General features: G+C 52.4%; 45 protein-coding genes (1 of these 45 only partly in view). 31 read left to right on the forward strand and 14 right to left on the reverse strand.

The window, feature by feature from the left end; all coding sequences use genetic code 11:
• Positions 1-140 precede the first annotated feature (140 nt).
• The 5 genes from LOC67_RS11015 to LOC67_RS11035 all read left to right on the forward strand — a co-directional run bounded on the left by LOC67_RS11015 (position 141) and on the right by LOC67_RS11035 (position 4861).
• Positions 141-563, forward strand: coding sequence for an RrF2 family transcriptional regulator (locus LOC67_RS11015; RefSeq protein WP_230262653.1), 423 nt, complete (start codon positions 141-143; stop codon positions 561-563).
• A gap of 550 nt (positions 564-1113) precedes the next feature.
• Positions 1114-1755: a DUF3365 domain-containing protein gene (locus tag LOC67_RS11020; protein ID WP_230262654.1), complete on the forward strand. Its 642-nt coding sequence runs from the start codon at positions 1114-1116 to the stop codon at positions 1753-1755.
• Between the two features lie 18 nt (positions 1756-1773).
• Positions 1774-2943 carry an efflux RND transporter periplasmic adaptor subunit gene (locus LOC67_RS11025; protein ID WP_230262655.1) on the forward strand — a complete coding sequence of 390 codons (1170 nt, stop codon included), beginning with the start codon at positions 1774-1776 and terminating at the stop codon, positions 2941-2943.
• On the forward strand, positions 2940-4151 hold the full coding sequence (locus LOC67_RS11030; RefSeq protein ID WP_230262656.1) for an ABC transporter permease: 1212 nt from the start codon (positions 2940-2942) through the stop codon (positions 4149-4151). Before LOC67_RS11025 ends, LOC67_RS11030 begins: the two co-directional genes overlap by 4 nt.
• Positions 4148-4861 (forward strand): ABC transporter ATP-binding protein, encoded by a 714-nt coding sequence (locus LOC67_RS11035; protein WP_230262657.1) that lies wholly within the window; start codon positions 4148-4150, stop codon positions 4859-4861. The genes LOC67_RS11030 and LOC67_RS11035 overlap by 4 nt, the downstream gene beginning before the upstream one ends.
• Before the next feature lie 69 nt (positions 4862-4930).
• On the opposite strand, the gene LOC67_RS11040 is transcribed toward LOC67_RS11035, so the two are convergent.
• The 3 genes from LOC67_RS11040 to LOC67_RS11050 all read right to left on the reverse strand — a co-directional run bounded on the left by LOC67_RS11040 (position 4931) and on the right by LOC67_RS11050 (position 8657).
• Positions 4931-6292 carry a sigma-54-dependent transcriptional regulator gene (locus tag LOC67_RS11040; RefSeq protein ID WP_230262658.1) on the reverse strand — a complete coding sequence of 454 codons (1362 nt, stop codon included), beginning with the start codon at positions 6290-6292 and terminating at the stop codon, positions 4931-4933.
• 53 nt (positions 6293-6345) lie between these two features.
• A complete protein-coding gene (locus LOC67_RS11045; protein ID WP_230262659.1) occupies positions 6346-7656 on the reverse strand; it encodes an ATP-binding protein in 1311 nt (436 codons plus the stop codon).
• Positions 7657-7850: 194 nt separating this feature from the next.
• Positions 7851-8657: a DUF2202 domain-containing protein gene (locus tag LOC67_RS11050; RefSeq protein ID WP_230262660.1), complete on the reverse strand. Its 807-nt coding sequence runs from the start codon at positions 8655-8657 to the stop codon at positions 7851-7853.
• Positions 8658-9154: 497 nt separating this feature from the next.
• On the opposite strand from LOC67_RS11050, the gene LOC67_RS11055 reads away from it, so the two are divergent.
• Complete coding sequence (locus LOC67_RS11055; RefSeq protein ID WP_230262661.1) at positions 9155-9991, forward strand: hypothetical protein; 837 nt, start codon at positions 9155-9157, stop codon at positions 9989-9991.
• Positions 9992-10871: 880 nt separating this feature from the next.
• Here LOC67_RS11055 and LOC67_RS11060 read toward each other — a convergent pair.
• Both LOC67_RS11060 and LOC67_RS11065 read right to left on the reverse strand, forming a co-directional pair.
• Positions 10872-12269 (reverse strand): serine hydrolase, encoded by a 1398-nt coding sequence (locus LOC67_RS11060; protein WP_230262712.1) that lies wholly within the window; start codon positions 12267-12269, stop codon positions 10872-10874.
• A gap of 80 nt (positions 12270-12349) precedes the next feature.
• Positions 12350-13528, reverse strand: a complete 1179-nt coding sequence (locus tag LOC67_RS11065; protein WP_230262662.1) for a non-reducing end alpha-L-arabinofuranosidase family hydrolase — start codon at positions 13526-13528, stop codon at positions 12350-12352.
• Between the two features lie 148 nt (positions 13529-13676).
• Between LOC67_RS11065 and LOC67_RS11070 the strand changes: the two genes are divergently transcribed.
• Positions 13677-13988, forward strand: a complete 312-nt coding sequence (locus LOC67_RS11070) for a Dabb family protein (protein ID WP_230262663.1) — start codon at positions 13677-13679, stop codon at positions 13986-13988.
• Positions 13989-14031: 43 nt separating this feature from the next.
• Here the strand turns inward: LOC67_RS11070 and bioD are convergent, their stop codons facing one another.
• On the reverse strand, positions 14032-14700 hold the full coding sequence (gene bioD, locus LOC67_RS11075; protein ID WP_230262664.1) for a dethiobiotin synthase: 669 nt from the start codon (positions 14698-14700) through the stop codon (positions 14032-14034).
• A 24-nt stretch (positions 14701-14724) separates the two neighbouring features.
• On the opposite strand from bioD, the gene LOC67_RS11080 reads away from it, so the two are divergent.
• The 4 genes from LOC67_RS11080 (at position 14725) to LOC67_RS11095 (ending at position 19216) form a co-directional block, all read left to right on the forward strand.
• Complete coding sequence (locus tag LOC67_RS11080) at positions 14725-15597, forward strand: carbon-nitrogen hydrolase (RefSeq protein ID WP_230262665.1); 873 nt, start codon at positions 14725-14727, stop codon at positions 15595-15597.
• Between the two features lie 169 nt (positions 15598-15766).
• Positions 15767-16441 carry a toprim domain-containing protein gene (locus LOC67_RS11085; protein ID WP_230262666.1) on the forward strand — a complete coding sequence of 225 codons (675 nt, stop codon included), beginning with the start codon at positions 15767-15769 and terminating at the stop codon, positions 16439-16441.
• 356 nt (positions 16442-16797) lie between these two features.
• Positions 16798-17826 (forward strand): hypothetical protein, encoded by a 1029-nt coding sequence (locus tag LOC67_RS11090; protein ID WP_230262667.1) that lies wholly within the window; start codon positions 16798-16800, stop codon positions 17824-17826.
• The gene (locus LOC67_RS11095) at positions 17792-19216 is read left to right on the forward strand and encodes an MBOAT family O-acyltransferase (protein ID WP_230262668.1); all 1425 of its coding nucleotides are present in this window, start codon (positions 17792-17794) and stop codon (positions 19214-19216) included. Before LOC67_RS11090 ends, LOC67_RS11095 begins: the two co-directional genes overlap by 35 nt.
• A gap of 169 nt (positions 19217-19385) precedes the next feature.
• Here the strand turns inward: LOC67_RS11095 and LOC67_RS11100 are convergent, their stop codons facing one another.
• From LOC67_RS11100 to LOC67_RS11125, 6 genes are all read right to left on the reverse strand, one after another.
• On the reverse strand, positions 19386-21023 hold the full coding sequence (locus LOC67_RS11100) for a hypothetical protein (protein WP_230262669.1): 1638 nt from the start codon (positions 21021-21023) through the stop codon (positions 19386-19388).
• 232 nt (positions 21024-21255) lie between these two features.
• Entirely contained in the window at positions 21256-21864 is a 609-nt protein-coding gene (locus LOC67_RS11105) for a hypothetical protein (RefSeq protein ID WP_230262670.1), read from the reverse strand.
• A 15-nt stretch (positions 21865-21879) separates the two neighbouring features.
• Positions 21880-23160: a PQQ-binding-like beta-propeller repeat protein gene (locus LOC67_RS11110; protein WP_230262671.1), complete on the reverse strand. Its 1281-nt coding sequence runs from the start codon at positions 23158-23160 to the stop codon at positions 21880-21882.
• Between the two features lie 359 nt (positions 23161-23519).
• A complete protein-coding gene (locus LOC67_RS11115) occupies positions 23520-24362 on the reverse strand; it encodes a glycosyltransferase family 2 protein (protein WP_230262672.1) in 843 nt (280 codons plus the stop codon).
• A 1288-nt stretch (positions 24363-25650) separates the two neighbouring features.
• Positions 25651-26328, reverse strand: coding sequence for a class I SAM-dependent methyltransferase (locus LOC67_RS11120; protein WP_230262673.1), 678 nt, complete (start codon positions 26326-26328; stop codon positions 25651-25653).
• Positions 26325-27113 (reverse strand): hypothetical protein, encoded by a 789-nt coding sequence (locus LOC67_RS11125; protein ID WP_230262674.1) that lies wholly within the window; start codon positions 27111-27113, stop codon positions 26325-26327. The genes LOC67_RS11120 and LOC67_RS11125 overlap by 4 nt, the downstream gene beginning before the upstream one ends.
• Before the next feature lie 321 nt (positions 27114-27434).
• On the opposite strand from LOC67_RS11125, the gene LOC67_RS11130 reads away from it, so the two are divergent.
• Together LOC67_RS11130 and LOC67_RS11135 are read left to right on the forward strand one after the other, a co-directional pair.
• On the forward strand, positions 27435-28664 hold the full coding sequence (locus LOC67_RS11130) for a Na+/H+ antiporter NhaA (protein ID WP_230262675.1): 1230 nt from the start codon (positions 27435-27437) through the stop codon (positions 28662-28664).
• A 481-nt stretch (positions 28665-29145) separates the two neighbouring features.
• Complete coding sequence (locus LOC67_RS11135; RefSeq protein ID WP_230262676.1) at positions 29146-31374, forward strand: AMP-binding protein; 2229 nt, start codon at positions 29146-29148, stop codon at positions 31372-31374.
• 162 nt (positions 31375-31536) lie between these two features.
• Here the strand turns inward: LOC67_RS11135 and LOC67_RS11140 are convergent, their stop codons facing one another.
• Complete coding sequence (locus LOC67_RS11140; protein ID WP_230262677.1) at positions 31537-32928, reverse strand: polysaccharide biosynthesis/export family protein; 1392 nt, start codon at positions 32926-32928, stop codon at positions 31537-31539.
• A 52-nt stretch (positions 32929-32980) separates the two neighbouring features.
• Positions 32981-34108 carry a hypothetical protein gene (locus tag LOC67_RS11145; protein WP_230262678.1) on the reverse strand — a complete coding sequence of 376 codons (1128 nt, stop codon included), beginning with the start codon at positions 34106-34108 and terminating at the stop codon, positions 32981-32983.
• Between the two features lie 409 nt (positions 34109-34517).
• On the opposite strand from LOC67_RS11145, the gene LOC67_RS11150 reads away from it, so the two are divergent.
• The 18 genes from LOC67_RS11150 to LOC67_RS11235 form a co-directional block, all read left to right on the forward strand.
• Complete coding sequence (locus LOC67_RS11150; RefSeq protein ID WP_230262679.1) at positions 34518-36089, forward strand: glycosyltransferase family 4 protein; 1572 nt, start codon at positions 34518-34520, stop codon at positions 36087-36089.
• A gap of 608 nt (positions 36090-36697) precedes the next feature.
• The gene (locus tag LOC67_RS11155) at positions 36698-37438 is read left to right on the forward strand and encodes a transcription termination/antitermination protein NusG (RefSeq protein WP_230262680.1); all 741 of its coding nucleotides are present in this window, start codon (positions 36698-36700) and stop codon (positions 37436-37438) included.
• 68 nt (positions 37439-37506) lie between these two features.
• Complete coding sequence (locus LOC67_RS11160; RefSeq protein ID WP_230262681.1) at positions 37507-38901, forward strand: UDP-glucose 6-dehydrogenase; 1395 nt, start codon at positions 37507-37509, stop codon at positions 38899-38901.
• Between the two features lie 7 nt (positions 38902-38908).
• The gene (locus LOC67_RS11165; RefSeq protein WP_230262682.1) at positions 38909-39877 is read left to right on the forward strand and encodes a GDP-L-fucose synthase family protein; all 969 of its coding nucleotides are present in this window, start codon (positions 38909-38911) and stop codon (positions 39875-39877) included.
• A 72-nt stretch (positions 39878-39949) separates the two neighbouring features.
• Complete coding sequence (gene gmd / locus LOC67_RS11170) at positions 39950-40963, forward strand: GDP-mannose 4,6-dehydratase (protein WP_230262683.1); 1014 nt, start codon at positions 39950-39952, stop codon at positions 40961-40963.
• 329 nt (positions 40964-41292) lie between these two features.
• The gene (locus LOC67_RS11175; protein ID WP_230262684.1) at positions 41293-43812 is read left to right on the forward strand and encodes an O-antigen ligase family protein; all 2520 of its coding nucleotides are present in this window, start codon (positions 41293-41295) and stop codon (positions 43810-43812) included.
• Positions 43809-45257 (forward strand): lipopolysaccharide biosynthesis protein, encoded by a 1449-nt coding sequence (locus tag LOC67_RS11180; RefSeq protein ID WP_230262685.1) that lies wholly within the window; start codon positions 43809-43811, stop codon positions 45255-45257. Before LOC67_RS11175 ends, LOC67_RS11180 begins: the two co-directional genes overlap by 4 nt.
• Complete coding sequence (locus LOC67_RS11185; protein WP_230262686.1) at positions 45257-46009, forward strand: class I SAM-dependent methyltransferase; 753 nt, start codon at positions 45257-45259, stop codon at positions 46007-46009. The genes LOC67_RS11180 and LOC67_RS11185 overlap by 1 nt, the downstream gene beginning before the upstream one ends.
• 23 nt (positions 46010-46032) lie before the next feature.
• Positions 46033-47124: a glycosyltransferase family 4 protein gene (locus LOC67_RS11190; protein ID WP_230262687.1), complete on the forward strand. Its 1092-nt coding sequence runs from the start codon at positions 46033-46035 to the stop codon at positions 47122-47124.
• A gap of 75 nt (positions 47125-47199) precedes the next feature.
• Positions 47200-48072, forward strand: coding sequence for a glycosyltransferase family 2 protein (locus LOC67_RS11195; RefSeq protein WP_230262688.1), 873 nt, complete (start codon positions 47200-47202; stop codon positions 48070-48072).
• Between the two features lies 1 nt (position 48073).
• Positions 48074-48604: an acyltransferase gene (locus LOC67_RS11200; RefSeq protein ID WP_230262689.1), complete on the forward strand. Its 531-nt coding sequence runs from the start codon at positions 48074-48076 to the stop codon at positions 48602-48604.
• A gap of 181 nt (positions 48605-48785) precedes the next feature.
• On the forward strand, positions 48786-49640 hold the full coding sequence (locus LOC67_RS11205) for a sulfotransferase family 2 domain-containing protein (protein ID WP_230262690.1): 855 nt from the start codon (positions 48786-48788) through the stop codon (positions 49638-49640).
• A 19-nt stretch (positions 49641-49659) separates the two neighbouring features.
• Positions 49660-50778: a glycosyltransferase family 4 protein gene (locus LOC67_RS11210; protein ID WP_230262691.1), complete on the forward strand. Its 1119-nt coding sequence runs from the start codon at positions 49660-49662 to the stop codon at positions 50776-50778.
• Between the two features lie 213 nt (positions 50779-50991).
• Positions 50992-52461 (forward strand): O-antigen ligase family protein, encoded by a 1470-nt coding sequence (locus LOC67_RS11215; protein WP_230262692.1) that lies wholly within the window; start codon positions 50992-50994, stop codon positions 52459-52461.
• Positions 52462-52503: 42 nt separating this feature from the next.
• Entirely contained in the window at positions 52504-53535 is a 1032-nt protein-coding gene (locus tag LOC67_RS11220; protein WP_230262693.1) for a glycosyltransferase, read from the forward strand.
• Positions 53532-55676 carry a bi-domain-containing oxidoreductase gene (locus LOC67_RS11225; protein ID WP_230262694.1) on the forward strand — a complete coding sequence of 715 codons (2145 nt, stop codon included), beginning with the start codon at positions 53532-53534 and terminating at the stop codon, positions 55674-55676. The genes LOC67_RS11220 and LOC67_RS11225 overlap by 4 nt, the downstream gene beginning before the upstream one ends.
• Before the next feature lie 88 nt (positions 55677-55764).
• Positions 55765-57099: a glycosyltransferase family 4 protein gene (locus tag LOC67_RS11230; RefSeq protein WP_230262695.1), complete on the forward strand. Its 1335-nt coding sequence runs from the start codon at positions 55765-55767 to the stop codon at positions 57097-57099.
• A 176-nt stretch (positions 57100-57275) separates the two neighbouring features.
• Positions 57276-57671 carry the 5' end (the start) of an alginate lyase family protein gene (locus LOC67_RS11235; protein ID WP_230262696.1) on the forward strand. It continues 1299 nt past the right edge of the window, so the window shows 396 of its 1695 coding nt (coding positions 1-396); its start codon is at positions 57276-57278; its stop codon lies beyond the right edge, outside the window.

Consider the following 57671-nt stretch of genomic DNA (forward strand, 5'->3'; position numbering starts at 1 on the left):
GGTGGCTAGGTCAAGTTGCGAGCCGCAAAGTCTTTTTGCGTTCCGGTCTGTTTGATTCTGATTTGCCGCGATCAACCGTGGTCAGATGGTTAGCCGGAGCTGCCTCGTGATTGCGACTTTTGATTGAAGGATTTTCGACCATGCTTTCCAAGACGGCAGAGTACGCTCTTCGTTCGATTCTTTGCCTCGCCAGCCGAGACAGTGCGGCTTCGGCAGACACTTTGGCTACAGAGACAAAAGTGCCGAGGCGGTATTTGACGCGAGTCTTGCAGGATTTGGCGAGCGCCGGTTTTGTGACATCGCGTCCTGGCCCTGGCGGCGGGTACGTGCTTTCCCAGCCGACTGATACGACGACCATCCTGGATGTGATCAACGTTGTCGATCCGATCAAACGAATCAAAGCGTGTCCGCTGGGGCTGAAAACGCACACCGAGCTTTGCCCGCTTCACGCAAAGCTTGACCAAGCCTACGCGGATGTCGAGTCAGCGTTTTGTAGCGTCACGCTTAAAGACCTTTTGGAGTCGACCAGTTCGATCATCCCGCTTTGCGAAAGTGCAGAATAGTGCGTGGGTCCAACGTGAGTTTTAGCTTAGCCGAACGGCGTTAGCCGCGGTTCCGTCCGTGTTGGATCTTGGTTTGATAACCGGGGCTAACGCCATTGGCTAATGGGTGAAGTCAGGCAACACCGCGCCTAACGGTCTGCGGCTGATGAGAAGTGATGCTCCGTCGTGCAAGGCGGATAGCATGGAAGCAAGTTAGATTGTGAGCACAAAAACAGAGGTTCGCGATGCCGGCAATCAGCTTGGTGATCTTCTGTAGACAAGGAAACGAATTCGTTCCGCACCAATCGTCTCTTCTCTCTCACCCTCAACTCAAATCTGAAAGGAAGGGCGTCATCCAATTCAGCATGCGTGCGACCACCTGTCGCGTTTCAATTCGACCGACACCTCGTTACCTTACGAGGTTACGCTAATTCAACCCTTCGATCGATCTGGGCAGGAACGATATGCAGATGATTGATTCGAGTGAGATCGAGGCGATCGAGCAATGCCCAGCGCGTCGCATGTGAGTGCACGGATTGGCTTGCATTATTAACCGAATAGGAACGTCATTATGAATGCGAAACGAGTTCAAAGTATTCGATGCGTCGCATGTTTGGCCCTGGTCACATTGGTATTGGGCTGCCGCAAAGACGTGACAGAATCACCCGCTGCATTGCAAACAGAAACGGGTGAGGCCGTCACCATTGTTGCCGATTCGCAGCCCACCGAAGAGCAACGAGCTGAAATGATTGCCTCCAAGGATGCGTTGTTTCAACAGTTGTCTACAAAGCTAATGTCGGCGATGGCGGAGGGTCCGGCGACAGCCATTGCAGTTTGTCAGAAAGAGGCTTCCCAGATCGCGAACGCTGTTGGGAAACAGCACGGTGTAAAGATCGGCCGCGTGGGCGTTCGCCTTCGCAATCCCAACAACACTGGCCCCGACTGGGCGACATCGATGATCGCCTCAAAGCAAGACACTCCGGTATTTGCCAAGTTGAGCAACGGAAACGCTGCGGCGTTGCTTCCGATCAAACTGCAAGTCCAATGTTTGATGTGTCATGGTCCAAATGACCAAATCGCACCGGTCATTCAAGATCAACTCGCTAAGTTGTATCCAAGCGACGAAGCAACCGGTTTTCAGGAAGGCGAACTGCGTGGTTGGTTTTGGGTTGAAAAACCACCTGCCGGAACGCAGAGCAAAACGGACATCTAATCGTAAGAAAGCAAGTCGATGAGTACGAACCATACCAGTGGTGTGCGACAGTTCGCTAACCTTGGAAAGTGGCTTGTCCTAGCCGTGTTGATAGGCGCGGGGATCTACTGGTACCGCTTCATGCCCGTGCCGGTACAGCCTCACGAGATTGCGGCGGGATCGGTCACCGAAGAAGTAATGGGAACCGGGACTTTGGAAGCTCGCATATCAGCAACCATCAGCCCCAAAATTTCGGGACGCATCGCCAAGGTGCTTGCCGATCAGGGCGATTCGGTCTTCAAGGGCGACGAACTTGTGCGGCTTGACGACGATGAATTGCGACAACAGGTTGCTATCGCCCAAGCCAATGTAGATGCGGCCAAGGCAGCGATTGAGCGATTGAAAATCGACAAGCAAAGAGCCAATATCGTTCTGACGCAGGCGCAGAAGAATCTGAACCGAATCCAAAGCCTGAGAAAAAGCGACGCGAGCAGTCAAGATGAACTCGATCGAGCCTCCGAGACGCTGGGGCTGGCGATGGCCGATGTTTCCCGATCCGAAGCGGGCATCAACGAAGGTCAAAAAGAACTGATTTCTGCCGAGAAGAACCTCGAATATCAGGAGGCGAGGCTGCGTGACACGATCATCGTCGCCCCCTTCAGTGGCCTCGTCGTTAAACGTAGCCGAGAGCCAGGTGACGTGGTGGTACCAGGCAGTGCGATGATGACGCTGATTGCTACCGATGAATTGTGGATCAGTGCCTGGGTCGACGAGACACAGATGTCGAAGTTGCAAACCGGCCAATCCAGTCGTGTCGTGTTTCGCTCGCAGCCTGAGCATTCGTTCCCCGCGAAAGTCACCAGAATGGGCCGCGAAGCGGATCGCGAGACGCGTGAATTCATTGTGGATGTCGGTGTGCTGGAACTTCCGAAAAACTGGGCCGTTGGCCAACGAGCCGAGGCTTACATCAAGATCGCCGAGCCGCAGAGCGTGCCCGTTGTCCCCAAATCGTTTCTTGTCAAACGCGATGGAGCCGACGGTGTCTTTGTCAACTTGAATGGCGTTGCCACTTGGCGAGTCGTTTCGCTGGGCGTTCGAGGTACAGAAACGATCGAGGTGATCGACGGTCTATCGATGGGTGACGTCGTCATCAAACCCGGAAACGAACGTGGCACCTTGAAGCCGGGACTCAGGGTCGTGACGCAATGAATCTCGCTTTCAAAGACATTCGACATAACCTGGGTCGCTTTACATTGACGGGCATTGGCATCGGCATGCTGCTAATGATCGTGATGGGCATGGGCGGAATCTATCGCGGAATCATCGAAGACGCGACTTTGCTTGTCGACGATGTCGATGCCGACCTGTGGGTGGTTCAGCGAGAAACACGTGGACCTTTTGCCGAACTATCCCGAGTTCCGCCCAATCTGGTTCATCGAGTCGCCGCTGTGCCCGGCGTCTTGTCGGCGAGAAAATTCGTTTACCACACAATTCAGCGAGAGCGTGACGGCAAGCCACTTCGCATTGCGGTCCTAGGTTTGGACTGGCCGGTAGATCGAGGTGATTGGATTCCGATCACTCAAGGTCGTTCGCTTCAGCAAGCTCACTACGAGATGATCGCGGACGAATCTTTGGGAATGCAACTTCACGAGCAATTGAAGCTTGGCAAGGATCTCTACACCGTTGTTGGCCTTACCAAAAGCATGATTAGCGCGAGTGGTGACGGATTGGCATTCTTTTCCATTTCCGACGCCCAAGCCATTCAATTCGACACGCCAGGGGAAGCGGTTCGACTGGAACGTTCCGCTCGCGGAGAACGTGGTAAGTCGTTCGAGCCCACCGGCATGCAACCGGAGCTTTTGAAACTCGCTTCCAAACCGGCTTCGCAGCTCCCCGCGTTGCCGAGTGCGCAAATCAGTGCGGTGATGGTGAAGCTCGACGCGGGGGCAAGTTCAAAAGCCGTGCAATCGACCGTCGCGGGCTGGGGAGATGTTTCGGTCTTCACAAGCGACGGTCAAAAGGAGTTGTTACTTCGCGGAACTGTCGAAAAAGCAAAACGCCAAATCGGCATGTTTCGGGTCCTGCTGACCGCCATCGCGGCGATCATCATGGCTCTCATTCTTTACACGCTGACACTCGACAAAATTCACTCGATCGCATTGCTTAAATTGATCGGAGCGTCCAACACAGTCATCTTGGGATTGATCCTGCAGCAAGCATTGGTGCTGGGCGTCGTTGGCTACGCGATCGCCTATTTGCTGGGAAGCCAGCTGTTTCCTCATTTCCCCCGTCGCGTCATCCTGGCCGATCGCGACCTCTTGCAGCTCGCCGTCGTCGTGGTGGTGATTTCGATCGGTTCGAGCCTGCTGGGAATATGGAGGGCGTTGAAAGTTTCGCCCAACGAGGCCCTGACATGAACGCCGTGGAAAAGCACGACACCGCTATCGTCGCTTCCAATCTTACCAAGCGATATGGCAGCGGGAACACCGAAGTGATCGCGATGCAGAAAGCTTCGATGGTGGTTAAAACCGGTGAAGTGGTCGCGTTGCTGGGACCGAGTGGTTCAGGCAAGTCGACTTTTCTCACTTCGATTGGTCTGATAAATCCGCCGACTTCGGGAACGATATCGATTCGTGGGCAGATGGTTCTCGATGGCGAGAACCCGCTAGTCAACTTGCGTTCTTATCGGCGCCAACACATCGGCTACGTATTTCAAAAATCTAACCTCATTCCGTTTCTGTCGGCGATCGAAAATGTTCAGATCGCAATGCAACTCAATGGCGAAACCAGGCGTGCGTCGTATCGCCGCGCGATCGACCTGATGGAATACCTTGGGGTCGCCGACCGAGCTAACAACCTTCCGTCGATGCTTTCAGGCGGTCAGCAGCAGCGAGTCGCAGTAGCTCGTGCACTAGCGAACCGCCCGAGCGTCATCCTCGCCGATGAACCCACCGCGGCACTCGACGGCCATCGTGGTCGACAGGTAATGGAATTATTCGCCAAGGTAGCGCACGAGCAGGGATCAGCGGTCATTGTGGTGACGCACGATCATCGCTCGCTGGATGTTTTTGATACGACCTATCAAATGGAAGACGGCGTGATCTCTCAAACGATTGCCGATCGCTGAGATTCCTTTGTCCCAGTTTTTGATTCGGTTGAAACGGCGCAAGCAATCAGTCTCTACCGCGAACCCTATCTAGTCCGTTGAAGAGGTCGTGTCGCTCTCGATGTCATTGAGTTTGTAAATCAGTGCGCGTCGACTGATACCAAGCTTCTTTGCAGTCTGGGTTCGGTTCCCACCACATTCGTGAAGCGTCGCCATGATGGTCGCCCGTTCGACTTGAGACAACCGGCCGGCGTACCGCGAATTGTCGATCGGCTCGGATGCGATGTTCGCCGGCAGATGCTCCGGCAAAATCACGTCACCTTGGCACAGCAAACAAGCTCGCTGAATCGCGTTTCGCAACTCACGAACGTTGCCGGTCCAGGAATGCGTCACGATCGCCTGGGTTGCTTGGGGTGACATGCGGACTTGTCGATTTGCAAATTGGCTAGCGAAATGCCTTGCCAGCGGCAGTATGTCTTCGCGACGATCGGAGAGTGCCGGAACGATCAATTCGACAACGTTCAGTCGATAGTAAAGGTCTTCGCGAAAGCGACCTGCTTGCACTTCATCGACTAAATTTCGGTTCGTCGCCGCTATCAGACGGGTATCGATTTGAACTGGTCGATCGGAGCCCACGGGGGTGATGTCCTTTGCCTCCAACGCACGAAGCAGTTTTGGCTGCATCTCCAGAGGCATCTCACCAATTTCATCCAGAAATAAGCTTCCACCGTTCGCGGTTCGAAATAGTCCTTGGCGAACTTCCGATGCTCCCGTGAACGCTCCCTTCACGTGTCCGAAGAGCTCACTTTCAACCAACGTTGCCGACAAACCGGCGCAGTTGGCTGTCACCAATCGTTGGGACGCACGCGGACTCCAATCGTGGATCAGTTGAGCGATCCATTCTTTGCCAGCACCGCTTGGTCCTTGAATCAATATCGGGGCCTCAGAGGGAGCAACGACCGCGACCGTTTCGACCAGCCGACGCATCACGCGACTTTCGAAAACGAATCCAGCAGGCAGTTCAGGCAAAACAGTTTTGCTTGGCGAGCTAGTTGTCGGGATTGCCAACGCGTCGTAGACCGCGACTTTCAGCTCTTCGAGGTCAATCGGTTTAGACAAGTAGTCGTCGGCACCACTTTTGACGGCCGCCACGGCTTGTCGAACGTCTGCGTAAGCGGTGATCAAAACGACCGGAACCGTTGGCAAGATTTCACGTATTTTTGGAAGTGCATCGATGCCACTGATTCCAGGCAAACGCACGTCCAGCAAAATCATATCGGGCGGTTGTTGCCCAAGTGTTTCAAGCATCGCTTCGGCGGAATCCGATTCAATGATCGTGAATCCGAGCCCCTGAAAGAATCCGCCGATCAGTTTTCGCTGAGAAGGCTCATCGTCCACCACCATCAATGCGGCCGAGTCGGAACCGCGTTTGGCTGCGGAGATTTTTGTCATGCGTTTATCTGGATTTTCGTTGGCACAAATTTTGTCGACTGCTTGTTCAAGACTCACGCGTTTCGGATCCCGTCGATCCAAAAGACGCTGCCACCTCCATTGCCAGGCTTGTAACCCGCCTCCCAATGATGTGCAACCGCAATGCGACGCACAACGGAAAGTCCCAACCCGGTTCCTCCCGGACGTCGGCTTACATATGGCTCGAACAGCGTGTCAGCGATGTCAACAGAAGCGCCAGGACCTTGGTCGGCAACTTCCAACCGGAACGCACCACGGCGCGAATTGTTCAACGAAATTGTAATCGTACTTTGCTCGGGTGCGAATGCGATCGCATTCTGCAGCAGGTTGAATAGCACTTGACGCAACTGTTCACGATCGGCCTGGATCGCACTTGGTTGATCAAGGCGACGCGTATCCAATCGAAGATGCTTGGCATCCAAGTCGGACTGCAACAGCGTTTGCAACTCCGCAACAAGTTTGTCCAAAGCCACGGCCCCGATGTCGGCTTCCGCTTGACGCGCGAACGCAAGGAACTGGTTGATACGTGCGGTCACTCGGTCGCATTCTTCCAACACGGCTTCTGCCTGTTCCTGTTGCTCTTCGGCCGGTAATCCCGACGCGACCAGCCTCTGCGTCCAACCACGAATCAAGCCTAGGGGGTTGCGAGTTTCGTGCGCCAATCCTGCCGCCGCTTGTCCCAACTCTCGCAGGTGCCTCGTTTCTGCCTGTAGGACTCGTGTCGTTCCCTCGGAACGCGCCAACCGCACCGTAAATTGCCAAACCGCCCCCGCTGCGATGAGTAGCAACGTTCCCAAGGCTACGGTCAGAATTCGATTCCTGGCTTCGCGATCAACCTGAGTAATCAAAGTGGTGCGATCCAAGACAACCGTAGAATGGAATTCCACAACATCCGGTACATTCACGTGCTCAGTAAATCCTCCGCGCAAAGGTGGATCGTTGCGCATAGTAAAGTCTCGAACAACGAGAAGAGTGTTCCCGCTGGTATGTTCGCCAACGGGCAATCTAAGATCAACAAGATCACGGTCACCCGCAAAATAGACTTCGCCAGATCCATCGTTGACGACGACCGCGATCGCAAGCACGTTCTTGGACCTTGCGAGTACCTCAAGCGTGGACGGCAGTTGTTGCCGAACAAACGGCCCGAACCAACGATGCGACTGAACGCCGCTGCTGACGGCGCTGGATAGTGCGTCTGCTTGCGATGAAAGCGAATCGTGTATCAGTCGGCATTGATGGTCATGCTCCGTCCGCTGCCATGCGGCGAACATAATCCAGAGAGCAACTAAGGAGATAAGACCAACGAAATTCGGCTTCGGAATTTGTAGGATGCTTGTTTTCTGCATCGTATTTTTTTACCACGATTGTTCGCCGGCAGGCGACGTTGTCAGGCGATCGCTGTAGCAACGAATTGTTGGTGTGCAATTTCGACCTGTTACAAAGTCGCCTTTTAATCCGAAGAACTGGCTAAAAAGAGCCCTGCGTTTGCGCGGAAAGAAGGACGACAAAAGAAAACCAATTGACAGCGACCTCCTCGATCTTACCGACCGCGTCTCTTGCCACCGCCGCCTTGTCTCGCACCAATCTGTCTTTGTCCGCCGCGGCCCTTTCCAGTCGAGTTTACGATTTGATCGAAGTCCGCTTGGGACAAGAATTCGGCATTGTAGCTTGAACCTTGTTTTAAAATCTGCGACGCGAACGCACGCAAGTGATTTTGCGAACCGTGCATCAAGTGTTGCAATACCTGGCGAACCTGCGGGTCATTGGTTTGGTTTAAGACTTGCCTCAGGTCAGCGATGTCCATCTCTTCAATTTTTGCGCCCACTTTCAAGGCATCCAGCGAGCTACGCGAACCACTCGCCACGAGAGTTTCATAGAGCTGCCTATAATCGGCGAACGCAAAGACGCCTGGGTTATCGTTGAAGACTTCTCCTCCGCCTCCACGAAGCAGTCGCTCAATCGCCTGCATATGTTGACTCTCAGCACGCGAGATATTTCGAAAGATCGGCAGCGTCGATGTCTTGGCCAAATGGGTATAGACATCCCGAGCTAATTTTTCCTCCTCCCGCATGCGAAGCAGGTCGGGTGCGCCATTATTTTCCAGAAGATTCCCAGAAGCCTGGCCCTGGTTCGCCATGCGAGTTCGAGCATTCGCTTGCGATTGCATTCCGCCTGCATTCACGCCACGAAATAGCGTGCCAGTGGCTGTTTGTGTTTGAAGCGCGGCGCGATCTCCCCCACGACCTTGACCTGGGGCACCATTGCCTCGACGTTGTTGCGACAACACATCCGGGGCGGCCATCAAAAGTGCGAGCAATGCACCGAGACTGATGAGTGAGCGTTTCATGGTTTTCCCCTTGCGGTTTCGAGCGTGAGATATCAGTTCATGCCCCTTTAGAATTTGCAAATGAAATACCGGTTCGTATGTGTTGTTCGAGACTCCAAACAGAAAGTTGTCTCACACCTCGAAATCCCCGCGATAAGCCGGACAAAATTATCCAAATCCAATTGCGGAATCAGGATCAGTGATGTCTTCGTACACCCGGGCCTGCAAATTTTGCACAGCTCCGAAGACGAGGTACTGCAAGTGTTGCACGATCGAATCGCGACGCTCTGACTAGTTGAACGACTGATCGCAAAAATACGCGTCTTGTTTGATTGGTCGTTTGAGTATGGAGACCAGGATTCACGTCGCTTTTGGAGCGTGGTCGTTTGAATTGAAACGTATTCTCCGCCAATTGAACTGCGGTCGGCACAGCGGTTGCGAATAGGCGTGGCAAGTCAAGCAAACCTATCTGGCACACTCGGTGCCCGAAAATGCACACATCTTTCAAGGAAAGAACAATGAAAAGACTTGTTTCGCTAGCGCTCACATTATCGATTGTCGCAGCACTCGGAGCCGCTTTGCAGGGCATGAGTCCAAACGAAGAGCCGACGGAATCAGGCAAGTCGTGTTGCCAGAAGTTTGCGGTAGCTCCAGAAGTCGTTGCGTCATTACCCAGTAAAGACAGTGACTCGACAAACAGTGACTCGACAAAATGCGGCGTTGGCCTATGCCCAATCTCCAAGGAAACACCAAGCTGCTGCGAAGGCTCGGCCACAACAAACTTGATCTCCACTGATGTCGGCAACGAACCGCAATGCAAAAATTGCAAGGAACAATGCAGCACTTGCGCGGGAGCGAGCAAAGCGGCGGAGACCGCCAAAAGCGACCAGCCGGTATCCACACGAAAGAAGGCGGGAAGCAATGGAGGCATGGGGCAAGGTCACGCGGGTGATTTGCAACACCAAAAAGATCACCAAGAATTTTTCTTTCTGATTGAACACCGCGACTCGATTCGCCGCACCGTGAATGATCTTCCCAACGGTGTCGAAACACTGACCGAATCGGATGACGATGAAGTCGCAAGCATGATTCAATCGCACGTCGAAGCGATGTACGTACGAATGGAAAACGCGAACCCAATTCGAATGCGAGATCCATTGTTTCGCGAAGTTTTCATGAATGCCAAGAAGATAAAAATGGAAGTGGAACACACCGATCACGGTGTTCGTGTCACGGAAACTTCTGACGATCCCTACGCTGTCAAACTCATCCAGGCCCATTCAAAAGTCGTGTCGCTTTGGATCAAGAACGGATACTCCGAGTTGCCGAAGAACCACGCCGCGCCAGCGAAGTAAGACGCAAATCAAAGCGGGATCAATGCCTTTGGCATCGCATTTATATTTAGGGCACCATCAGCCGCATCGCGCGAGCGGTTCGTTGTCTTGATGCATGCCGTTAACCGCGGGCTGGCGCCGCGCGGCTGATGTAGTGCGTGCGTTGCGTAAAGATCAAGAGCTGTATCAACCGTCGCTATCGCGAACACGGCTCAATTGCCAGCTGGTTCATCAGCCGAACGGCGTTTGCCGCGGTTCCGTGCGGTTTGGTGCCGGGGTCTGATAAGAAGGAAGCTCTGATAGTGCGAGCAACAATCAGCCGCATCGCGCGAGCGAGCAGTTTGTTGTCTTGCCCCATGCCGCTAACCGCGGGCTGGCGCCGCGCGGCTGATGTAGTGCGCTGCGTTGTGTGGAGTTCAAGAGCTGTATGAACTGTGGCTATTGCCACTACGGCTCGATTGCCAGCTGTCCCATCAGCCGAACGGCATAAACCGCAAAAACATGAGCCGTACGGCGTTTGCCGCGGTTCCGTGCGGTTTGGTGCCGGGGTCTGATAAGAAGGAAGCTCTGATAGTGCGAGCAACAATCAGCCGCATCGCGCGAGCGAGCGGTTTGTTGTCTTGCCCTATGCCACTAACCGCGGGCTGGCGCCGCGCGGCTGATGTAGTGCGCTGCGTTGTGCAAAGTTCAAGAGCTGTATCAACCGTCGCTATCGCGAATGCGGTGCAAGCGTCAGCTGTCTCATCAGCCGTACGGCGTTAGCCGCGGATGCTGGACCTGAAGTCAATGTGCACGAAACCGGGGCTAACGCCCATCGGCTGATGAGTGGAGTCAGGCCAGGTGTGGCCTAACGTCTCGCTGGTGATTTGAAACGTCCTAAAGATCACCAAGTTTCACTTGATCATTTCGAAATTCTTTTGGCTCTTTGCGCGATACCGTTTTGATGCAGCGTCAAGGCATAGGCTGGACCGTTGCTTCGCAAATGAAATTCGAGCTGGGCTTTTACACTTCGGTAGGACCACTTCGTCGGTGAATCCGCAAACACTTGCTGCGTCGGTTGATTTGTGATCCCAACCAACAGCCGCTGCCCCTCCAATTTGACGTCGAAGATGAAGTTGGGATTCAATTGGTAGCGACCGACCAACCTTTCCGGAGCCACCTCCATGTCTGCTGCAGAAGACGCATCCGTCGCATTGTTCTTTTGAACCTTTGCATACTTGGTCATCAAATAGCTGACCATCTCATCGCACGCCGGAAAGGCCTGCGGTTCACCAGTATTGGTGCAAACGATCGCCGCAAAGTTTGACTCTGGCAAAACCCAGATCAAAGAAAATGTATTCGTATTCGATCCGGCATGATTCAGTGCCGGGCCAAAGGGCGTGTCCAAACAAATCCAACCGCCTCCGTATTTAGCTCCTGATGGACTTTGCTCGACCTGTGGAAGATGAAGATGATCGAACGTGGCCTGCGATTTAAGGACGGGTTCTGGCTTTCCCTTTAAATGCCAATGCGCGTACTTCGCATAGTCTTCGATGGAAATATTGACGGTTCCGGCGGCCGCGTAGACAGACGGATTTTCAGCTCCCACGGTACGAGGATCTACGGGGGTTCCGTCCGCTTGATGCCCCCACAATATCGGCGCTCGCAATCTTTTCGCAGAAGCGAGTGTGCGAAAGTCTGCAGATCGCATGTCGAGCGGAGCAAACAAATGTTTTTGCATCAGCGACTCGTACGACTCTTTGGCACGCGTTTCCAGCATTGCTGAAGCGATCGCATAGCCCAGATTCGAATAGTGATACTTGCCCTGTGGATTTGTTGGTGCAGAGCCGAGCACCACCTTTAACATTCGGCGGCGTTCAAGCGGGGCTGACTGTTTCTCTTCAAAGAAAGCCGCCCATGCCGACGGTGACAGGTCGGAAATGTTCGTTGGCAAGCCACTTTGATGAGTCAAAAGCTGGTCGAGCGTAACCGACTTCAGTTTCGGATGGATGTCTTTGTCCGTCGCGTTTGGCCAGACGTCTCCGATCGTGGTTGTCCATTCAATCTTGTTGGCGTCCACCAAAACGCCAGCCAAGGTCGCCGTCATGGACTTGGTGTTCGAGCCGATCGGAAATCGATCAGAGAGCGAAACTCGATCCGTTGTTCCTCGCTTTCGAACACCGAAGCAGTCCGCCTGAACAATCCCTTCGGAACTGATCAAGACGACTGCCATTGCCGGCACATTTTTATCGCGACAGGTCGAAGCGAGCTTTGCCGAAAGCTCGTCAGAAGTGCTTTGGCAAAACGCTTCCGTTTGCACAGAAAGCAAAGCGAATATCGATAAAGAACCAAGCCATGTTCTTCGAGACAGAACACCAGTCCAATTTGACCGTGGCCACTTCATAGATCGTCTTGGGATTGGGGAGATGTCGCGGCAGGGAGGATCGAGTCGACCACAAGACTCAGTTGCCCTAGTCGCCACGGAATATCTCCATACGAACCGGTCCTATACTCTTGGTCACTCGCACCTTGGAAAACCAACTGCAAATCTGTTGGCGAGATTTCCATCCGCTGGTCATTTGATTCACGGATCAGTTCTCCATGGCTGTAGGACTGGGCCCAAGAATCGGCTTGATTGGTCACGTTAATTGGTGACACAAATGGCTTTTCCAAAGAATCTGCAAGAGGCTTCCACGTGGAAGCGAGATTGTCGGCCAAATAGGCTTTGAAATAGCGTCGCCGTCCTTGCTGAGCTTCGACGAACGTCAAATACTTGCCAGTGTTCGAAATCGCATAAGTATGGCTGGCTTCAAAGATGTCAGCGTGCAATGCGACGACTGGATCAGACCAACCTGAATCAGGAAAGTCAGATAGCTTTGTTTGAGCTCGCCACATCCTTCCGTCCAACGATGTAAAAAACAAAAAGGCATCTTGCTCGTCACAGATCACCCAAAAATCGAGCCCCGCTTTCATGCCTTCTTTGACGACGTAGAGAGGCTTGGGTCGGGTCCAGCCTTGAGCGTTGGTAATGTCTTTGTTGGTGGAAAAACAAGGGCCGTACTTTAATCCGCGAGAACTGTCGACGGCTTGGTAGATCAAATACCACGTCTGCTGTGGTTCGAAGAAAAAGATTTGCGGCGCACCGTGGTATTCATCAGTGAGATCAAGGATCTGCCAGTCCGCTTGGTTGGCTTGTTCCCAATGGTCAAATGAAAGGTATCCGATCCGGATTCGGCCATTGCCCTCCAGCTTTTTTCGAACAGAACAAAACATGTGCCAGCGGCCATCATGCCGGACAACGGAAGGATCCTTAATCGCTAGCCATGGGTGGTCTGGCGATTCGGGCAACTTTCCGTCTGCAACTGAGATCAGAGGCGAGCCCACCTTCCAACGAAAGGTGCCGTCAAACCAAGACGGCGTTTCTGGAGTTTGGGCAATGGCGCTTGCTGAAGGGATTGTCAGTGAGAAGATCAGCAATATCGCCGACGACAGAATCTGCCGCGAGTTGATCGCGTGAGGCACCTGAAGGGACATCACTTGAATCGATCGTGACCAAATCGGTCCGACTGCCTGAGCCATCGTTTTTTCGCCTCGCTGGAGTATTGCCACAAGTCGAAAGCACCACTTTCCAGCGTGTTCTGGGGGTGGGCTCGTCGGCGCGGCCAAAATGCTTACGATTTAGCTCCATCATAAACGATTACCCCCTACCCTACCGAGGCTTCCCACCATGGCCCGATTGGCCCACCATGTTTTCTTCACACTGAAAGACAAAAGCGACGCTGCCGTTGAAAGTTTGCTGAGCGATGCCAAAGAATATCTGGACAACCATGACGGCGTTATCGACTTTGCCGTCGGCCGTCGCGACACCGAGCTAAGCCGCGAAGTGAATGTGAAGTACGACGTTTCGCTTCACGTCATTTTCAAAGATCGCGCCACTCACGACGTCTACCAAACCGCGCCACGCCACGTGACGTTTATCGAGCGTCAAAAAGAAAACTGGGCTCAGGTGCAAGTTTGCGACAGCTTGCTCGAAGAGTAGGCGACGAAGTACCTACGGGTTCCCTAATCGGAAGCATCGGTGATTAGTTCCAAACGACCGCCTGCTGCCAACCGACCTCAATAATCCGCAGCTCCGGTAGCCAAACCCGGAGCTGCGCCGCGTTGGTTTTACAGGAGTCGTCGCCCTGAGGAACCGTCGCAGTCAAAACGAGACGTTCAACCTCGACCCCTTCGGCACGGGCCGCGCGACAAGTGGCGACGGTTTCGTGAATCACTCCCAAGCGGTTCGGTGCGACAAGAACAAGCTTCGTCTCAAATTCGCGGTTTTCGGAAAACTTTCGATACAGATCAATGTTCAACATCGAATCCGCGATCGGGCTAAACAAGCCGCCGGCGCCTTCGACAACGAGGTGGTCACACAGTCGCTGCCATCGAACCGCTCCTTCATATAGCAGATCGGTGTCCACTTGTGTTCCCTCTTGCCGCGCCGCTTCGTCGGGTGCCAGTGGAGCCAAGAACCTTTGCGGGCAAATCAGCTCCGGTGCAACATGCTCGCCAAGAGATTGAGCCAACGCGTCCGCGTCCGACGAGGTTCTTTCGCTAAAATTGCTGCTAGGACCGATGCAACCACTGGCCACCGGTTTATAAACTCCGACTCGCCGGTGTTCACGCTGAAGTATTTGCGCTAGATTGGCGGCGATGTAGGTTTTACCGACGTCAGTGCCGGTCCCGGAAACAAAAGTCAGTTTCATTTTACGAATCAGGTTTCACGCACAGTGACATCACAGAAGAACGTCAAGGTTGGATTGGTTCAAAGTGTTTACGCCGGTTCACCAGCGGCGATGTTGGATCACACCGAAGGCATGATCGAACAGGCGGTAGCCGAAGGATCCAAGATTGTTTGCCTGCAGGAAGTCTTTGCAATGCCGTATCCGTGCCAAAGCGAAGACCATTGCAATTTTGACTTTGCCGAGCCACTCGATGGCCCCACCGTTCAGCGAATGCAAAAGATCGCTATGCAGTGGGAATGTGTCATCGTCGTCCCGATGTTCGAGCGGCGTGCTCCGGGTGTTTACCACAATTCGGTGGTCGTCGTCGAAGCCGACGGAACGATCGCTGGCGTGTACCGAAAAATGCACATCCCGGACGATCCGTTGTTCTACGAGAAGTTTTACTTCACGCCCGGCGACATGGGTTTCAAACCGATTCAAACTCGATACGGCAAACTGGGTGTCGGAATTTGCTGGGACCAGTGGTTCCCCGAAGCCGCCCGACTGTTTGCTCTCGCTGGTGCCGAGATCCTCATTTATCCGACAGCTATCGGCTGGATTTTAGAGGAAAAGGAAGAGTTCGGTGCTGGCCAACGCGACGCGTGGCAAACCGCGATGCGAGCCCATGCGATCGCCAACGGTCTATGGCTGGTCGCTCCAAACCGTGTCGGTATCGAAGGACAAATTGAGTTCTGGGGTTCCTCGTTCATCGCATCGCCCCGCGGCGAAGTGATCGTCCAAGGCGGTGACAAGGAAAGCGAAGTCTTGTGCACCGAATGCAATCTGGACGAGATTGACGTCGTGCGAACCCACTGGCCGTTTCTTCGCGACAGACGAATCGATGCCTACGATGGGCTGCTGAAACGCTACATCGACTGATTCGATGTCGTGCGGCGTCGATCGAGTAACGGGTTTGCAAGGTTTCATACCGATCTCCTGAACTCGAACTGATGACGAGCCAATCCGTGAAGGGGCTGAGTTGACTCGTTGTGTGTTGACTCGTTGTGCGTTGACCTGTTGTGTCCCAGTTGATGAGATGAAGAGTCCTATGAACTGGATCAACCAAGCAACAAAACTGGTCGACTGTGGCCCCGGTATCGCAATGGGAACCGACAAGCTTCCCTACCGTGAACTGTTCATTGTCGAAGGTGACTCGGCTTCAAAGTCCGTCGCGAGATCTCGCGATCCCCGGTACCAAGCGGTCTTGCCGATGCAAGGCAAACCGATGAACGCGGTAAAGGCGAGCCGAGCGTCAATTCGGCGCAACCAGTGGTACGACGCTTTTGTCGCATCCATCGGACTCGGCTGGGATGATCCTGATCTTCAAAAGCTGCGTTATCGCCGCATTCTGTTGCTATTCGACCCCGATGCCGATGGCATTCACTGTGGCGCATTGATGTTGATGTTCATCGAGCGTTTCTTTCCAGTGTTGCTGGAACAAAACTTTGTCAGCTTGATCAAGGCGCCGATGTTTCAAGTCACCGGTAAACGGAAAGACGAACACCTTCAATTGGCAAGCGAAGAACAATTGCGCAAGGTCCAAACGACGCTCGACGAACAAGGGATTGCTTACACGTATCAACGATACCGAGGCTTGGCGAGTCTCTGCGAACAAGTTCTGATGGAAACTTGCTTGGACCCGAACAGTCGAACGGCGTTTCTGCTCGGAATGGAAGACGCCAAGATGGCTCGCAAAGTTTTCATGTCTGGGTATGTAAGTTAGAGGGTTTATATCTCCAGTAGTCACATCTCGCGAATTCGGCGGGAAAGAACGGTACCTTCACGGAATGAAGGGCGACGATAGAAAACCAACAGACTATCGGCTTCCGCAGTTGCCTCTGTATCGAAAAATTATCGCCACCGGACTACAATCGCCGCTGCGAATCGCCAGGTGCCGTTCAGACTATCGGGCTTTTATCCATCAAAGTTTCGGCCCGATAATCCAAGGTGAGCGCTGAACAGTCGGTGACAAGCCGCCGAAAATCTTCTAGTCCCGAATGAATAACGTTCTCTTTCGCCATGGATCATCCACGAAGAAATTCATGGCTTCTGCTCACCAAGTGCCCATGGTCTCTGCTCATGAGGTGGTTGTGCGGAACTCTATTGGGCACTCTGATTGTGCTGGTCAGCTCACCTCTTTTTGTGCGAAGCTACGTACCGAAGGTCGATGCCCCAGTCCGTGATTCGGTCGTTTTAAAGCCGGGCGTCTCCTATCGCTGGCGAAGCGAAGGCTACGCAACGACTCAGATTGGCTCGTTGGGGATGCCAGGAAAGTCAAATTTGGTCGAAGGAGCGGAGTTGCGTTTTGCCCTTTGGGGTGACTCACAGGCCGAAGGTGTCTGTGTCGATGATGCTGCGAAAATCCATGCAAGGATTGAGCACCATTCCCTGCAATCGCTCGACATCCCAATCTCGGTGCTGCCTTTTGCCCGTAGCGGTGACGACTGCAATGACTGGATTCGGCAGATCCGCTCGATCGAACGCAACCAGGACTCGACATCGATTGCGGCCCATGTTTTCTTGCTAACCGAGATTTCGGATTGGCTTGTCGAACCTACCGATGCGGACGAATTCGTCAACGAAAGGATTAATTGGCTGTCCTCCGCAGTTCCAGCAATGTTGATTCAAGCCGGAAGAAACATCTTGATCGACAGCAAGACCGATTCGATTCGACAGTTGCGGTTCCGTCCGGGCCCTCTCGAAAGAGTTGCTTCCAGACAGCAAGTAGAAAACACACTACCAACCGAGCTTCTCGCATTTCAACTCGCAAGACTTCGCTCGGCAACCAGCAAACCCTGCGTCTTCGTATTTACATCGCTGTATCCGGCAATTGCGGATGGCAAGATCGTCGTGGGAGGCGAAAGCAATCCGACGAAAGATTCTGAACGCGCCGTAGCGATGTCCGGGTTATGTCACGACCTCGGTTTCGAGTTTGTCGACTTGCAGTCGGCCATGACCGACTTGGTTGACGCAGGAACTTGGCCGCGAGGGTTCCACAACGGGCAATTCGGCGTCGGACATTTTAATGCCGTCGGAAACGATATGATCGCCGCTGAGATTGTCCGAGCGTTTGATGAGCTTGGAATACTTCCAAGGGCGGAGGACTGACCTAGGCATGCAGTTCACGATCGCCGAATTCTATCTGTTTTTCATCGCCGTTTTTGTTCTCGTTTGGAGCACCCGATCACTTGCCGTTCGCAACTGGGTTTTGCTTGTTGCCAGCTACTACTTTTATGCCTATTGGGACATTCGATTCTGCGGACTGTTGATCCTTTCCACGCTCGTCGACTTCGCCGCAGGATCTCGAATCGCTTCTGCAAGCGACGCAAGACAACGTAAGCGATGGTTGATGCTCAGTCTGGTGGTCAACCTAGGGTCGCTGGCGTTTTTCAAGTACTTCAATTTCTTTATCGAATCAGCTCAAAACTTGCTGACGCCCTGGGGCGTTCATGTTCGCACGCTGGAGATCATTCTGCCGGTTGGAATTTCGTTTTACACGTTCCAGACGCTGAGCTATACGATTGATATCTATCGGGGAAAGCTGAAACCATGTCGGACGATCGTTGACTTTGCACTCTACGTGGCATTCTTTCCACAATTGGTCGCCGGTCCGATCGTTCGCGCATCCGAGCTGTTACCGCAGTTGACTTGTAGGCCACAATGGTCCAGTCGTCGATGTTATGGCGGTGCCCAGACTATCCTGCGTGGACTGGTGAAGAAAGTTCTGATCGCTGATCGCCTTGGCGAGTTTGTTGACGTGGTCTTTGCCGGTCCAGAGCTCTATAGCGGAATCACAGTCTGGTTGGCAGTCATCGCCTATGCGGGACAGATTTACTATGACTTCTCCGGGTACTCCGACATTGCAATCGGCTTGGCCAAGATGCTCGGATACCGATTCCCACGAAATTTCAGGCACCCCTATCTCGCCGTTGGGATGTCACAGTTTTGGCGTCGATGGCATATGACTTTGTCTCGCTGGTTGCGTGACTATGTTTACATACCGCTCGGCGGGAACCGAGGCGGTCGATCTCGCGAATTCGTCAACTTGATGTTGACCATGACATTGGGTGGTCTATGGCACGGTGCGGCCTGGACGTTCGTGTTGTGGGGAGCTTGGCACGGTTTCGCACTATGCGTGGAACGTCATTACCCAGTCCGCCGATCGATTCCGCTAAGTATGTTTATCCATTGGATTTTGACAATCGCTGTCGTGCTTTTCGGTTGGGTGCTATTCCGCAGCCAGTCAATGTCGGATGCCGGCGAAGTGTTCGGTCAACTCGCTTTCCAATCGCCGGGCATTCTTTGGCTGCCTCCACTGGCAATCATCGCGATGCTCGCGATGGTTGTCGATCATTGTGTTTGGCATAGCCGGTGGCGATTGGCAATGCGACTTCCGATCGATCGGTTTTACTCACCGGTCTGTACAGCGATCATGATTTGGTGCTTATTGCTTTACGCACCTCGCGGATTCACCCCGTTCGTTTACTTTCAGTTTTAGTCGGATGATTCGATCAACAGTATCCAACCGGGGCTAACGCCCATTCGGCTAATCAGAATTCAAGCTGGAGCCCTATCAGCCGCACCGCGTTAGCGGCGGCTCTCGAACTGGCAACCGGGGCCAACGCCCATTCGAGTAATCCGGAAATCTACTAGGACCAAATTATCAGCTATTTCGAACCTTCGCGAAGATCAACAAAGAACAGTTGATGCTGGATCCAAAGCGGCTGAATCTCGTATGCCCATGTCAATTGGCGTGCGTTGTCATAATCCGATTTGAACAGAGGAAGCTGGTCCAACTGAACAAGACTGTCTCCCTCACCGAGAACGCAAACGCTTGGCTCAATAGTCAATTTTGTTACCTGTCCGCCAACCAACTCGAATTCGTTCGACAGCAGTGAATTGAAAGCCTGCGCGGCGACCAAATTCAATGGAGGATGTTCGACCGAAGTCATAAACGACTTTTCCACTGATTTCCGTTCCGAATCAAAAGTGCTATCAACGGTGATCGTGCTGTATTGGTGAGCCTGATTCGGAGTTACCGTTTTGGGCTGCTGCAACGACAAACGAAGGTTGCTTTGATCACTGACGCTTCGTCCAACCAGAGAGCTTGCACTACCGGCGATCCAATGACATGGCTTTGAAAAGCTTGGTACCGTCAGTACTTGTGGACTGCTACTAAGCGGCCGATAGATCGGCGACAGCTCAATTTCCGCCGGTTTTTCACGACTGGTCATTACTTGTGCAACCGGAGAAAACTGACGGCGAACGGCATCGCTACTCTGCTTTGCGTATTTCGACATCCAGTGCATCGGCTGCCGAGTCGCTTCGTTGTAGTGGTCCACCTGCAACGCAAAATTAGGGTTCTTGTTCAGCAACTCACCAAGTTCTGGCGACAACTGTTCCGCTACGCCGAGATGGCATCGACGTTCGATATTCGCGATCGCCTGAAGAACTTCGGGGTACTGCGTAGGAATAGAGTCCGCCGAACTCGAAACACAAGCGGCCGAGACGACTTGTTTCAACGTCGCTACAACATTCGATTTTAGATTTGATTTCTGACTGAAGTATTGCTGGTGCAACTGATCTGGCCTTTCAAGATTAAACGCTGCTGCAATCGCATAGCTACGATCGATTGAGCGAGCAACCTGAATCCATCGTTGACCGATCCGATCGATCACATCCGAAACATCACCATCTTTTATGGCACCTACATTGACTGTCGAGGATGACTTCAGTTGTAAAACAAACTCTTTGCATTCGGAATCGAACTCAGCAGCGTCAGTTTCCCACTGCTTCATCGACGGTATCGCTTTCTGAGCGTATTCGCTTCTCCGTTCGGCACTGAGACGTTTGAGAAGGCGATTGTGAATGGGAGCAACTTGGTTTTCGAATTCTTTGAATTGCGAATAGTTCAGGTAAAACACACTGCCGAGTTGCCTTAGGTGATATTGCCGAATGGCTGCTTCAGCCTCGACAAGTTTTCCTTGTTGCTCGAGTTCGGATGCTTTGGCAATCGCGTCTTTTCGCTTTGCACTGTCAGACTGCAGTTTCGAAATTTCCTTGGGCTGAAACTCAACTAACGCCCCGGAGAAGTTACCGAGTGCGTTGCGAAGAAAAGTAAACTTATGCTCGAGATCATACCCCGCTGGTTCCCCCATGGCCTGAAGCTGCATTGAGGACCAAATCCCCTGGTAGCAGCCCGTAAATGCTTTGGCCAGGTTTTGATGAGGAAAGCGTTTCCCCTGCTGCATTGATCGAAAGGACTCGGTCGCGAGGGATTCCCACTCGTCGAACTTCTGATACATCACTGCGATTCGTTTGTCGGCCCCCGGAATGACTCCCAAGGTTTTCAGCGGTGCACCTGGATCGCTGGAAGTCGGGTTGGCCGATGAAGTTTGATTGCCTGAAAGGCAAAACAATGAGCCAACGATTAGCGCAATGAGAAGTCGATCGGTCACTGGAAGGCCGCAAGTTTAGTGTGGACGGCAGTGTGTCAAAATGTGGTGACGTGCAAATCTCACACGCCATGAGCTGCCTTTATTGTGCTGGCGAAATGGCGGTAAAAACACCGCCTTCAATTTCCACCGTTTCGCCGTCCGGTTGAACGAGTACGCAGTTTGAAATCGTGCCTTCAATCGTATTGTCGGCGAAGTTCATGGATGCGAACTGAATCTCGGCGGGATGATCGATCGACGTTCTAAGTAACGGTAGGTTTCGCCCTCGGTCTACGTACAACGTCCCCTTGATCGTTTGCCCACCCATCAACGGAACCGTTTCGATCGACGTAGCCGTTTCAAAGAACATCGCGGGCGACGGCACGGTCGCCTTTGACGGGTCGTATGTCACAAGCTGCAGTGAGTTTTCACGGCCATCTCCGACTGTGTGAAGCCGGATTGATGCTTCAGAAAATTTCAGTGGTTCGGAAAAATTCAGCTGAGCGTTCCCGGTCGGGCCGATCACGGCAGGAGCTTCATTGACTAGCGAGTCCGTCATCTTCTTACTTTCACGGACCAGCGATTCGCCTTTTTCGGCGACGGTGTTGGTTAGTTCCGACAGCTTTTCCTTGGAACATCCAGCACTGAACCCAATCATCAGGGTGAAAACGCAGACACGAGTCCACACCGAGCCTTTTGACAAAAAACGCAATCGCATTGTTCCACCCTATTCGTAGCAACGCAGTTGAGTGCCGACACGAACGAGTAGATTGCCGTTCGCGAATGCTGGTGTCGCTGAAACAGGACCGCCAAGATCAACGGAACCAACTTTTTCGAATTCGTCCGACGAGTTAACCACGGTGGCTTCACCTTCCATGTTAATCATGACCACTTTGTCGCCAATCAGTATGGGTGAAGCGCTAACATTTCCGCCGAGTCGTTTCGTCCATTTTGAGCTACCATCGGTCGCGTCGACGCAAGAGGCGATCCCCTTGTCGTCAAACATGAACAGCAGGCCATTCATTGTGACAGCGGTAGGAACGTATGGTGCGAACTTTTCTACACGATAAGCTTCTTCGGGGCTTTCGTTTGTTGCAGACGGCATGCGAACGGCAACAAGGTGGTTGCCTCCTCCACCGCTGCCACTACTGCCGATCGCTAGATCCCCAACAACAATCGGAGAACTGACGCATCGCATCGAAAACACGGGCAAACGCCACAGCAGCTCCCCTGTTTCCAACGAGAGTGCGAACACTCCATCGCCGGTGTTTGCACAGATCACCTTGCCTTCGACGACTGACGGAACGCCATAGCAAACGCGAGTCGATGTCACTGGTGTTGACCACTTGGTTTCACCGGTCTTGCGATCAATCGCAATGACCTTGCTGGTGCCGGGTGTTCCGCTGCGGACTTGGTCTTTTTGTTGTGAAAAATTCAACAACACGATGTCGTTGACGACCGTGGGTGATGCTGCGAAACCGTGCTGGCTTTGAGCGGGACCGAAGTCACGAGCCCATTGCAAGTTTCCGTCATGGTCCAAACATCTCAGCCAAGTGTGTTCTCGGTCACTATTGGCGAAGTACACGAAATCCGAGTCGGTCGCGGGCGTGCTCGAGGCAAGCGTATTCCTGTTGTGAAGGTGATTGTCGATTTGAGGATAGTCACGCGACCAGACTTCTTTTCCCGATTGCAAATCAACAGCCAGCAGACGTAGTGTTGGCGATTGAGGAGCCATCGCGACCAAGAAGACGCGGCCATCCTGGATCGCCATGGATCCGACATCGCGAGTTCCCAGTTCCAACACCCATTTCGGTTGCTGTGACAAAAACGATTGCGGCAGCGTTGCGTCTGCGACGACGCCGCCTTTGGAAAGCCCGCGAAAACCCGGCCAATCATCAGCAAAAGCTGGCGCCATCTTCAGCGATGACAACAAGACGGTTAGCACGAAAACAATCGTAAACGCGATGCGCATAGCAGGTAGGTATTGGTAGGTGGGTGACACAATCATCTAAGCCACGAACAACTTGATTGGTCATCGTGGCTGTCATCGAACATTCTCGAAAGCGGGAGCGATCAGTACAGCTTCCTAGTGCTTTGTTCCATATGAAAATACGGGTTCGAGTCATCAGCCGTCGGGCGTTAGCCCCGGTTACTGCACTGAAACCGTGGCTAACGCCATACGGCTAATCCTAAAATCAAGCTGGAACGAAGCACTAGTCTAGCCGATCCAAGTTCTGTTGTGCGTTAAAGACAGGTGCAATTTGAAGCCGCAAGACGACTTCTCTTCCTGCAACCGTCCAGCCGGTAAACGCTCGCCTTCGTTACCGACTACCGACCTGGGCTCCTCTGCCGATCATCGATCAGGCGTTAGCGTCGCAGCAGGCCATATTTTAAAATGCATCGAAGGGCACTGACACCATCACGCCAGCCGATCTTTTTCCCTTCGTCATACCAACGATGCGAATATCGGATCGGTCGCTCGGTGAATCTTAGCCCCGAGCGGACAAGCCGAGCCGTCAATTCGATCTCAATCCCAAACCGGTTTTCACAGAGCTTCGGTTCGATAACGGCGAGGTGCTGTCGAGGAACCATCTTGTAGCAAGTTTCGACATCACTGAGCCGTATTCCGATGGCAAGGCTTGCCAGCCAAGAGAGAAAACCATTGACAGCCTGATGCCACCAGGGTGAGAGCTGGCGATCGTAGTGACCGTAACGAGTTCCATAGGCGACATCTGCATCACCATTGACCAACGGTTGCAGCAAGTAGCGAAAATCCGTCGGATCGTATTCTTGATCGGCGTCTTGAATGACAACAATGTCGCCGGTGGAATGTGCAATCCCTGTTCGTATCGCCGCACCTTTGCCACGATTGTGTGCATGAGTGAGTACATGCACGTTGTCACGCGTGGAAAGCTGCATCAGAGCCTGCGGCGTCGAATCATGACTCCCATCATCAACAAGGATGATTTGCATGGGGATGCCAGTGGCGAACAAGCGATCAACGACCGTACTGACGGTTTCGCCTTCGTTGTAAACCGGCACGATAACGGACAGGCAAAACTGTTCGGGTAGCTCAAAAATCGCTAACTTGCGACAAGCGTCGTTTCCAAGAAGCTGCCGCATCTGTTGCACATACGACGCCGTCCAATAGAAAGTCGGATCTGGGTGAGTTCCTTCCCGTTGACCTGTGGGCAATTGGCTGGGTTTCAAGAGACGATCCGAAATTCAAAAACGAAACCAACGCGACAGGAACGTGCGACCGTGTGCCAATAGTCAATGTGGTGGTAGGGTTGCTCAACCACTCATTAACTGCAGAACGCTCATCAACCACAGGGCGTTCATCAACAACCGGGTCGCCTTTAGAAATGGCTTGGCCGTATCTAAACAGTGGCTGTATCGGACCTGCGATTGGCTAAATATTGCAGCGACCCGACAGGCTCACGACCACCACCAGACTAGCTCAAGCGTCGCCAGTGTATCACGAACTTAAACGACTGTGGGCTTGGTCACTAGCAAGATCCGATTTTTGCGAGAACGGTGTGAATGTGTCGAGCACCAATCGGGTCTCAAAAGCGAAGTTGTAGCAATGTCCTAGGTCGCAACACCTGCCTTGCTCGAAATACAAGTGCGTGAAATCAGACGAGCTGACTAGATCGTTTCCAGTGTGCTCGAATGCGTAAATCACACTCACCCGATGCACTAAAAATTGGCATCCAACACTGCTGTCATCACGGGCCGCGCAGCAACATGAATTCGTTTTGGGTGACCGCATCCGATGTTGCGTTTTGAAGCATAACCAAGCAGACCAATCGCCAATCCTGATGCCCCGTTTTGGACTGCCGTAAACGAAGATCGATTTGAAAATTTTTTTGAGTTCATTTCGCATCGAAAATTGCCGACGCATCGCTCGATGAAGCTTTGCTACTTCACATAGTCGGCAAACTTTGTTGTTGACATCTGAAGGCAAGGTTGGCAAATTCCTGCTCGCTCGCGTTGTGGAAAAGTTGTTCTACTTCGCCGGCCAAGTACTGCTCATCACTCGTGCACGGGAGACGTTTTGTCGTGACTCGACAAACGCTTTTGCGAGCTTCAGATTCGCTTTGTGCTTCCAACACACACCGGTCGTTTGGGACGACAAGTTCCCGCTTGACCAGCCGCCCCACGGCATTGCTTGATTTAGCCCCAGACGGATGACTGCCCCGTGCTGGACTGACGGTTTCTGTGACAAAGGCCCTTTCGGAAATTCCGCTTTCGAAAATTCACAGTGACTAAGTCTTAGCGACAAAACATTTGGGACGCGTAGGAGACGTTGTCCCGGAGCGGTTGCAAGGAACTGCAACTGAACACTGGAAGTCGGCTCCGATGGATTGCCGGCAAGTCAAACCCCGATTTGCGACTAGGAAAGTAACTTCCGTTTTGTCACTTTATTCGGTTGGACTGGATTAATGCCATGGACGTGCTGCGCCATCAACTACGTGACAAAGCCTGAAGCCGCCCTTCACGGACGAAGGTCGGTTTCATTTTTTTTGTAAAGCCTGCAGACACACATCGAATCGAGATGAGACGCTTCGGCAGTCATCTGCATCCCATGCATCTCGATGATCTCGCAAAGATTTAGCAGCTTACGACTCGGATGGTTCGTCCATCGTCGGAACAACTGGTGGATCATCAGAAGACGAACATCTGAATAGAATCGTCTTAGAGGCGACTTGGGCCGTTGAAAGTCAACAAAGTACAACGTGCCGTTCCCCTTTAGAGCGCCTAGCCAAATCGGCAAACAACGGTTTAACTGTGACTCTGTAAAACAGTCCAGAAAGTAACAGCAGACCAGTAGGTCAAATGATCCGCTTGGTGGTTCATATTGCAACGCGTCAACGTGCAGGAACTCAACTGGATTATCTTTGCCAAGCTGAGCAAGACGTTCACGCTGCCGATGAAGCATTGCCTTACTGTGGTCAACACTGGTTACATTGCAATGCGGTTGCTCGCTGCACAGGTCTTTAAGGAACCTTCCGTTTCCATCACCAAACACCAGAGCTGTCTTAACCTGACCAAGCTCGCTTAGCAGAGCGGTGCGAGCTTGGTGAAGCCGCTTGCCGAACATCAAAGTTTCGAGCAGGCGATAAAATGGTGCGAGCGTGTCGTACCCGCGTGATGACGGTGTCGGCTCAGTCACTTCGCAAAGCCATCGAATACGAATTGGCTAAACAGCGGCGTAACGATCAGAGCCAAATCCGCCAGTGAGGCAGCAGGCGATGTACTTGCCAGCCGATTGTCTTTGGATTCTCGCTGCCGTGAAACCAAAAAGCCTCGAGCATGTACCTGCAGCAGAACGTTACTGGCGGCCAAACAGATAAAAATCAAATTGGGAACAACCGCGAATACCCAGCAACCAATTGTCAGTACAAAGTGAGCGATCAACGCCCCTTGCACCAATCGGCTGTTGGTTGGGTGACGATGCGCAAGCGAATCGAGGCCCTGTCTGTCATCCACATCAACCTCTAGCGCCGAAACGCTAAAACAGTTGATCGAAAAGAGCATGGCTGCGAGCACCGTCGTGATGAACAGACTTGGCATTGCCGATGCAGAAATATCCGCCCAGGCCACCAACGTGGTGCCAGCCGCAAACAAAGCTCCAGCCCTTATCTCCTTGGGAACCATCGTCTTGATCTGATTCAACAACTGTGCGCTGATGACGTATGCAATCGACAATGCGATTGCGATGATCCCCCATCGCAACTGAGCTTCGGTTGCGAAGCGGACGGTCAGGCACGCTACGATTGTGACTGCTGTAAACCAAGCGGCCAACAAGATGTAGCGGTATCGGTAGTGAAATCGATGCCGGTCCGTCGAATGACCTGACGATGGAACCGATCGAGAATCTAGCAGTCTGTCGACGGTGTAGACGATCCAGATCGACAACCCGATTACGGCCAGCTCATACGGCTTCGCCGAACGCATTGCAAACTGCCCCGAAAAAACGGCCGTCCAGCAGACCCCTACGGCGACGGCGTCTAGCGACAGAAGATTAGGAATCGCCGCCAGCCAATGGAGCGGTTTAGATCTCTTTGAAATGGCTTCGGCAAGCATGGATTCGAATTGAAATGGATCAGCTTCTACGAGTTGGTCGAGGCAACGAACGACATCTGTGGCGTTTCACCCTCAGAGGATAGCGGCAGCGCGGCATTTTTATTAGCTCAGCAAGATTTCGGACCTAGGTTTGCGCGGTAACTCCCGCGGTGGGGTTAAATTCGCACTTCATGCTGTTGGGGCCAAAAAACGATGTCGAAGCCGACGGGCGGTGATCAGCCAATACGCGCGTTCCTGTACAACAATTCGATGTTCCTGGTTCTGGGATCGCTTCTGGCCTTACTCTGGGCAAATGCGGACGGGCTGTTCTCGGGGCATTCATACCACAACTTTGTTCACGTCAACCTTTGGCCGTTGGCCAGCCATGGCCACGACGCCCATGGTTTGACGTTTCACTTTGTGGTCAACGACATCTTGATGGCCCTCTTCTTCGCGATTGCCGCGAAGGAAGTCTGGGAATCAATCCTGCCTGGGGGTGCACTCTCCAATTTACGAACCGCTGCGACGCCACTTTTGGCAACCGCCGGTGGCGTGGTTGGCCCTTCAATCGTTTACATCATCGGTGCCCTGATGGTCGGACAATACGGCGAACTGGGCAACGGATGGGCGATTCCATGTGCGACCGACATCGCATTTAGCTACTTGATCGCGCGATTAATTTTCGGGACGGGGCACCCTGCGATTTCATTCCTGTTGCTATTGGCGATCGCAGACGACGCGGTTGGCTTGGCGATTCTGGCGGTGTTCTATCCATCCGGCGACGTCAACATGTCGTGGCTCGGCCTGACAGCTATCGCAGTTGCCACCGGATTCGGATTCAACAAAGCGGGCATCAAAAACTTCTGGTGGTACCTTGCGATCCCTGGCGTTCTTAGCTGGATCTCGTTCTACATGTCAGGAATCCACGCCGCACTCGGACTGGTTCCGATCATCCCGACCTTGCCACATGCCAAGAGAGACGAAGGCATCTTTGCAGAGGATGGAAGCCAGACCGATACGCTCAATCAATTCGAGCACTGGTGGAAAGAACCTGTGGAGCTAATCTTGGGGATGTTCGCGCTCGTCAACGCCGGCGTAGTGCTCTCCAGTGTCGGAGCGGGAACCTGGCTTGTCACCTTGGGCCTATTCGTCGGCAAACCGCTTGGGATCGTCGCATTCAGCTACTTTGCTGTCCGAGTTTTGAAATTGGACTTGCCAGGGGGCATGAATTTGAAGCACGTGACAGTGATCGGTTGCATAGCCAGCCTGGGCTTTACCGTCGCATTGTTCGTTTCCACCGCGGCCTTTCCGAACCCTGGACCGATCCAAGACTCGGTCAAAATGGGCGCGTTGCTAAGCTTCTTGGCCCCGGTAACGGCAATCGTTGCGGCGAAGGCCTTGGGAATTCGCCTTGCATTTCTGGATCGCAAGGCCGCCGCCTAGTAGCGGCTACGATCCCCGAACTGTGAATTCAAACAAGGCGACGTCTCGATTGCAGGCGTCGCCTTGAATTCGTTTGACAGCCTGCACTGGCGCGATCTTGGCAGTCCTGACGCCGGAGTCAAGAAACACTTGATGACAGCAGCTTCTTTCAGATTGGCGTGTTATTCGCGTCTTTAGCCACAAATGCCCGTCAAAATGCTGTGGCTTTGGGTCTCGTGCGGGGGGCGCGGTGTTGCCCGCCTTGGGCACCTTCGCCTATCTTCTTGGGTTCTTTTGGATAAGAAGATTTGGCCAGTTTGCCAAATCTGGTCAGTCGCGAACCTTTTGCACAGGGTGCAGCTACAAGGTTTCGCCATAGGCAAAAGCTCACGAAGTGTAGGAAGCGTCTCGCATGGGTTGGTATGTCTTTGGAGTCATCATTGCGATAGTACTTTTGATGGCGGGGTTAGCCCTGCTATCACCGAGAGTCTTCGTTCGATCAATGATCCGGCCCTTGCTGGCGATTCTCTATCGCAAACGCGTTGTCGGACTCGAAAACCTTCCCAGCGAAGGCGGCTATCTGATTGTCAGCAATCATGTGTCGTGGATCGACGGTATCGTGCTGCTGTGGATGCTACCTCGCAACATTCGGTTCGTCGTCGATGGCGGCAATTTTGAAACACCGCTGACAAAATGGATCGCCACGGCATTCGGCACCATCATGATGGTCAGCAATCCGAAGTCGATTGCCAGGGCACTGAAGACTGCTCGTGAAGGACTGAAAGCGGGCGACGTGATTGGAATTTTCCCCGAAGGCACATTGACCCGAACCGGGCAACTGCAGGGATTCAAAGCGGGATTCCGAAAGGTGCTGCAAAACAATGACGCGCCAATCGTTCCCGTTTATTTGGACGGGATGTGGGGAAGCATTTTTAGCTTTTCTGGTGGCAAGTTCTTTTTCAAATGGCCAAGCAAATTTCGGCGACGACTGACCGTCTATGTTGGCAAACCGCTTCCAAACGAAACACCAACTGAGATCGTGCGATCGCAAGTTGCTCAACTGGCGGCGCGTTCTCAGGTCGAGCACCGCGACGAATATCCACTGGTCGCGAAGATGCTGATTCGGACATGGCGACGCCGCGGCGGTCGTTTGCAAGTTGCCGATTCGATGGGCACTGAACTGAAGGGCCGCGAAGCGTTGACACGTGCGTTGGCATTACGGCGGATGCTGGCGCGTGAAGTCATGTCACCAGACGAAACGAACATCGGGATCTTGTTACCGCCAAGCGTCGGTGGCGTCATCGTCAATGTTGCCTTGGCCTTTGACCGCCGCGTTGCGGTGAACCTGAACTACACTGTTTCCAGCGAGGTCATCAATTACTGTGTCGATCAAGTCGGCATCCAACATGTGCTGACGAGTGAAAAGTTCCTCAGCAAGACCGGTCTAAAAGTTGACTCAAACGTGATCACCTTGGAATCGGTCCGCGATAAGGTCACCACGGCAGACAAAGTCATCGCGTTTGTTCAAGCCAATCTTGTTCCCGCTCGGCTGCTGTTTCGACTGCTTGGACTGAACCGAGTCAAGATCGATGACTTGCTAACGATCATCTTCACCAGCGGTTCAACAGGAATGCCCAAAGGCGTCATGTTGACCCAGGGGAATATCAGCCACAACGTCGACGCGATTGAAAAAGCGATCCGTTTGAATCACGACGATGTGGTGCTCGGTGTATTGCCGTTCTTTCACTCGTTCGGCTACAGCGTCACGCTATGGGCGGCACAGGTGCTTGGGCCTTGTGGTGTGTACCATTTCAATCCGCTCGATGCACGCCAAGTCGGCAAGCTTGCCGAGCGGTACGGCGTTACGGTCATTCTTGGCACGCCTACGTTCGTCCGGGGATATATCCGGCGGATTAGTCCCGAACAGTTTTCAAAACTAGACATCTGCGTCGTCGGCGCTGAAAAGATGCCGGGCGAACTATTCGAAGCTTTCGAAGAACGTTTTGGTGTCCGGCCTGTCGAAGGCTACGGCACAACGGAATTAAGCCCACTGGTCTCCGTTAACGTTCCGCCAACAAGATCGCCTTCGAAGCACCAACCCGACCGCATCGAAGGCTCTGTTGGAAGGCCACTGCCAGGTGTTTGTGCCAAGGTGGTCTCCCAAGATACCGGCGAGGAACTGTGCGCTGGCGAAGACGGCATGCTTCTGATATCCGGCCCCAACGTGATGGCTGGGTACGCAAACAAGGCTGAACTTACATCGCAGGTCATCAAAGACGGCTTCTACGTGACTGGCGACGTTGCTCATATCGATGCCGATGGGTTTATTCACATCACCGGACGCCTGAGCCGTTTCTCCAAGATCGGTGGTGAAATGGTTCCACACGTTAAGGTGGAAGAAGAAATTTGCAATATCGTTGGACGCGCCGTTACCGACCAAGGGCAAACCGAAGAACCCGACGAAAACGCGATGAATGTCTGCGTGACAGCGGTGCCCGATGTAAAGAAGGGAGAACGGCTGATCGTGTTACACCGACCCTTGCCAGTCGACATCGAAGAAGTCCTTGCCGGGTTGAAAGCGGCTGGGCTTCCGAACTTGTTCATTCCCTCACGAGACTCGTTTTACGAAGTCGAACAGATTCCGTTGCTTGGCACTGGAAAGCTTGATCTGAAGGGCGCAAAAGACTTGGCCCTTCAACTGACCGGCGGATCTCCCAAACAGTCAGCTTAGTAGCCTTTGTCGGATGCGCCGCTGGAATGTGAATTGCGTACTGCAAATACCGACGAAGGCTTCTGAGATAGCCTTCCGCTACACTTGCCGTTGGTCCCAATAAAAAACGCCGTGCAACTGCTGTCAGTCGCACGGCGTTCGTTTTATATCGGCTGGCTTGCGTTAGTTCCGTAGCAGCTCACGAATTCCGTAGGTGAAGAAGGTTCCCAATCCGAAGTTCAGGATTTCCTCTTCTGGCTTGTACTGCAGCACAAGCGTGTCACCGGATTTGATCAATGGCCGCGAACGCGGATCGTTGATCGCTTTTGCCAAGTCAACTTCGATCGCGATTTGCCCGTTGCAATCCGTCTTTCGAAGGATGTAGAGGCGTCCTGGAGGGATCGTCGCAATCGCACCACCGAGACCGCCAAGACCGCCAGATCGTGTTGACTGAGCAGTCTGTCCATAGACGCCATTGCCAACCATGGACATAGCACCGAGTACGTCGAGGTCGTAGTCACGTGGCAGTGGAAACTCTCCACCTGGAAGCAATCCGCCCGTGTAGAAGACTTCCGTCTCCCGTGACTCGATGTAGACGATGTCGCCTTCCTGCAGAGTGATATCTTCCGCTGTCAGGTTTGGCGAATCTCCTGGTGGCAAACGCAGTGGCACACGAAGGATCGTTGGATCATCTGGAAGCTTCGGTGGGCATGCACATGGATCCGCCATTGCGGCGATCCGTTGCTTGCGGAACTCGGCCAAGAACTCTTCACGCATCTCGCGATTTCGCTTGCTGGCACGAAGAACCTTCACTTGGTTCTTCGCATTGAGTCCAGGCAATCCACCGGTTTCGACCAGAGCATGCAGAATATCATTCTGATAGGCCTTCAGCTTGACCAACCCACCGCTCGCACTACGGTCCGTACCACCACGCAGTTCCGCTGAATTGGTACTACGTCCCATCCCAAAGTCTTCTCGAACGACAATGATGTCGATCGTGCGTTCTTGGATGATGGTCACGATCGGGCGTGCTTTGTCGCTACGCAAAATATCGTTATCGATATACGCGTCGCGAATCGCATCCCGAACTTGATCCAATGTCAGACCAGCAACGTTCAGTGGTTCAATCAGCGGAAGCGACAGCGTTCCGTCTTCTTGAATCGTAACGGGATAGCCCACTGAAGGCGGCAAGGTGCTCTGCGCGTCGGGGAAGTTGACCGGCGGTGGACCTGGCGGTTCACCTGGTGGGTTGTAAGGTAGGACGCCTTCGATATAAACGCCCAGGATGTCACCCGATCCCAAGATGTAATCGCGTGGTGGTTCCAGCGTCAGCAACGAGATGTCGACAGGGACCAAATCGTTTTTAGGCTCCGCGAAGAACTGCGAAGGGACGCGTGACGCGGGGATACCGTTAATTGGCTGCGTCAACGCGGAGCAACCGGTCATCGATCCGACCAATAGCGAAGCGGTTGCGACTGAGACGCCGATACGTCGCAGTCGTTGCCAGATCGTTGATCGCAGTCCTTCGCCAGCGATTCGCCGGTCGTGAACCAAGTTTGAAGAGGTTGTATTCATCCTTGAACTTCTCACTGAGGGTATTCAGCGTGGATTCTTGGCCACGAACTGCTTATTCAAATTTGAAGGGGATTTCGTCGCCGGCGGCGTTGGCAGTTGAGGCTGCTGGGCCGACAGGTGGCAATGCGAAATCGGTAGGCGTTTGGCCAGCGCCTTTGGGCAAATCGATACTTCCGAAAATGCCTTCGATCGAATCTTCCGTCCCGTCCTGGGCTTGGATCTCCTGCATCGGAACGCCTTCGTCATTCAAGCTGAACGACTGCGCTGTGTCCGATGGCGAATCGACCAAATCACGTGCTGCTGGAGCGACGTTAGCTGCCTCCACTGTGTTCGACGATTGAACGCCAAAGCTTGCCGAAGCCGCGTACTCCGTTTCGCTCGGATACTCGTTTGGCTGCGCAGTCATTTCGGGAGACTCGATCGCAGGCAAATAAGCCTGTGGAGGCAACTCTTGAGGAGTCACATCGATGTCGCCTCCTGGCAACACTTCAATCTCGGTGGCTGATTCTGGGTTTGGCAGAATCACCTCGACTTCACTTCCAGGAACGATGTACTCCTGAAGCGGCATTCCGTCGGGACCGTACATCACCGGTGCCGGAGCAGGCATCTCATCAGATGACTTTTTCGATTCCGTTTCGGCAATCGTATGCGGCCGGACATTGGACCAGTTGCTCAAACCATCCTGTTCGGCAGCCTTGGCACCGTAGGGGTAACCGGCGAAAAAGGCTCCGATGGCAGCTTGCCCACCAGGTGACTGGTATTTCCAGCCCCAATACTGGGTTGGCGCGACCGATGGCGTACATCCGCTACCGCCGTTTGCAACGTCGATATAGCCTTTGATGAAACCGGCCTTGAACTCGGAAAGGTTTGCTTGACCTGCATGACAAGCCTGCTCGCGGAACCAAGCACGCTGTGCGAACACCCGATTACGGTGCGACAGCATGAAATCGTCCAAGCAATCGGTCCGCCGAGCGTAGCTGTAGGCGTTACCGATGATGGAGCATCCCGCGGAGCCGGTTAAAATGAGGGCCGCAGAACCAGCCAAAATCGCTGCTTTTAGCTTTGAACGGCGCACCGTTCGCAGTGATTTTTGGCGGGTGTTCGCGTCAATTTGCGAATGTCCCGTTGAAGCGGGTTGTTGTTCGGGTGCGTTCGACGCACTGTCAGAACGAATCGCCATTTGGCCCCCCTTGGCTGCTGGCAGAATTCGAAGTCGATTGTTTAATCAATTTGGACAGCAAGCCTTGTTGGGGCGGACCGTCCTAGGGGTGTTTATCGCCGTAACAGTCAAGAGGATTTAATGAAAACTGACGGAATCGCGGCTTGTACGGGTTCCAACGGCTTTACGGCCCGTTTCAATTACAATGGTTCGTCTCGGCAGCCATGGATTTTCAGGCGGGCTTTCCCTCTGATCGTTGCAAAGAAAACCCAATTCAAAGATTCGCGTCATTCTGTTTTGGGGTTTCCTTTTTAAACTGAGGCGATCTGAAATCGTCGGGTAGACTTTAATGACAAGCCGCTCCCCATTGGTGCGAGTCATTAAGTCAACAGGCGAGACAAATCTAAACAGTGGTGTAAGTACGACATCTATGACTTTTCTGACTCTGGTTTCACTCATCTGTTCGGTTGCCGCGGCGCTCGTTTTCGTGCCAACCGTGCGTGCACTTGCTCGACTCGTCGGAATGGTTGATAAGCCCGACGCCGAAAGAAAGCTGCACCGCGCGCCAATCGCCCTGGGCGGGGGGGTCGCTGTCGTAATCAGCGTTCTGGTTGGTTTCGCAGCAACGGTGATGTTCGACCGCAACTTCGGGACGTTCCAACTGGGCTATGTCGATAGCCAATGGTACCGATTATTTGCCGCCGGAACCGCGATCATGCTGGTCGGCTTGATCGATGACGTCTGGATCATGCGTGGAAGGCAGAAACTTCTGTTTCAAATCCTGATCATTTCGGCGCTCGTCGGCAGTGGAACGATCGTCAGCAAAGTTGGCTTGATGGGTATGGAGCTTCAACTGGGATCGCTGGCTTTTCCAGTCACAGTGTTGTGGTTGTTGGTCTGCGTCAATGCCCTGAATCTTATTGACGGCGCTGACGGAATGGCGACGACCGTTGGAGCATTTATCGCGATGGGCTTGGCGGTGCTTAGCTTGTCACTTGGCGCCGACCTGGGAGCCGTCTTCGCGTTCTGTCTTGCTGGAAGCCTTCTCGGTTTCTTGGTCTTTAACAAACCACCCGCATCGATCTTCCTTGGCGATGCGGGAAGCATGGTCATCGGGCTTTTCATCGGTGTGCTTTCCGTTTGGGGCAGCGTCAAAGGCTCAACGTTGCTTGCTTCTGCACCGATTGGGATCCTTGCAATTCCGCTATTCGATTCGACGGCCGCGATTGCACGCCGTTGGTTGACCGGACGAAGTATTTACGCAACCGACCGGGCTCACCTGCACCACTTGCTGGATAAGAAATACGGCCATCGCGGGATGTTGCTGATTGTTGCCGGCCTCTGCTTAGTGACAACGTCAATGGCAGTCGCATCGGTGCATTTCGAAATGCCGTGGCTTGCCATGTTGGGAATCATCCTGGCAGGCACATTCTTGGTGATCACGCGATCATTTGGACATGCCGAATGCCAACTGTTGCTGATGAAAGCCACGCACATGACCCGATCTTTCTTCATCACTCCGCAACAGTCGATGACCGAAAAGAACCATCGCTGCGTCCCGCTGCAAGGGTCCGGTGATTGGGGAGTCGTTTGGGAGCCGCTCGTCGATTTTGCACAGGTGCACAATCTGGCGAAGATCAGTATCGATTTGAATCTTTCATGGATTCACGAAGGCTATCACGCGAGCTGGTCAGCTGTACGAATGCCTGACCGAATCAACCAAATCCAAATGCGATGGCCGATCATCATCAAAGCCAGCGGGCAATCGATGGGCGTCAATATCGGTACTCTACACGTCGTTGCGGCCGCAGATTCGCCTGGGATCCATGAGCGGATGGCAGACCTGACGATGCGACTAGTCGACCTGGAACCGCAAGTCCAACTGGTTATCGATGAGCTTGAACGCAAGCGAGCTGGTGTTTCGGAGAAGCCGCTTGTCACAACAGCACCACGTTTCGCCAGCCAGGAACGCAGAAACGACACGTCAACGATCTTGACCTAGTACGTTTATCGCCCAGACCGACGTTTGAGTCGCTTGTGTTGCTTCAGTAACATCCGACTTCGACGGTTCGGCTCGCCGAAGGTTTGACAACGCCTGTAGTCAAACTACCTACACGGCACAACATTGATCGCAGTCTGCGGCGGTGTGCAGCAAATCCCTCACCTGCACCAGAATGAGTGAGCTACCCAACCACACTCTACTACCTGGGTTTGTCATAGCTTGGATGCTTTTTCTTTGGACTGTGGAGGCCTCCACAGTCACCAGCAATGCCGGTCTGGCACAGTGATTTAAGTGCCGCTGGAGCGATAATGAAGGGTCTGCGTATTTCGGCGGCGATCTGCAAGCAGACGCTAGTGAACTTTTCTATCAGTCGCTAGCTTGGTCGGGCCCGCTGCCTCGGCGAGCCTATCTGACACGACTGATACAGCGGGCACATCCCCCCGAGCCGAATGGTTGTTCGGGCTAGTCAGCTGATCCTGATCCGGGATGTTGATTGAGGGCAAACCGTAACGCCGAAACGGAATGTAGGCGATAGGTGATGCTGAACGGTCAGGTTAACTTGACTATCCAAGTGTCTCCTGTGCAACAGAGACTGAAAAACGCATTGAGTGCAGTACAAAGGCTCCGATTCGAGCGAAGCTGTCACCCAGGTGGACGAAGTCCGCGCTGAACGGTCAAATGGTGCCATCGACATTGCGGCGATGTTGCAAATCGTCTGCAACATTCCTTTGTTTAAGCGATACCCAAAGGGTTTTGAATTCGTGCCCATTCTTCCGAAAGAACCAGATCGGTTCCCCGAAGACTTGTTGGATTCCGAGGTCGCGACGAAGTCAGATTGGTGGCTGCTGTACACAAAGAGTCGTCAAGAAAAGCAATTGATGAGGCAGCTTCGCGAGCTGAACCTGTCTCACTACGGCCCGCAAATCGAACAGCGCAAACGTTCGCCAGCGGGACGTGTTCGCACCAGTTTTGTTCCGCTCTTCAGCAACTATGTCTTCATGTGCGGAACTGAAGAAGATCGCTACAACGCGGTTTGCACTGGTTGCGTTCAGAAGGTTACTGAGATCACCGATGTCGAGATCCTGCTAGCCGACCTGCATCAGATCAGTGACTTGATTTCGATTGGCGCCCCAATGTCAATCGAGGAACGAATTCTTCCTGGGCAACATGTCCGAGTGAAAAACGGACCGTTTGCCGGATTCGAAGGCGTCGTCATTCGACGCGACCAAGAAACACGACTGCTCGTGTCAGTCCAATTTATGGATCAGGGCGTGAGCGTCAAACTTGATGATTGCCAGCTCGAACCACTCGGAACACCATCCGACGGATCGGCGATTGCCAAGGAATAGGTGAGCGGCTTCTCTAATCCGCTCGATTGCGTGACTTGTTTTAAGCCCCAAAGCGACTACTCGTACTCATGACTGTTTCCAAGATCTGCTGCATCGGCGCCGGCTATGTTGGCGGCCCGACCATGGCAATGATTGCTCACAAGTGTCCTAACATTGACGTCAAAGTTGTGGACATCAATGAGACGCGAATCGCTCAGTGGAATTCAGACACGCTTCCGATCTATGAACCGGGACTGGACGAGATCGTCAAGTCAGCTCGTGGAAAGAACTTGACGTTCACGACCGAAGTCGATGCGGCGATCAAAGAAGCCGACATGGTCTTCATCTCGGTCAACACTCCGACGAAGACTTTCGGTGTCGGTGCGGGTCGCGCAGCAAACTTAGAGTTCGTTGAGAAATGTGCGCGTCGCATCGCCGAAGTTGCTGAAGGCCACAAGATCGTTGTCGAGAAATCGACTCTGCCCGTTCGGACCGCCGAAGCCGTCAAACGCATCCTGTCAAATGCAGAAAACGGTTGCACATTCGATGTACTGAGCAACCCAGAGTTTCTCGCCGAGGGGACTGCTGTCGAAGACTTGCTCGCGCCCGATCGCGTTCTTATCGGTGGTGAACGCCCCGAAGCGATCCAAGCCCTTGTCGATGTCTATGCACAATGGGTCCCAAACGATCGCATCCTGACGACGAACTTGTGGAGCAGTGAGCTTTCGAAGCTAACAGCGAACGCATTCCTCGCCCAACGTGTTTCATCGATCAACGCCATCAGCGCGCTTTGCGAAGCGACCGAGGCGGACGTGGATGAAGTTGCCGCCGCGATCGGGACTGACTCACGAATCGGACCTAAGTTCCTAAAAGCTTCCGTAGGTTTTGGTGGAAGCTGCTTCCAAAAAGATATCCTGAACCTCGTCTACTTGTGCGAGTACTTCGGGCTACCCGAAGTCGCCGAATACTGGGAACAAGTTGTTCGCATGAACGACTACCAGAAAGAGCGGTTTGTCAGCCGCATGGTTCGAACCATGTTCAACACCGTCTCTGACAAGAAGATCGGCGTCTGGGGTTTTGCGTTTAAGAAAGACACCAATGACACTCGCGAATCTGCTGCGATCTATGTCTGTCGCGACCTGCTGCTAGAGAAAGCACGCGTCTGCATCTACGACCCCCAAGTCAGCAAAGAACAGGTGATCCAAGAACTGGAGTACGTGTTTGCGGACGGCGATAACGGGATCAGCCCCGCCAAACGTGAACTGATCCAAAGTCACGTGACGTTCGCGACCGACTGCTACGATGCCTCCGAAGACGCTCATGCGATCGCGGTATTGACAGAATGGGACGAGTTTGTTGACATCGATTTTGCTAAGGTTTACTCGTCGATGAAGAAGCCAGCATTTGTCTTCGATGGACGAAATCGCCTGAAGCACCTGAACCTGAGTGAAAAGGGATTCGAGTACCACGGAATCGGTTTCTAAGCGGCTTATGAATTCAATCAAGCTTCCAGAAGGACGAGTATATGTCGCTGGTCACCGAGGAATGGTGGGCGGCGCGGTCGTTCGATTGTTGCGCCAACTGGGTATCGAAGAGAGCAACTTGCTGTTGCGTGATCGAAACCAATTAAACTTGACGCGGCAAGACGAAGTCGAAACGTTCTTCAACAACGAACGCCCTGATGTTGTGATCTTTGCCGCGGCGAAGGTCGGTGGTATCCATGCCAACGACACCTACCCCGCTGAATTCATCTACGACAATCTGATGATGGCGGCCAATTCGATTGATGCAGCCTACCGGAGCGGGACTCGTCGATTTCTGTTTCTTGGCAGTACCTGTATCTACCCGCGAATGGCTCCACAGCCGATGCCGGAAGACTGCTTACTGACCGGCCCACTGGAACAGACCAACGAAGCTTATGCCTTGGCAAAAATCAGTGGACTAAAGCTTTGCCAGCATTACCGAACGCAATACGGCGTGCAGTATCACTCAGCCATGCCGACAAATTTGTACGGGCCTGGTGATAACTACCATCCCGAGAATTCGCATGTCATGCCGGCGATGATTCGCCGCTTTGATGAAGCGGTTCGAAATGGTGCAGACGAAGTTGTGATTTGGGGAACCGGCACACCTCGCCGCGAATTCCTACATGTCGATGACTTGGCACGCGGACTGGTTCATCTAGTGAACATTGAAGACCCGCCAAATCTGGTGAACGTCGGTACCGGATCCGACATCTCGATTCGGGAATTGGCGGAATTGATCGCCCGTGTAACCGGCTTCACCGGTAAGATAGTTCAAGATACCAGTAAGCCGGATGGGACTCCCGTAAAACGCACTAACACCGATTTGGTGCAGTCAACCGGTTGGGAGCCAAAGATTGCTCTGGAAATCGGGATCAAAAAGACTTACGAAGACTATTTGCAGACTGTCAAAACTGGCGAATTGCGAGAAGTTTAGCAGGGCAGTGCGGCAATAGTCGCAACGCTATCGCTTTGTTAGTTCACCAACACCGAAACAACCAACGCGGCAATGACGAAAAAGGCACTTATCACAGGCATCACTGGGCAGGATGGCTCTTACCTTGCAGAGTTGCTGCTGGAAAAGGGTTACGAGGTGCACGGTATTGTTCGCCGAAGCAGCACGTTCAACACCGACCGAATTGAACACATCTATATCGACCCACACGATAAAGATGCCAAGTTGTTTCTGCACTACGGTGACTTGACCGATGGTCAGAGCCTGACGAACCTGGTTTTGAACATCGAACCTGATGAAGTTTACAACTTGGGCGCCCAATCACACGTCCGGGTTTCGTTCGATGCTCCTGTGTACACCGTGCAAACGGTTGCGGTTGGTGCACTGAACGTTCTCGAAGCTGCTCGTCAACTGAACCAAAAACGCGAAGTCCGTGTTTACCAAGCGTCCAGTAGCGAAATGTACGGTGACGTCTTCGAAACACCACAGACCGAAAAGACTCCGTTCTGCCCACAAAGCCCATACGCCTGTGCGAAAGTTTATGCGTTTCACCAGACGGTGAACTATCGTCACGCGTACGATCTGTTCGCCTGCAACGGAATTCTATTCAATCACGAATCCCCACGCCGTGGTGAGACATTCGTCACGCGCAAGATCACTCGCGCTGCGACCCGCATCAAAGTTGGCCTCCAAGAAAAGCTCTACCTCGGCAACTTAGACGCCAAGCGAGACTGGGGTTATGCGAAAGACTACGTGCGTGGCATGTGGATGATGCTCCAGCATGACACCCCTGACGACTACGTCCTCGCGACAGGTGAGACCTACACCATTCGCCAGTTCTTGGACTACACCTTCCAATACCTCGAACTGGATTGGAAAGATTACGTCGAGACCGACCCACGATATTATCGCCCGACTGAAGTTGACTTGTTGCTAGGTGACTGCACCAAAGCGAAAGAGGTCTTAGGCTGGGAACCCGAGACAAGCTGCAAAGAACTAGCTGAACTGATGGTCGATCACGACCTAGAGCTAGCCCGCAGTGAAGCCGCTAGACAAGCGACGGCCTAAGCAGCGACTTTCGGCCACTATTTAAAACCCATTGACGCAAGTTGATTGGCAACAATCAACTTGCACGACTCGGAAATGACTGTGGTCCCAATCGTGGGCCGCCAATATTCAGCTTCGTCGCTTTCGACACCTTGATCTTCTCATCTGCATTGAGCTACTGAGCGTGCATTTGCCGCTCGCAATCGGGTTGCTCGCATTCATTCAAATTTACGATTGAATCGCGATCATCTCGTCTTCATGGCTTTACGCCTGCTTATCTTTTGAAAGCCCATTTCCACGATCGACATAAGGTCGACATCAGCACTGTGTTGCTGGTTGCGATTTTGCTTGTGCCCCTAGCAATCAGCTTTGATCTTGGAGGCGCACTTAGCTGGACTCGCTATATCGCCGCACTGGCGGTCCTTGCTGTTTCAACAACACTGTCAGCTGCCGTCATCGCAAATAGCGTGATCCAGCGTACTAAATCGGTGGATGCAGATCGTCGCGACAACACGCTGATTATCACTGCGGTACCACCAACACCAGTTGTACTGATCAGCGTCTTGATGTGTGGTTTCGCCGCCATGCAGTTGACACCGGTTTCGGATCAGCTTTTAAAGTTTCTTAGCCCAGGATCATCCGCAGTCTATTCCGACTGGATTGCACCTTTCGGATTTTCCGAAAGCGAAATCCGCCCCGTTATTTCGGTGAACCCTGGAAGGACACTGTCCGCATTGGCAACCGTCGCATTGGCTGCTGCGACGATGTTGATTGTGTCACAACTGAAATTCTCAATCTGGCATTTGACAGTTGGGCTATCAGCTATTGCCATCGGAACGTTTCTCCATTCCTGCTATGGAATTTTGTTTACGCCGGTTCCTGACAGCGATGTCAATGCGTTGCAATTCGGGGGCTTCTACAACCGGAACAATGGAGCGTTGTTCATCAACATCGGCGTTGCAGCCTCTATTGGCCTTCTCGTGTCTCGACTGCTTTCGCCCGCGATGGGGAACCGAGGTAAACGATGGCAATTCGATTTTCTGGAGTCGCTACAAGATCCGTTTGTCTGCATCGCACTCGTTAGCCTTGGCACAAACATACTAGCGCTCTTTTTGTGCGGCTCACGCGGGGGACTGATTTCGTCGATCGCCGGGATCATTGCAGTATCGATTTGGGCATTCCAGCGTCATTCGACGACAAAGTTGCTAGGCGTGCTTGTGGCTCCACTGGTGCTTGGGCTGGGCGTTGCGCTCATGTTGGGTGGAAATGCGAAAAGTTTGTCGCGTGCGTCGAAACTAAATCCAAGAGCAGTTGTCGAAGGCCTGTCGGGAGAAACACGTCTGCAGCATTGGGCTGACGCAATGGATGCGGCGAAGGCCTATTTGCCGCTTGGTGGCGGAGTCGGCACATATCGTGAAGCATACTTGCCCTATCAGCAAAAGGGACCGAACCAAACCTTTGCGAACGCCGACAACCTATACCTTGAATTGATTGTCGAGGCTGGGATCGGGGGCGTAGCCTTCGTTCTGATCCTAAGCACGGTTGCTGGAATCGCACTTTATCGATTGCACCGCTCGAGTGACCCCATTGACTTAGCTTTATCAGCCACTGGGGCATATCTCGTTGCATCTATTGCGATAAGCCAGATTACGGATTTTGGTTTGTTGCTACCTGCGAATATGCTTTTATCTGGAGCGTTATTCGCGATCATCGTCCATCGATCATGCACCACCAAACGGCTCAAGCAAAACGCGAACCGAAAAGATTTATTTGCCATCTACAGGGCGAATTCTAACTGGATTGTGATGTCCAGCTGGGCGATCTTGCCTGTGCTACTGACAAGCGGCGCGGTCAGCGTGCTTCACAAAAATGCGACAGATGATGCTCTATACTTTGCTGGCCTGGCGCGATTCAAATCCGATCGCTACGATTTCGACAAACTTTGCGACGCGGCCGACAGCTTTGCAAAACAAAGTCCAGAACGGAATTTTAATTTGTCACTGTTGGCAAGTAAGTACAACTTTGCCGAAGGCCGGTTTAGAGACATTCTGTCGCAAAACCCAACAACAGAAAAACAGCTTGCCGAAGCTATCGAAGCCTCATCACCTGGCAGACGTACGCTTGAGGAAGTTTCTCTAGACGCTTCTGAAAACTACCTCGCAGCGAAACACTTCGCGTTGATTGCGTTGCAGCAGAATCCACTTTCTGTCGATGCCAGGGTGCAGCTTCTACAAACTGACTTCATTGCGGATGATGACGACCTAGGATCGCAAATGATTAGCCAACTGGCGAGGTTGCAATCACAGAACGGACCGTTCTTGATGGAATTGGCAAATTACGCATTGCATCGTGGAGACATAGCAGAAGCTCAGCAATTGGCAATTCAGGCAACGACAGTGCGTCCCGTTCTGGCAAGAGACTTTGTAACTGTCGCTGCGAACGACTCCAGATTCAACCTTTGCGATGCCATCAGCGATCGCGCACCGGCCAAACGATTAGCCGCACAAGCACTCCTCAATCGTGCGTCAACCGAAGTTGGGCGGTTCCCAAATGGTGACGAATTTCTATCGCACTACATCGATCAATTCGACCAGCACACTTACACGAACTCCGATCAGCGTGCCGAAAGTCTACGAGAAGCCTGCTGGGCATGCCTTCTGCTTGGGCGTACCAGCGAAGCTGTGGAGTTCGGCATGGAAGCGATCAAATACGCTCCTGGAAAGCATGATTTCTATGTCACCGTGTCGTCATGGTTTTTTGAACACGGCGAACTGGAGCATGCAAAAGCATTTGCTGAACTCGGTTTGGCAGAATTCCCTTCAGACGAAAAGTTGCTAAAGCTTCTCGTGACGATCGACAGCGCAAGATGACGATTTCAAAAGCCGTCGATGAGTCCGCTGATTTGTGCGAAGCCATGACTGGATCGCCTGAAAATGGACTAGCCTCTGAAAATGCCGATCTGGAGCCGGCTAGTGTTCAAGCCGAGCGTCGTGAATCGAGGAACCGATCGATATTACTTGGTGCAGGGTTTGCGTTTTTCAGCAAGTTCCCTGCCCTTCTGGTGATGATCGTCTCGGTTCCGCTAGCGATCGATGCCCTGGGCGAAGAACGGTTCGGCGTTTGGGTAACCGTAACCACATTACTTACACTGCTGCGTTTCCTCGATGGCGGTGCGGCCAACGCGGTCATCAATATCGTTGCCGAATGCGATCAAAAGCAATCAAAGGATGCAGCCAAATCACTTGTCTCTAGCGTCTACGCATTCTTGGCGATTGTAGCTTGTTGGTGTTTCGGGTTGCAGTTCCTGATCGTACCGCAGATCGACTGGGGTTGGTTGCTTTCGCTTCCAGACACAATTTCGTCACGTGAAGTGATCGTTGTAACTTTAGCCGGTGCGGGTAGCTATTTCATCTCCATGCCACTGACCGTCGGTGCGAAAGTCCTGACCGGTTTACAAAAGTCCCACTGGGTATCGATCGCCAATTCCGTCGCCAATGTTGTTAGTGTCATAGCAACCGTCATCGCTTGGTACGTCGATGCAGGCCTTGTCGAGTTCGTCTTGTGTTTTGCTGCCCAACCGATCCTTTCCGGAATCATTTCGACATGGCTTTCGTTCCGCGTTCGACAGGGTATTTATCGCCCTAACATGCGTGTGGTCAGCCGACATAGTTTTAGCCACGCACTGAAAGTCGGAGCATTGTTTTGGGTTTTGCAAATCTGCGCCGCGGTTGCATATCAGTGTGATGCACTAATCGTTTCGCACTTCGCAGGGTTAACAGAGACAGCAAAATTGGGATTGGTTAGCCGACTCTTTCTAGTCGCCAACTCTGTTGCAATGCTGGTGATGGGACCGCTTTGGCCAGCGTTCCGAGAAGCCAACTTGGCCGGTGACGCCGATTGGGTTCGACAGACGTTCAAAAAGTCAATGAAATACTGCATGCTGGTATCGATAGCGTTGACACTTCCACTGACTTTTTTCTTCAACCCCATCAATCAAATCTGGACAGGCGGAAGTGCGGACCCCACCGGCTGGCTTGTCATCAGTGTATTTCTATGGAGCAACTTGCAAGTCGCTGGTCGGATCATCGCAATGCTGCTCAATGGTTTGCACGTGATCAAGCTGCAGGTGATTTGTTCGATATTGATGATGGTATTGAATGTTGCATTCTCAATCCCGCTGACAGTCTACTACGGAGCCTCAGGGGTTGTCCTGGGCTCCGTCCTGTCATTCACATTGGCAATCTTACTGCCTTACTGTTTTTGGATTCCTCGAGTGATTGATCGTCAGTGTCGAATTGCGGAGGGCACTCGCTGATGACGCGTGCTCAGAACTTAGATCCCATCGAAAGTCGCGTTGCTGACTGCCTTGCAGAATACATTTTTACTGGCAGGCTGATCGATAAACATGATGTCCAGTATTACCGCTGTCGCGATACTGGATTCATCCAAACGGAAGAGCCCTATTGGCTTGACGAAGCCTATTCGGATGTTATCGCAAACGCGGATTCAGGACTTCTAAGCCGATGTTACTCATTCCGTACCATCGCGGCTCTGCTGGTCGGTGACAACTTTCCAAAGCTGAATCGCATGTTGGACTTCGGAGGCGGCTACGGCGTCTTCACACGCTTGATGAGAGACATCGGAATCCCGGCATTCCATCACGATCCAATGTGTAGCAATCTCTTCGCACACGGCTTCGATACAGGTCTTTCCGGACAGTTCGACTTGATAACGGCTTTCGAAGTTTTTGAACATCTACCGAATCCGCGAACGACGGTGAAAGAGTTGATGTCGCATACCGACACGCTGTTCTTCTCCACTGTGCTTCAACCCAACAAGCAATTGAAATCTATAGAGGATTGGCACTACTTCTTGCCCGGTACAGGACAGCACATCTCGTTCTTCAATCAAGAAAGCTTGCGAAGACTTGCAGCGGAGAACGACGCCACTCTTTTTACAAATGGCTCGACATTGCACGCGATTTCGAGAGTGAAGTTGAAATTCGGAGCCGCACAAACCGGACCTTTATCACGTGTTCGCCGAGCGTGGTTCCGGGCAACTCACTGAGCAAGGATTCGCGGTAGTAAGTTATGTCAAAGAATGTTTTGCGTTTGTGCGGTAGTGTCTTTGCCAATCAAAAATACGGTGGAGTCTCTCGCTACCTAGTCGAACTCGCCAAAGGTGTTGCACGACGAGATGGATGGGGAGTTTCCCTTGGCGCGACTTTGTATTGCAATGAATATCTGCGAGGCATTTCGTCTGAAATCGGGCACCGCGGAATCTATTTTCCTAACCGTCCTAAAGGACTGGAACAGCTCAACCGAATTGCTTCGCAGCTAATCGCAACGATCAGCTTTCGAAAGCCAAGTGTCATTCACGAAGGCTTTTTCGACGACAGAAATTTCGGGGTGAATTCGATCCCGCGTGTTGCAACGTTCTACGACATGATCAGCGAACGATACATGCATGACGAACGCCACCTCAATGAAAAGCGACGAATTGCGGAAAGAGCTGACCGTCTGATTGCTATTTCGGAATCAACGAAGAACGATATGGTCGAGTTGATGTCGGTCTCTCCAGACAAAATCGATGTGATCTACCTTGCCGCCGACGTTCCCATCGTCGAACACAAATCGAATTTTGAATTCCCCTTACCGTTCATACTTTGGGTCGGCAATCGAAACGGCTACAAAAACTTCGAACGATTCGTCCAGGCGTTTGCGAACACCAAGGAAGCAAAAAATCAGCTCTGTGTCGTGTGCGCCGGTGGACCGACCTTCAGTTCCGATGAATTGGAATTGTGGTCGAGGCTTGGTCTAGCTGCAGAGTCTCTGATTCACATGCGTCCCACCGAGGAGACACTTGCGAACCTTTATCAACAAGCAGCTTATTTAGCGTACCTTTCACTTTACGAAGGTTTCGGAATACCGCCGCTCGAAGCGATGCTTTCCAACTGCCCTGTCGTTGCTTCTAGAAGCAGTTCGATACCCGAAGTTGTCGGTGATGCAGCGATGCTCGTTGACCCTTGCGAAATTGACGAAATCACTGTCGCGCTAGACCAACTTGCAAGTTCACCAGAGCGACGGTCGGATTACGCAGCCAGAGGACTCAAACGAGCACAACAGTTTTCCTGGGACGCATGTGTTGATCATCATATCAAGCTCTATGAACAACTGATCTGATGCGAAGCAAACGAATCGAAAGTGATCAACTGCCGGTAATTGATCCTGGCACTCGAGTGAATGAAGAGAAGTCAGTTGAGACCTTATAAACAGTTGCTGGGTTGGCCGAAACAGCTGCCGCCACGCCCTGAATTTGCAAAGGCGATGTCCGAGGATGCATTACCTACAATCTCGGTGGTTTGCCCAAGCTATCAACAGGGGCGGTACATCGAACAGATGATCCTCTCGGTAATCTATCAAAACTATCCTAAGGTCCAGCTGGTGATCTTTGATGGTGGTAGCACCGATGAAACGGTAAATGTTTTCAAAGCGTATCAAGACGAGATTAGCCACTGGGTTTCAAAGCAAGATCGCGGACAGTCCGACGCGTTGAACCAGGGTTTTCAATTTGCATCTGGCGATGTCGTCGGTTGGCAAAATGCGGATGATCTCTACCTGCCAAACGCTTTCTGGAATGTTGCGCGCGCGGCACATGACACTGAGCGACCGAAAGACAGCGTTTACTTTGGTCATGTGCAGATCATTGACAATGAAGTTCTCGTTGGAACAAAGTACTTCACCAATTTTTCCTTACGTCAACTGGTCTATCGCGGGATCAACTTTTCAACACAATCGCTTTTCATCGGGTCCAACGTTTGTCGTAAATTCGCAATCGATGAGTCCCTTAATTATGCGATGGACGGAGAGTACGTCCTGCGACTTTCGAAAGCCGGAGTTCCGTTGCATTTGGTGAACCAGTGCTTAGGAGCTTACCGGCGGCATCCAGATGCAAAGACGATCGCTTTTTCAGAAAAATCCCGAGCTGAATGGGTGTCTGTATTGGAGCAAAACGGCTACCCAGCCGACGTCAGCAAGGTTCATAAAGCTCTGCTTTTTACCGAACGCTTATGGGGACTGACGAAACAAGGCGTTTTGCTTCGGGCAGTCGGTGGAAAATATTTCGGCTAGCATGTTTACCAAACTCTGCAGGTCGCTCTATCAAGCTGTTTGCCTTCGGCTAAGTCGCTGCACACCGGCCACCCGCGGATTCCGTTTTCGAAATTCGCTGCTGCGTGCGGCCGGCTTTCAAGTCGATCCAACGGCAAGACTCTGCTCGTCGGTAAAAATCCTTGGCACGTTTGATCTAAAAGTTGGCCGTGAGACTTTCATTGGCCACGAGACAATGATCACTGGTGGTGATTGCTCGATCTCGATTGGCAGTCACTGCGATATTTCCACTCGTGTGCTAATCATTGCCGGAACACACGACCTGACCCCCGGTGCACTCAGGATTGCTGGCGACGGCCGATCAGAGAATATCACCATTGGCGATGGCTGTTGGATCGGCGCAAACGCGACCATCCTGGCAGGCGTATCGATTGGCGACCGATGTATGGTTGCCGCAGGAGCGACAGTCACGCGATCAGTACCGTCCGACACAATGGTCGGCGGAGTTCCGGCGAAAGTCATACGTTCGTTTAGCGAACAAGCAAATCCATAGGCCTCGCATTCAAAGCGACCCGTCAACGATTTCCGTTCGATAAAAGCGCCGTTACCTGGCATCTGAGCTGCAGACTCATTGCCGCAATTTGACACCCGTATTCCTCACGCCAACGCAGTTCTGCCTCGGCAAAAAAAGATCTGTTTGGAAATGGCTTGTCGCAAGCCATTCAAGATGATTCATGAGTGCGTTTAAGAAGACACTGCTGCAGACATCGAAGTTTGCAAAACTCTGTTGTGTAGAACCGGGGAAGGAACTTCGCCAAATATTCCACAAAGGACCAGCGCCCGCAAAGATCGCCTTTGATCATTTGCCAAAGTGCGGTGGGTCATCTTTGAACCATTTCCTGGAATCAAATTTTCTTTGGCGGCAAACGTTTTCGACGTGTGGAAGCTTTCCAAGAACCTCGATCGAAAAATTTCATTCGCTGAGCGAACAGCAAAGGCAATCTTATCGATTAATCAAGGGGCACTTGGTCAATCAGTTGTTCGGACTCATCAGCGACGATTTTTTGAAGATCACCATTTTAAGAGATCCGGTCGATCGAATCGTTTCACACTACTTTTATGTTAAACGTCGTCCGACTCACTATCTGTATCCACGGATCGAAAAGGAAGCAATTTCGCTTGAAGAATTTGTCAGCTTGGGGTTAAGCGATGAACTTTCAAATTGGTATACGCTCCATTTTTCCGGCTGGTCCGAAACTGCCGCAAGCGAAAATCCAAAGGGTGCTGTGGATGCAGCATTCAGCTCAGTCGTGAACACCTACAATGTGGTCGGCTTTCTTGATCGATACGATCGATTTGTCGAGTGTCTGCAATCAATCGCCAACCTAGTGGTGCCCAACTCAGGTGGAAAAAAGAACGTCACTTCGGGACGTGTTTCTGTAAAGCAACTCGAAGCGAAAACACGGGACGTTATCCAAGAACACAATGAAATGGATACCGAACTGTATCGGCGATTGAGATCAATCGATGGTTTTGAGAACGATGGACTGTTGCGTCCTTCAATGTTGTCAAGTTCACATTTGAGCTAGGGACGGCGCGATGGAATTGGTGTTCTGGCAAGAAAGTATCAGCATGCACCAAGCTGGCTTGTTGGCAGAGGTCGCTTCCCAATCAAATGGAAGCGTTCTACTGGTAGTCTCACGAGAGACCGACCGAGAACGCCTATCACAGGGATGGAGTCAACGTTTACCGCAAGGTGTTGACCTGGAAGTTGCTCCGGACCCGGCAAGACTTCGTCAAATCGTAAAATCAAAGTCGCACTCAGACTGCTACCATGTATTTAGCGGGATCTGTGCCTACCCAATGGTTGAACAGGCGATGCAGCTAGTTCGCCCAACCGACGCAAAACTGTTTGTGTACACCGAACGTCCCGATCTTCGATCGAATAAACGACGACTCATCATTCCGCTGCGTGATCGATGGAGGGCGTGGTGCTGGCGACAACGGATTGACGGTATCCTGGCCATTGGTGAAGCAGCATCCCGCTATTATGAACGAGTGGGCTATCACAGTTCAAAAATCCACCAGTTTGGTTACTTTCCTCGCTGCGAAGCCACCGGTGAATGCAAAAATCGAGACAAGCATCTGCAATTGGTCTGCGTTGCTAGACAGGTAGAATTGAAACGCATCGACCTAGTACTGGAAGCCCTATCCGAAAACATTGATCACAACTGGCGTCTGACCGTCGTTGGTGATGGACCTCTACTACAACACAACAAGCAACTGGCTATCCAACTTGGCTTGAGCGACCGTATCAATTGGCTAGGTAGTGTTGCACACGACGACGTTTTGAGCACAATCCAGGCAAGCGATGTGTTGGTATTGGCTAGCAGCTATGACGGCTGGGGAGCGGTGATCAATGAAGCCATCGCAAATGGATTACGAGTTATCGCCAGCGATGCGTGTGGTGCCAGTAGCGCGATCCGTGAACAAGAATTTGCATCCGTATTTCCGGCAAATGATGGTAGAGCACTGACGGATCGACTGCGTTTCGAAATCGAACGCGGACGACAGTCTCACGAATCAAGAAATGCTATCCGGGATTGGTATGAAAAATCAATTTCCCCAAAGGCTGGCGCCCAATACCTGATCGAGTTATTGCGTGACCGACATGCGGTGGCGCCCTGGTTCATCACACGTGGTGGATCAAGCGATCCGGCTTGCTAAACAAACCGTTGTTTCAGCAACCATTGATCGCGATGATTCTTGATCCACCGAAATGTTTTGTGCTCAAGAATGTCAGATTGTGGACAGCACGTCAGCGGCCCAGCCAGAAACCTCGCCGCGGAAAACCTGTTTACGCGTCCGCTTTTGAAACAGTCGTATAGCTCTCGAAGAAAACACACCCATTGCCTGTGAGCTCCAAAACTCTCAGGACAGATGAATAGTGTAAAACCGATGCAAAGTGAACAGAATCAATATCGAAAAACAATCCTGTTCCATTTTTGGGTGACATGCCCCGCACTTGCAGCAATGGTAGTCCTACCAAGTGCGGCAGGTGTCGTGGCCTTTCTTGGACTGATCATTTGGGCCGCATCGAAATCTGGGCTTAGGCAGGCACAGGCACTGGGCTTGCAATTCTTGTTCATGAATGTCAATGGCGAGCTTTTCCACACGCCATCGTCCGGCGGCCTACATCATGCTTTGCCATTAGTCATATTGGCAAGATTGGTCTACGACCAACGTCTGCAGGTACAGTCGAGACTTTCGCCATTTGTTATCTCTCTGGCGGTGGTCGGCACTAGTTTGTTCTTCCACAGCTTATTTGCGAGTCTATTGCCAGCCGTTTCAATCCTGAAAGTGATTGGATTCACTTGCTACGGCATAGCGGTCGTGCTGACATTTGGAACTTGTCGCCGTGATGAGCTGGACGAAATCTCACGATGGTACAAAGGACTGGTCGGTTGTGTGATCCTGCTCAATGCACCGTTGATGTTTGTTTCGGTAGGACGAAGCGTCAACGGAACTGGTTTGAACGGAGTATTGTCCCACCCCAATTTACTAGGTGTCTTTCTGGGGATTAGTGTCGCTGCCTTGCTAGCCAACGCTCTCTCAGCCCGTACCTTACACCCAATCGGAATGATGGTGATTGGATTGGGACTGTTGGAACTTTTCTTTACCGAAGCGCGCGGCGGGATGATGAGCTTGGTCTTGTCGCTCGGGATCTGGTACGCCGCTGTAATCACAGGCAAGAGCAACACTCGTGCGGTCCGGATCGTTGGACGGGGTTTGCTTTTAGGCGTACTCGCACTCCCTGCAGTTTTCGCAACGTCAGCCACTCTTCGACAAGCAACGGAAAAATTTCTTTCCAAATCCGGTCGGACATCAGAACAAGGACTGGTTGCGAACTTCCGTCGATCACGTGGTGGAGCGATCGATTTTCACGCGAAAATTTTTAACCGCAACAAGATGTTCGGACAGGGATTTCAAGTTGTGAATTCAGGATCAAGAGCACTTCCCGAAGTCAAATACGATCCGATTTGGAAAACAATTCCTATCTCAGCAAGTGTTGAAAACGGTTTCATGTACACTTCGATCTTCGCTGAGCTCGGCGTTGTCGGCGTTGTTCCCGTACTGTTTTTGTTTGGCATTTTGACGATGCCGTTGGTTCGTTGCCGAGACAACCCTGCAAACGTTCTGTTATTGAGCGTCTTCTTCACCAACATGTCGGAGGCCGCATTCTTTTCACCTTCAGGGATCGGAGGCTGGGAGTGGCAAATGGTAGCTCTCTACATCGCCTCCTACATCCAATTGACTTCCGTCGTAGACCTGGATGAGGAAGCCGATAAACTCGATCAAGACACGATCGAAACCGCAGCCGACAACGGGGTACCGCAGCTAAGTTTTTAGCTAGTTTGCTGAAATCAAAAGATCTGAAAGGATCACAATTGCATGTCACTTTTAATTGACGCAACAAACATTAGCTCCGGAGGAGGAGGAGTTCTCCTTCGAACTTTGGTACAGCAAGACTTGGACGACGTGATTGTATTGTTGTCCGAGAATGCGGTACCAACGATCGAAGAACAGGTGAACTGCGATGACCGGTTTGTGGTCTGCAATCCCTGTAGCCCGCTGTCGCGCCAGCGAACAAAACTGCTGGACGAGCAACTTGAAAGCAGGAAATTTGATCGTGTGCTCTGCTTTGGCAATATCCCACCGCTGAAGCGATATCCAAACGTTGATGTTGTCACCTACTTTCAAAATGCCCACTTGCTGGCCTCACTGGACAATCGAACCAAATACAGCATCCGTGATCGCATACGCTATTCGATGTTGCGTCGCGCAGTTAAGAAGCTGAAGCAGAACACCGACTGGTGGGCGGTACAAACACCCGGCATCCAGATTGCCTTATCAAGTTCACTCGGTTTATCTGCAAGCACAGTGGAGGTGTTCCCGTTTTACGACGCAGATGCGTTGCATCGGGAATCGACCGGCAATCAGTCTACCCGAAAAGAACCTCATTCATTTGTCTATGTCAGCGATGCCCGACCACACAAGAATCACAAACGTCTGCTGACGGCGTGGCGGTCAATCGCGAAGGAGTTTTCAGACGCAAAGCTCTATCTGACGATTCAGAAGCCGAGCGCGCCGTGGGGCGAAGCTGCGAATGTGCACTACGTTGGCCCCCTTCCAAGTGAACATTGCAATCGCTTGGTGGCAAATTGTGAATTCGTGGTTTTTCCGTCGCTTTTGGAAACGTTGGGACTCGGGATTGTCGAGGGTGTGAGGTTAGGTTGCAAAGCGATCATCCCGAACGACTCGAACTTCACATTTATTGTCGAGCCGACTGACGTCTTTGATCCGATCGATACGAAGTCCATCGAGTCATCGATGCGACGTGTCTTGATGGGCGAAAGCTCATCAGCAAGTCAAGTGCTACTGCCAAATCGAATTGGCGAATTTAGAGACTGGTTGTTACGTTGAAACAGATTCTTCAAAACTTAGGTAGCGGCGAGACGCTGCTCGCGGAGGTTCCTTGCCCTCGGCGAAGTGGCGGTAGTGTGCTGATCCAAACTCGACAGACGTTGGTGTCTTTGGGCACCGAGAAAATGCTGGTCGACTTTGGACGCGGTGGATACCTTGCCAAAGCACGGTCGCAGCCCGATAAAGTCAAGCAGGTCTTACAGAAGGTCAAAACCGATGGCCTATGGACAACCATTGATGCGGTGAAAGCCAAACTGGACACGCCGATTCCGCTCGGCTACTGCAACGTCGGAGCAGTGGTGGAACAAGATGCCCATTCCGGATTTGCGATCGGTGATCGGGTTGTCAGCAACGGTCCCCATGCGGAAATGGTCAGCATCGGAGAAAATCTCGTCGCAAAGATTCCCGATGGTGTGAGCGATGAAACTGCCGCCTACACGGTCGTTGCAGCGATCGGATTACAAGGACTTCGCCTAGCACAACCGACTTTGGGCGAGCGCTTTGTTGTCTGCGGTCTTGGCCTAATCGGATTGCTGACCGTGCAAATGCTTCGGGCCAATGGTTGCGAAGTACTGGGCACCGACTTTGATCCTGAAAAGCTGAAACTTGCAGAAAAGTTCGGCGCGAAAACTTGCAACTTGGCTTCGGGTGAAGATCCAGTACGGACGGCTGAAAACTGGACTGACGGTATCGGTGTCGACGGGGTCATCATCACAGCTTCAACCAAGAGCGATGAAGTCGTTCACCAGGCGGCAACGATGTGCCGCAAACGCGGTCGTATTGTCCTGGTCGGTGTGGTGGGTTTAAATCTTCGTCGCGCTGACTTCTACGAGAAAGAACTGTCGTTTCAAGTTTCGTGTTCTTATGGGCCGGGACGCTATGACGCAAACTACGAAAAGCTTGGTTTGGATTATCCGATCGGCCATGTCCGTTGGACCGAGAAACGGAATTTTGAAGCGGTCCTAGCCATGATGAGCGACGGGCGAATCCAGACCGACGCGTTGACAACACATTGCTTCGACTTTGACAACGCCCTTCGAGGATACGAGGCCATTCACGAGAAGGGGGCCCTGGGCATCCTTCTAAAGTACAAAGAACAATCGCCACCTAAGCAGTCGTCCGTTACCCTAAACAATGAATCGACACTCGTAACTTCGCAGAAGTCCAGTTCGAATGCTGGTGTCGCGTTTATTGGCGCTGGCGGCTTCACCACACGAATGTTGCTGCCGCTGCTGCCACAAGACAATGTTGACCGCCGCTGGATCATCAGCAACACAGGCGTGTCTGCATCCTATGCGGCAAAGAAGTTTGGATTCCAGAATTGTGGCTCTGATGTCAAAACCGCATTGGACGACCCACAGGTCAATACGGTTTTCATCACGACATCGCACGCCAGTCATGCCGACTTGGTTTGCCAGTCTCTCGATGCGGGCAAACATGTCTTCGTTGAAAAGCCTCTCGCGCTGGATTCAGCAGGTTTGGAGCGCATCCGAGAAGCCATGCGGCGAGCACCTGGTCAGAAACTGATGGTCGGATTCAATCGCCGATTCTCCCCGCACACGCTCGAACTGAATTCGATGTTGAAGGGAAATCCTGGTCCGAAATCGATCGTATTGACCGTCAACGCTGGAGCGATTCCTGAGTCTCACTGGACACAGGATCCGATCGTTGGCGGAGGCAGGATCATCGGTGAGGCCTGCCACTTCATCGACTTGGCACGAGCGATTGCCAATGCTCCCATCCGAGACTGCACCGCAACGCCCCTCGGTGGTGGCGACGGAAGGCTTGGGGATTGTGCCTCGATTCAACTGAGTTTCGCAGATGGTTCCATCGCGACAGTGCACTATCTATCCAATGGCAATAAATCGTTCCCCAAAGAACGCGTGGAAGTTTTCTCCGCCGGTCAAGTTGTTGTCATTGACAACTTCCGAAAGACCTTTGGATTCGGAACTCGAAAGAAGCTTAAAACCAAGCGACAAGACAAGGGTCATCAGGCAGAATTGGTAGCGTTCTTGAAATCGGTCGCGACCCCCGACTATTGGCCCATCGAAGCAGAGACTCTTTTCGAAGTCACGGACGCTTCGTTCACGGCTGCTCGTCAAATCCGTGAACAGTTACAGAAGTTCTCCGGTCGCTCATAGCTCTGCAAATCGGTTCTCTCGGCATCGTAGCAGTTGTCTTCAGCTCATTGTTTCGCTTTCGTTTCCTCATTGAATCGTCGAACCAGTTGTGAAAATCGTATTCTTTACGCACTACTACACCCCTGAAGGCAACGCGCCTGCGTCGAGGACGTCGGAGCATTGCAAGCGATGGATTCGTGAGAACTCTGACGTCGATGTCACAGTCATCACCTGTGCTCCCAACGTTCCCGATGGCAAGGTCTATCCAGGGTATCGCAATCGACTGTGGCCGCAACGGGAATCGATTGATGGCGTAAATGTCATCCGAGTGTGGTCGTTCATCCGGCCCAATCTTGGGAAGACAGGATTGATCGTCAACTACGTCTCCTACCTCTTCACGGCTCTATTCGCATTCTTGTTTTTCGTCCGTCGGCCGTCCGCTATCGTCGCGACTACTCCACAGTTCTTTTGTGGAGTCGCGGGTATCTTGGCAGGCAAGCTAAAACGGGTTCCCGTTGTCCTTGAAGTTCGCGATATCTGGCCGGAGTCAATCGTGACGGTCGGTGCGATTCGGCGAGGCCTATTGATTCGGACGCTCGAACGCATTGAAAAGTGGATGTATCGAAGCGCCGATCATATCGTGACAGTCGGTCCCGGTTATCGTGATAACATCCTTTCCAAAGTCGACGTTCACAATCGAATCAGCACTGTCACCAATGGTGTCGATCCGGATCAGTTTGATCCTCAGCTTCGTGGTAGCGAATTCGCAAATAAATATGGCCTTGGTGATCGTTTTGTTTGCTCGTACATCGGAACTGTCGGACGCGCCCACGGCCTAGAGATCATCGTCAGAACGGCGGAGCGGTTTAGAGAAGCCAAACGGGATGATGTCGCGTTCATCATCGTCGGTGGTGGTGCTACGCTAGAGCAACTCCAGCAAACGATCGAAGACAAACAGCTCGGCGATTTGGTTAAGACAACCGGGCGACTGGATAAGTCAAAAATGCCTGACGCATTGGCAGCATCCGATGTTTGCTTGGTCCATTTGAGCAAAGTTGATCTCTTCGAACATGTGATCCCGTCGAAGATCTTTGAAACGATGGCGATGGAAAGGGGAATCATCATGGGCGTACGCGGGCGGGCCCGAGACATCGTCCTTGATGCGGCAAGCGGTGTCTCTTTGGAACCCGAAAACGATGCAGAGCTATTTGAAATCCTTCAGGGAATGACCGCTGACAAAGAATCGGTACGTTCGATGGGCCAGAGAGGTCGGCAATTCGTTGTCGAACACTTCAATCGCGATCACCTTGCGGCCGATATGCTGGAAATCGTCCGCAGAACAGCCGCAAAAGAAGTCTTCTGCCTACCAGATCGCAGCTGGGAACCTGTCGTCGATTCAAAGAACAACTCCGAATCGGTGACACTAAGCAATTCGTCACGATAAAGCCTGCGGATGAAATGTCACCTACAAAGCTGTCTCGTGTATTAGCCTTATTGCACTATCATCGTCCTCGCCAATTCTTGTGGCGGGGCTACAGGACTATACAACGCAAAGTCCGTCAAAAGCTTCCTTCCAATTGGGTCTATCAAGCTCCCAAAGGACCATCGAAATGGAAGCCAATGGCCCGTGAGGCCTTCCGCCAAATCGCTCTCCAAAGAGTTGACCTTTGGCCTGTCAGAAACGAACACGTCACCAAAATCGCCGAAGGTACGTTTTCTTTTCTGAACCATCAGCTTCAAATCGGAGCGATTGATTCGAATGGCAACATGACTGTCGATTGGTCACCAGAGTCGACTCGACTCTGGCGATTCCATCTACAATCACAAGAGTTTTTGCTCAAAGTCGCCGCCAATGAAGGACCAGAATTTGCCGCTCTCTTGATGCAATCATGGCTATCGCAGCCGGATCATCGTCACCCGATGAAAGATCCCGATGCATGGCATCCCTTTTGTATTTCAAGGCGACTTCCGGTTTGGCTTTGCGTCGATGCAATCCATGATGTTTCATCAATCATC

It is taken from the genome of Stieleria sp. JC731, assembly GCF_020966635.1.
Classification (GTDB): domain Bacteria; phylum Planctomycetota; class Planctomycetia; order Pirellulales; family Pirellulaceae; genus Stieleria.

Excerpts from the sequence above, each read along its gene's own strand:
- LOC67_RS11150 (WP_230262679.1), top strand. The coding sequence starts at position 34,518 with ATGACTTTTCTGACTCTGGTTTCACTCATCTGTTCGGTTGCCGCGGCG.
- LOC67_RS11180 (WP_230262685.1), top strand. The coding sequence starts at position 43,809 with ATGACGATTTCAAAAGCCGTCGATGAGTCCGCTGATTTGTGCGAAGCC.
- LOC67_RS11020 (WP_230262654.1), top strand. The coding sequence starts at position 1,114 with ATGAATGCGAAACGAGTTCAAAGTATTCGATGCGTCGCATGTTTGGCC.
- LOC67_RS11190 (WP_230262687.1), top strand. The coding sequence starts at position 46,033 with ATGTCAAAGAATGTTTTGCGTTTGTGCGGTAGTGTCTTTGCCAATCAA.
- LOC67_RS11040 (WP_230262658.1), bottom strand. The coding sequence starts at position 6,292 with ATGACAAAAATCTCCGCAGCCAAACGCGGTTCCGACTCGGCCGCATTG.
- LOC67_RS11160 (WP_230262681.1), top strand. The coding sequence starts at position 37,507 with ATGACTGTTTCCAAGATCTGCTGCATCGGCGCCGGCTATGTTGGCGGC.
- LOC67_RS11090 (WP_230262667.1), top strand. The coding sequence starts at position 16,798 with ATGAGGTGGTTGTGCGGAACTCTATTGGGCACTCTGATTGTGCTGGTC.
- LOC67_RS11065 (WP_230262662.1), bottom strand. The coding sequence starts at position 13,528 with ATGGCTCAGGCAGTCGGACCGATTTGGTCACGATCGATTCAAGTGATG.
- LOC67_RS11055 (WP_230262661.1), top strand. The coding sequence starts at position 9,155 with ATGAAAAGACTTGTTTCGCTAGCGCTCACATTATCGATTGTCGCAGCA.
- gmd (WP_230262683.1), top strand. The coding sequence starts at position 39,950 with ATGACGAAAAAGGCACTTATCACAGGCATCACTGGGCAGGATGGCTCT.
- LOC67_RS11015 (WP_230262653.1), top strand. The coding sequence starts at position 141 with ATGCTTTCCAAGACGGCAGAGTACGCTCTTCGTTCGATTCTTTGCCTC.
- LOC67_RS11165 (WP_230262682.1), top strand. The coding sequence starts at position 38,909 with ATGAATTCAATCAAGCTTCCAGAAGGACGAGTATATGTCGCTGGTCAC.
- LOC67_RS11140 (WP_230262677.1), bottom strand. The coding sequence starts at position 32,928 with ATGAATACAACCTCTTCAAACTTGGTTCACGACCGGCGAATCGCTGGC.
- LOC67_RS11025 (WP_230262655.1), top strand. The coding sequence starts at position 1,774 with ATGAGTACGAACCATACCAGTGGTGTGCGACAGTTCGCTAACCTTGGA.
- LOC67_RS11220 (WP_230262693.1), top strand. The coding sequence starts at position 52,504 with ATGTCACTTTTAATTGACGCAACAAACATTAGCTCCGGAGGAGGAGGA.
- LOC67_RS11145 (WP_230262678.1), bottom strand. The coding sequence starts at position 34,108 with ATGGCGATTCGTTCTGACAGTGCGTCGAACGCACCCGAACAACAACCC.
- LOC67_RS11110 (WP_230262671.1), bottom strand. The coding sequence starts at position 23,160 with ATGATTGTGTCACCCACCTACCAATACCTACCTGCTATGCGCATCGCG.
- LOC67_RS11215 (WP_230262692.1), top strand. The coding sequence starts at position 50,992 with ATGAATAGTGTAAAACCGATGCAAAGTGAACAGAATCAATATCGAAAA.
- LOC67_RS11035 (WP_230262657.1), top strand. The coding sequence starts at position 4,148 with ATGAACGCCGTGGAAAAGCACGACACCGCTATCGTCGCTTCCAATCTT.
- LOC67_RS11200 (WP_230262689.1), top strand. The coding sequence starts at position 48,074 with ATGTTTACCAAACTCTGCAGGTCGCTCTATCAAGCTGTTTGCCTTCGG.
- LOC67_RS11045 (WP_230262659.1), bottom strand. The coding sequence starts at position 7,656 with ATGCAGAAAACAAGCATCCTACAAATTCCGAAGCCGAATTTCGTTGGT.
- LOC67_RS11070 (WP_230262663.1), top strand. The coding sequence starts at position 13,677 with ATGGCCCGATTGGCCCACCATGTTTTCTTCACACTGAAAGACAAAAGC.
- LOC67_RS11185 (WP_230262686.1), top strand. The coding sequence starts at position 45,257 with ATGACGCGTGCTCAGAACTTAGATCCCATCGAAAGTCGCGTTGCTGAC.
- LOC67_RS11135 (WP_230262676.1), top strand. The coding sequence starts at position 29,146 with ATGATCCGGCCCTTGCTGGCGATTCTCTATCGCAAACGCGTTGTCGGA.
- LOC67_RS11205 (WP_230262690.1), top strand. The coding sequence starts at position 48,786 with ATGAGTGCGTTTAAGAAGACACTGCTGCAGACATCGAAGTTTGCAAAA.
- LOC67_RS11030 (WP_230262656.1), top strand. The coding sequence starts at position 2,940 with ATGAATCTCGCTTTCAAAGACATTCGACATAACCTGGGTCGCTTTACA.
- bioD (WP_230262664.1), bottom strand. The coding sequence starts at position 14,700 with ATGAAACTGACTTTTGTTTCCGGGACCGGCACTGACGTCGGTAAAACC.
- LOC67_RS11050 (WP_230262660.1), bottom strand. The coding sequence starts at position 8,657 with ATGAAACGCTCACTCATCAGTCTCGGTGCATTGCTCGCACTTTTGATG.
- LOC67_RS11100 (WP_230262669.1), bottom strand. The coding sequence starts at position 21,023 with ATGTATCAGAAGTTCGACGAGTGGGAATCCCTCGCGACCGAGTCCTTT.
- LOC67_RS11085 (WP_230262666.1), top strand. The coding sequence starts at position 15,767 with ATGAACTGGATCAACCAAGCAACAAAACTGGTCGACTGTGGCCCCGGT.
- LOC67_RS11095 (WP_230262668.1), top strand. The coding sequence starts at position 17,792 with ATGAGCTTGGAATACTTCCAAGGGCGGAGGACTGACCTAGGCATGCAG.
- LOC67_RS11130 (WP_230262675.1), top strand. The coding sequence starts at position 27,435 with ATGTCGAAGCCGACGGGCGGTGATCAGCCAATACGCGCGTTCCTGTAC.
- LOC67_RS11125 (WP_230262674.1), bottom strand. The coding sequence starts at position 27,113 with ATGCGTTCGGCGAAGCCGTATGAGCTGGCCGTAATCGGGTTGTCGATC.